Here is a 56288-nt window from a genome sequence, read left to right as displayed (position 1 = left end):
ACTCCGCCAGCGAGAGGTCCGAGTCGCCGACGGCGTCGGTCGTCATCACGCCGGGGCCGCCGGCGTTCGTGACGATGGCTATCTCCTCGCCCTCCGGAAGCGGCTGACCCGAGAGAATCTGTGCGAAGTCGAACAGTTCCTGTACGGACTCGACGCGGAGGGTGCCGGCCTGTTCGAGGCCGGCTTCGTAGGCCCGCTCGGACCCGGCCATCGCCCCGGTGTGGGAGGCGGCGGCCGACGCTCCCGCGTCGGTTCGCCCGGACTTCACGAGGACGATGGGAGTGTCCTGCGTGACCTCACGGGCCGTCCGGATGAACTTCTCGCCGTCCTCGATGTCCTCCAGATAGCCGAGGATGACGTCGGTATCCGGGTCCTCGCCCCATTCGGCGACGAAGTCGCCCTCGTCGAGGATGGCCTTGTTCCCCAGCGAGACGATGTCCTTGAACCCGACGTCGCGTTCGGCGGCCCAGTCGAGGACGGCGGTGACGAACGCCCCGGACTGGCTCATGAAGGAGATGTCCCCTTCGGTGGCCATCTCGTTGCCGAAGGTGGCGTTCAGCCCCTTCGGCGTCGACATGACGCCGAGACTGTTGGGGCCGACGAGGTTGAGGTCGTACTCCTCGGCCGCGGCCCGGAGGTCGCGTTCCCGGGCCGCACCCTCGCTCCCGGTCTCGCCGAACCCGGCGGTGATGACGACGACGTTGTCGATGCCGGCCGCACCGGCCTCGCGGATGGCGTCGACGGCGACGTTCGGTGGCACGACGACGACGGCGACGTCGATTCGCTCTGGCGCGTCGACGTCACCCACCTCGTCGTAACACCGGAGTCCCAACACCTCCTCTTTGTACGGGTTGACCGCTACGACCTCCCCGTCGAACGATTCGAGCAGGTTCGACGTGATGGCGCGACCGACCGAACCCTCGGAGTCGGTCGCACCTATCACGGCGACCCGTTCCGGCGCAAACAGCGTCGATAGTCGTCCCATTCCTCTAGTCGTGGGTAACGGACACTCGGCCAAATAACTGCCGAGGTAATCTCAGAGACCGGGAATATGAGTGTTTAATCGGGTGATTCTGCGGTTTTCGAACTGACACGAGTGGCACCGTGGGCGTGCCACAGCGGGGTATTTTTGCCCGTCGGCGGCGAAGCACCGTCGATGACCGATTCGGAGTCGCTTGCCGTGTTCGACGAGGCGGTGGTTCGGACCGTCGCCGACGAGAACGACGTGCCCGAGGCCGAACTGCGCGAGGCGCTCGCCGCCCACCAGCGGACGATGGCCGAGAATCCCGGCGTCGAAGACCTCGTGTACGAGTGGCGCAAGCGGTTCGACGACCCGGTACTCCACCGGACGCCGGATTCGTACGTCGTCGGCGTCCCACCGTCTGTCTGGGAGGAGTTTCGCGACTACATGGACCTCGAAGCGGACGTCTTCACCGCCCTGACCGCGGTCCATCAGGAACAGACGTTACAGACCGGCGCCATAGCGGCAGAATCGATACCGCCCGAACACGTAGCGCTCGTCGTCGCTCGAAGCGCCGGGTCGACGGACTGACGCCGACGTATCGCGGGTTCGACCGACGTGTCACGTCGCCACCAGACCGAGCCATCGGCACGCGTGACCGTCGTCGAACGTTTTCGGCTCTCTAACCAGCGTCCAGGGCGTTCCGAACACTGACGAGCATGTGGGCGCGGACGGTGTAGGACCGGTCGGTCCGACGCTCGGAGCCGTCACCGTGCACAGTCCACAGTGCCGGGAGCGTGAGACGGCCGTCGCCACCCCGACGAGCGGTGGTCACGCCACAGAGGCGGGGTCAGAAATCTCGGCGGACCACTGTTGATTGTGCCGTATAAAGAAATTCTTTTTCGGTTTTCCTAAAATTGGTTTTCTAAGAAGTAAGTATTAAGTGGGTCGCGGGACTATACGTAGTTGCTTATGGCTACGCAAGAACACGTCCGGAAGCAGTTCGGTGACGTCGAAGAGAACGAACTCCGACTCGAGAAAGAGAAGTCCGAACAGATTATCGACGCGCTTAACCAGGACCTCGCAGACGCGTACACGCTGTACCATCAGTTGAAGAAGCACCACTGGAACGTCGAAGGTGCGGAGTTCCGTGACCTGCACGTCTTCCTCGGCGAGGCCGCGGGCAACGTCGAGGCCGCCGCCGACGAGATCGCCGAACGGGCACAGGCACTCGGTGGCGCGCCTATCGCCGGTGGGGCAGAGCAAGCCGAACACGCGAGCGTCGAGTACGAGGGGCAGGACGTCTACGACATCCGCACGTCGCTGCACAACGACCTCCAGATGTACGGCGACGTCATCGAGTCGCTCCGCGACCACATCGAACTCGCCGAGAACCTCGGGGACCACGCGACGGCCCAGATTCTCCGCGAGATTCTGGTCGAGACGGAGGAAGACGCCCACCACATCGAACACTACCTCGAAGACGACACCCTCGTCGTCGAGGGCGCGATGGACTGAGACGGGCGGTTCTTTGCGTAGCGGTCGCTCCCGGCTTCGAAACGACACAGAACGCGTCGAGAACTGATTTTCGCTGGAGAACTACCGACGTAGGTCGACGGTGAGGTCGGTGGCTATCCACCCTTCTTGATTGCCGTCTTCGGTGAACACTGTCCTGTCCTTGACGCTCTCGTGGGTGGTGACGTTCGGGCGGTCCGCCTCGCCGTCCGTGACCTCGCCGTCGTCCGTCTGCGATGGCATTGATAGAGATTAGGCCCCCCTAAAGCAAAAAGGGTTTTGGTTGGCCTAGTCGTCGCGGCGAACTTTTGTACCTCTCCCTGCAAGGTGCGGACATGAGCGCCAGTTCCGGGGACGACATCACTGCCCTCCTCACGGACCTCGTTCGGACGCTACGAGACCTAGAGACGGAAGTGGAACCGACGACCGAGAGCGGCCGGCCCCGCCCACCCACGCCGAAAGAGTTGCTCCGGTTCACGAGTGACGTGACCATCCCGGCGGCCATCCTCGTCCTGAAGACGAACATCGAGGCGCTGAAACTCCTCCGACGTGCCCTCCGGATGGCCGAAGGCCGCCCGACGTCGACAGGGTCCGGTGCGAGCGAGGTGCGACGTCGCGCGACGACGCTGAGCAGAGCGACACTCGCCCGTCTGGACGACGCACTCACCGACCTGCAGGACGCCGTCGAGGGCCGGCCACAGGACGAAGACGCCCGTCGTCTCCTCGAAGAGGCGCGCGAGCTACGGTCGGACCTCGCCGAACAGCTGGCCGAGGCAGGGGCCGACGACTCTCTCGAAGGTGAGTTCGGCGGTTCCGAGGTCCCCGTCGACGTCGACGCCGAACTCGAATCCATCAAGGACGACCTAGAGGACGCCGAGGACGGGAGTTCCGAGGGCGACGACGACGAAAACGGAGGCGTGTGAGTCGAGACAGAAAAGTAAGAAAATAAACATAATGTTTTATTATTGCACAGTTGTACCTAACGGTACCGATGCAGAAAACAGAGTGTCCACCGACGCGTCGGGTTGAACTGTTCGTCAGGACCGAGCTACCTGCCCCCACCCAGCGGCGTCGAACTGCCGTCGAGACGAGGTTACAGGAACTCCAGTGCAACGGCGTCGTCGACGAGTTCGAGGCGGCGACGTGGGAGAAACGCATCCCCCTCCGCGGGGCCGGTGCGTGTCTCGAACGGGCCCGGTACAACGAGTTCGCGGACTGGGCCAGCGAGACGGGCGCCTGTCTCAGCCCGTTCTTCGACGTTCGCCTGTGTTACAGCACCGAGACGGGCGAGCGACGGAGAGAACTGGTCCTCCCCGCTATGTGTCTCGCCGTCTACGAGGACGGCGAACTGACGCGGGTCGCACCCCGCAGCGAGGGCGGCACGCCGACGTCTATCGGTGACTGTCTCGTGGCACTGGGGACCGACGAGACGCCGGCCAGTACCGGCCAGACCACCGCGTCGACGGCCGACTGACGATGCCGGGTACGTACACCGATACGGCTATCTCCGCAACCGACGTAGGACACTCATCTGGTGTACGATACCATGAACCACACTCGTCGGGTGACCGTGTACCTTCGGTCGCCCGTCCCTGACGAAACCGAACGGCGACAGGCGAGCGTCCTCGGACGAACCGACTCGTTACGACAGCAAGGCCTCCTCGACGACGTCGCCGTCGAGTACTGGCACCGCCTCTCGACCGGCGGCGACGCGAGAGAGGCCGACGACATCGCCGCGATGGAGGCCTGGGCGGCGGCGAACGACTGCTCGCTCGCCCCGACCTTCGACCGGCACGAGCGACACAGCGCGTTCACCGGGGACGACTCGGTCGTCACGCTGCCGGTCGTCTGTCTCGCGTACTGGGAGGACGACGAACTCGCCGGCGTCTACCCACACGTGGGACCGTGTGGCCACTGTACGGTGGCCGACGGCCTCGACAGAATCGAATCGGCGCTGAGAAGCGGCGAAGGCTTAGCTCACACCGGGTCCCAGCGGTAACCGCCCCACTCCTGACTCTCCGGGTTCTCGCGTTTGAGGCCCACGTCGGGGTCACGCAGTTCCTCGACGTACACCGGTTCGACCTCGTCGCCCGTCTCGACGTCGTCCGTCGTCACCTGTCCGAGCGCACGCACCGCGTCGCCGTCGACGTCGAACTCGACGATGGCGAGCGTGTTCGGTTGGCGGACGCCCGGCGGCGTCGCCGTCGACGTCGTCCACGTGACGACTTCGCCGCGTTCGTCGGAGAAGTCGAACGTCTCCTCCTGCGGTTCGCCACACTCCGGACAGCGCGGGTGCGTGGGGTACGAGACGTGACCGTTCGGGCACTTGCCTCCTTCGAGCGTCATTCTGCGGCCTCCATGATGGTGGTGATGACACAGTTACCGAACCCGCCGACGTTACACGCGAGCGCCGTCTCCGCGTCGATCTGTCGCGGCCCGGCCTCGCCGACGAGTTGTTCGTAAATCTCTACGCCCTGTGCGACGCCGCTGGCACCCAGCGGGTGGCCCTTCGACTTCAGGCCGCCGGAGGTGTTGATGGGCAGTTCGCCGTCCTTCGCCGTGGCGCCGTCCATCGCCATCTCCCACGCGGTCCCCTGGTCGGCGACGCCGATACCCTCCAGTTGGAGGAACTCGAGGATGGTGAACATGTCGTGGAGTTCGGCCACGTCGAGGTCCTCGGGGCTCAGACCGGACATCTCGTAGGCCTCCTTGCTGGACTCGACGACGCCGCCCATGACCGTCGGGTCCTCGCGCTCGTGGACGACGTGGGTGTCGGTCGCACCGCCGATACCGGAGACGACGGCGTACTCGTCGGCTATCTCCGCCGCTCGCTCCTCGGTCGTGAACATCATGGCGGCGCTCCCGTCCGTGATAGGGCAGAAGTCGTAGAGTCGGAGCGGGTCGGCGATGATGGGCGAGTCGAGTGCCTGTTCGACGGTAATCTCCTTCTGGAACTGCGCGTTCGGGTTGTCGACGCCGTTCCTGTGGTTCTTCACGGCCACGCGCGCGAGCGCCTCTCGCGGGGCGTCGAACCGTTCGAGATAGTGGCGCGCCGTCATCCCGGCGAACGACGGCAGCGTCACGCCGTGTTTGTACTCCGCGGGATGCGTGATAGAGGCGATGATGTCCGTCGCTTCGCCCGTGGTCTTGTGGGTCATCTTCTCCCCGCCGACGAGGAGCGTCATCTCGCTGGCCCCGGAGGCGACGGACTGCCACGCCTCGTAGATGCCCGCGCCGCCCGAGGAAGAGGTCTGGTCGACTCGTTCGCTGTACGCCGGCAGGACGCCGAGGTCGTGGGCCAGCGCGTTCATCACGCCCGTCTGGCCCTCGAACTCGCCGCTCGCCATGTTCGAGACGTACAGGTGCTCTACATCCGTCGGTGTGACACCGGCGTCGTCGAGACACTCCTCGCCCGCTTGCGCGAGGAGGTCCTGAATCCAGGCGTCACGCTGCCCGAACTTCGTCATCGACGCACCGATTACTGCGACTCCCATGTGTGGCCACACTCGGGGGGGTAGTGTATTCGTTACGGTCCCACCAACTGACTGAGACGATACTACGCGACGGGTGCGACGGCGAGGCCGGTACTCGTTGGCGTCCCGACCGTCGACACGTCGAGTCGCCACCCGTCGTCGAACCGTTCGGCGGCGACGATAGCCGGCGGCACGCCGGTCCGCCGGAGCAGTTCCACGGCGACGGGCAGGACCGGACAGCGCCCGCCGTCGAGCGACGGCCGATAGCCCGTGAGCGTGACCCGGTACTGGCCCGCTCGGTGGGCCGGCGTCGGGTCGACGCTGAACGACCGGACGAGGTCACAGGACCGGAGTGTGGTGAGCGTCCCCCGAAGCGGCCGGTCGTCGGTCGACTGCCGGGGGAGCCTGCCGGCGGCGGCAGCGAGGACGGTCGCCTGCTCGTCCGGCGTCAACAACTCGTCGATTGCCGTCGCGGTACTCTCGAGCATGGACAGGCAGAGCCGACTCCTGTCCTCGGTCGTCTCCGCGGCGTCGAGGTACGTGTCCATGACTCGGCGTTCGACGCGCCCGTACCGGGTCGAGAGCGTCTCGAACAGCGCGGCGGCGACCCGGTGACAGTACGCCGGCAGCGACTGCGACACGGTGACCGTGTCCGTCGACGCCGCGGTCGTCTGGGAGACGACGAGGCCGTGGACGGCGACGTGCGGGTCGTACCGCCGGAGCGCGGTGCGGTAGGCGGTCGCGACGCTCGCGGCCTCCGCCGCAGTCTCTCTGTCGGGGAACTGCGTGCCGGTCACCGGGACCGGCGAGTCCCCGGTCCGAGCGCTGCGGACGCGATAGGGGCCGACGGCGACGCTCAACTCCTCGATGCGCGCCCGAATGTCCGCGAGCGTGCGCCCCACCATGTCACAGTGACCGCTTCGGCACTATCTCGGGGTCGGGCGTGTACCGCACCGCCGCCTCGACGTCGAACACGTCACAGAGAAGTCCCTCGGTCACGACGTCGGTCGGCGGCCCCCAGTCGTACACGCTCCCGTCGTCGAGCGCGATGAGGTAGTCGGCGAACCGCGCCGCCTGCGCGATGTCGTGCAGGACGACGACGACGGTCACGTCTCGTTCCTCGTTGAGCCGCGTCACCGTCTCCATGACCCGCAGCTGGTGGTGCAAGTCGAGGAACGTCGTCGGTTCGTCGAGCAGGAGGACGTCGGTGTCCTGGGCCAGCACCATCGCGATGAACACCAACTGCTTCTGCCCGCCGGAGAGGTTTCCGACCGGCTCTCCCCGGAGGTCCTCGACGCCCGCGAGGTCGATGGCACGGTCGATAGCCTCGGCGTCGGACGCCCCCAGGGACTCGAAGAACCCCCGGTACGGGTAGCGACCGTGGGCGACGAGGTTCTCCACCGTGACCGTCTCGGGCGCGTCGTTCTCCTGTGAGAGGTGGCCCAGTTCGCGGGCCAGCGCCTTCTGGTCGTAGGATTGGATGTCCTCGCCCTCCAGCAACACCTCTCCCTCGTCGGGGCCCAGTTGCCGGGCGAGCGTCTTCAACAGCGTGCTCTTCCCGCTGCCGTTGGGCCCGACCAGTGCCGTTATCTCGCCCCGTGGCACGTCGATGCGGTCCACGGTGACGACCGGTTCGTCGGTACTCGCGTAGCCGATTTCGAGGTCGGACCCGACCACGGCGCTCTCGGCTGGCTGTTCGTCCGAGTCCGTCGTCGCGTCGTTCGTGTCGGGCGTCTGCATCAGAGCTCACCGAGTTGTCGTTGTTTACGCATCAGGTAGAGGAAGTACGGCCCACCGAGCAACCCGGTCACGATACCGACCGGAAGCTGGATGGGCGAGAGCGCGAGGCGCGCACCCACGTCGGCGGCGGTCACCAGCGCCGGCCCGGCGAAGACACATCCGACGACGAGTCGGCGGTAATCGGTGCCGACGATGTTACGCACGAGGTGGGGGACGACGAGGCCGACGAAGCCGACGAGGCCGGCCACGGCGACGGAGATGGCCGTCGCGGCGATGGCCAGCGCCGAGAGTCCGAACCGGACCCGTTCGACGCGCATCCCGAGCGAACTCGCGGCCTGTTCGCCGAGCAGGAGGACGTTCAGTTGCCGCGACCCCGCCAGTGCGAGCGCGAGCGCGAGGACCGTCCACGGGAGCGCGAGTCGCACCTCGCTCCAACTCGTCCCCGTCAGCGACCCCGTCAGCCACGACAGCGCGGTCTGGACGACGCCGGTGTTGCCCGCGAAGAAGAACAGGCCGGTCTGGAGCGACTGGCCGATGGTCGCGACGACGATGCCGGCGAGGATGAGCCGGACCGGACTCGTCCCGTTCTGCCACGCGATGGCGTAGACGAGCAGGAACGCCGCCGTGCCGCCGGCCGCGGCGACGAACGGGAGGTACGACGAGAGGACCGGCACGAGTATGAGGACGACGAGGACCGCCAGCCCCGCCCCGGCCGAGACGCCGAGCACGTACGGGCTGGCGAGTTCGTTCCGGGTGACCGCCTGAAAGATGGCACCGGCCACGGCGAGGTTGGCACCGACCATGACGCCCACGAGGACGCGCGGGAGCCGTATCTTCCAGATGATGAGCGTCGTGTTGGCGACGTCCGGGAACTCGCCACCGAGCAAGAGGCCGGCCAGCACCCGCGGGTCCGTGACGATAGCGGGGTCGGTCAGCCCGGCGAACACCTCCGCCGGCGTCATCGGGTACGACCCGTACCGTAGCTGGAGGAACGACGCGACGACGAACACGACGGCACTCCCGAGAGCGAGGAGTCCGAGTTGGCGGTCGAGCAGGGTGCGCCAGCCGTCTGCGACGCCGCTCAGGCTGTCGCGGCCGGCCCCGCCGTCGCCGTGGGACTCGTGGGTCATCTGGTAGTGAGTCTCGGTTTCAGAAGTTCCCGTTTACGATATCGGACACGCGACCGCGGTCGAACAGCGTCTCGTCGCTCGTCACCTCGCCGAACGTATCGGGGAACAGTTGCTGGGCGGCGCGTTCGGTGAGGAAGAGGTTCTGTATCGGTCCCTGATGGATGAACCCACCGCGGTAGACGCGACCGTTCTGGACGCAGGTGAGTTCGCTCGCCACGTCGTGGTCTTTCATGTGGGCCAGCACGGTGTCGCGGAACTCCTCCGCGGACTTGCGCTCGTGCCCTCTGACCATCAGCACGTCGGGGTCGATTTCCAGCATCGCCTCGTAGTCGATTTTGCCGCGGTCCGAGGTGCTCAGCCCGTCGATACCGGTCCCGGCGAGCGCGTCGCCGACGCCGAGGTCGTGCCACTGCTTCTTGCTGGTCCCCTTGTCGGTGATGCGGTAGGGCGAGAACTGCTCGGGTTCGTTCGCACCCGCGTACGTCAGCAGGACGTTCGGTCGCTCGCCGGCCGACGGGAGCTGTGTCTGGACCTCCGTGATGAACTCGTCGTGGAACGACGAGAACTGCTCGTAGCGCTCGGTCTCCTGGAACAGGTGGGCCAGTTTCTCGAAGGCCTCGTACATCGTGTAGTACCGGTAGTCGTGCCACTCGTCCTCGCGGCGGAAGTTGAGGTTCCCGAAGAACGGCGCGACGTTCTCGCGAATCTCCTCGACGTCGCTCTCGGACCAGCCGAACCAGTTGACGAGCATGTTCGGGTCCATCAGATGGACGTCGTTGTCGAGCGCGTAGAACGGCTCTTTCGGGATGGTGTCGCCCAGCAGCTCGTTCTCTTTCAGCGTCGACCGTGAGACGCTGACGCCGTCGAGTTCGTCGTAGACGTAGGTGTAGTATCGGGCGGCGTACCCGATGCCCGTGATGCCGTCGGCCTGTCCGAGCGCGACGGCCATGTCGGCGTAGGCGCCGTCGTAGGCGATCCACTTCTCCGGGACGGACTCGAACGTCACCTCGCCCATCGGTTCCATCGAGACCGAGTAGGAACTGCTCTCGGTCGTCGTCTCCGTCGACGACTCGGTCGTTCCGCTCTCCGTGGTCGATTCGTTCGACTCGCTGCCGCCAGAGGAACAGCCAGCGAGGAGTCCTGTGAGTGCGATACCGCCCGTCTTCACGAAGTCACGACGGTCCATATATTGGTTTAGGCCAGCCTAATTGTGATAAAGGTTCCTATCTTTAGGAGGGCCTAAATCATCGACCGGGTACGTTGTCGGGCGGTGGCAATCCGCACAAAGTATATCACGTCGCCCTGTCCAGACTCCTCTATGCAGGAGGCCTGGATCCAACTGCAGTGCCCCGAGTGTGAGGCGAACTGGGAAGCAAACGTCGCCGACCTCTCGGCCCCCGACTCGACGTTCTCGTGCAAAGACTGCGGCCAAGAACGGCGCCTCGCGGAGTTCATGAAGACCGCTCGCGACCTCGAAGTCCTAGAACAGTTCGCGTAATCAGTAGCGTGCCCGCGCCGCCGCGCTCCACTCGTCGCCCCGTTCGACGTCCGCCGGGCGACGCCGTCTTCCGAACCGCTCCAGCCGACCGGCCAGTTTCCACGCGTCGACGTACTCGGTTGGCTGCTCGCTTGCGGCGGCCGCGGCGGCCGCACGCTGTCGGTCCGTGATGTGCGCGCCGACGGCGGCGGTGACGGCCGCCGCCTCCGAGGCCGTCGCGTCGTCGGGTATCGAGACGGTCAGTTCACCCTCTTCGACGGTGACCGCCACCGTCTCGGGGTCCTCGTCGGCGGACGGTTCAGTAGCTTCGGACGATTCGAGGGACGACATCAGAGTGGGATGTTACCGTGGTCTTTTGGTGGCGTGTCCTCGCGTTTGCGCTGGAGGAGGTCCAAGTCGTCGATGAGGCGCTTACGCGTGTCCTTCGGTTCGATGACGTCGTCCAGGTAGCCGCGCTTGGCCGGGCCGTAGGGGTGGGCGAACTCCTCGCGGAAGTCGTCCATCAGTTCCTGTCGCTTGGCGTCGGGGTCGTCCGCGTTGGCTATCTCCTTGCGGTAGAGGATGTTGACGGCCCCGCGCGGCCCGAGGACGGCCATCTCCGACCCCGGCCACGCGTAGTTGACGTCGCTCCCGAGGAACTTCGAGGACATGACGATGTAGGCGCCACCGTAGGCCTTCCGGACGACCACCGAGAGCAGCGGCACCGTCGCCTCGGCGTAGGCGTAGATGAGTTTCGCACCGCGGCGGATGATGCCGTTGTGCTCCTGGTCGGTGCCGGGCATGAACCCGGGGACGTCCACGAAGGTGAGGATGGGGATGTTGAACGAGTCACAGAACCGGACGAAGCGCGCGCCCTTCTCGGCGGCGTCGATGTCGAGCGTCCCGGCGCTCACTCGCGGTTGGTTCGCGACGACGCCGACCGACTGGCCGTCCATCCGCGCGAAGCCGGTGATGACGTTGCGCGCCCAGTTGCCGTGGACCTCGAAGAACGACTCCTCGTCGACGATGCGCCCGACGACTTTCGACATGTCGTACGGCTTGCGCGGGGCCGACGGGACGATGTCGGTGACCTCCGGCACCTCGCGGTCCGGTTCGTCCCACGGTTTGACCCGCGGCGGGTCCTCCATGTTGTTCTGCGGGAGGTACGAGAGGAGGCGGCGGATGTTCTCCAGTACCTCCTCTTCGGAGGGGTACGAGAAGTGGGCGACCCCGGACTTCGTGGAGTGGGAACTGGCACCGCCGAGTTCCTCCTTCGACACCTGTTCGCCGGTGACCGTCTCGATGACGTCCGGCCCGGTGATGAACATGTGGCTGGTGTCCTGCACCATGAACGTGAAGTCCGTCAACGCCGGCGAGTACGTCGCGCCGCCGGCACACGGTCCCATGATGGCCGAAATCTGCGGGATGAGACCGCTCGCCTTCGTGTTGCGCTCGAAGATCTTCGCGAAGCCGACCAGCGAGTCGACGCCTTCCTGAATCCGTGCGCCACCGGAGTCGTTCAGGCCGATGACGGGGACGCCGTTCTCGATGGCTTTGTCCATCACCTTGCAGATCTTGTCGGCGACGACTTCACCGACAGAGCCCCCGAGGACGGTGAAGTCGTGCGCGAAGAGGAACACCTTCCGGCCGTCGACTTCGCCGTACCCCGTGACGACGGCGTCGCCGGCGTAGCGCTTCTCCTCCATCCCGAAGTTGGTCGAGCGGTGCTCGACGAACGGGTCGACTTCGTTGAACGACCCGTCGTCGACGAGGAAGTCGATGCGCTCGCGAGCGGTCATCTTGCCCTTCTCGTGTTGGGCCTCGATGCGCGCCTCGCCGCCGCCGAGTTCGGCCTGCCGCCGTTTCTCGCGCAGTTCCTCGACCGGGTCGGACGCCGTCTCGTCCTCGTCTGGTTCTTCCTGTTGACTCATATTACCACTCCATCCCGCCGTTGACGCCGAGTACCTGTCCGGTCATGTAACTGGACTCCTCGCTGGCGACGAACCGCACGATGCCCGCGATGTCTTCGACGGTGGCGAAGCGGTCCAGCGGAATCTCGCGGAGAATCTTCTCCTGTACACGCTCCGGGACTTCCTCCAGCATGTCCGTCTTGACGAACCCCGGGGCGACGCAGTTGGCCGTCGACCCCGTGTGTGCGAGTTCGAGTGCGAGCGTCCGCGTGAAGCCGAACAGGCCCGACTTCGTCGTCGCGTAGTTGGCCTGCCCGATGTTCCCCTGCTGACCGACGACGCTGGAGATGTTGATGAGACGGCCGTGTTCGGCCCCCTTGATGTCGTCGTAGAACGCGTCGGTGCAGTTGAACACACCGCCGAGGTTGACTTCGATGACCGTGTCCCAGTCCTCGCGGGTCATGTTCTCGAACTTCTTGTCGATGGTGATGCCCGCGTTGTTGACGAGGACGTCCGCTGGCCCGAACTCGTCGGCCACCTTCTCGCGCATGGCCCGCACCTCGTCGGGTTTCGCGACGTCGGCCTGTGCGGCGATGGCCTCGCCACCCTCCTCACGGATGCTCTCGACGACGGCCCGTGCTTCGGCCTCGGAAGAGCGGTAGTTGACCACGACGTTCGCTCCCTGTCGACCGAGGTCCTTCGCGATGCCGCGTCCGATGCCGCGTGACGACCCTGTGACCACGCAGGTCTGGTTGTCGAGGTTCATGGTTCTGCGACGTGACCCCCGTTGCTTGATGCACTCATCTCTCACTAGGAGGCCAAAGCACAGCCAAATAATAGTTCGCCTTAGACGCCTTTAATCGCCGTCGCGTGAATATAATCACCTTGGGTGGCGTTGCCATCGTGACGCCCCAGTTACAGACTCACGTGGGAAGTAAATCGGGCCTAAGCGGGTCTCAGTCGACACCGGCCGATAACGCCAGTTTCTTTAGGCCGCCCTAAAGAACGTCTGGTACGATGAGCGAAGACATCTGTGTCGTGGTGCCGACGATACGGAACCACGAGTGCATGCGACAGTACTTCGAGAACGCCCGCGCCCACGGGTTCGATTTAGACCGCCTGTTCGTCGTCCTCGTCACAGAGGACTTCTGTGACACGGACGCGATGGCCGAGATGCTCGACGAGGAGGGTGTCTCCGGGGCCGTCTTCGACGGGGAGGCACGCGAGGCGTGGTTCGAGAAGCAGGACGTCGCGGAGTACGACCACCTGATTCCCGCGGCCAGTCACGCACAGACCTCCTTCGGCCTGCTGTACCTCTGGGCCAACGACTTCGAGTACGGCGTGTTCATCGACGACGACACGCTGCCCCACGAGGACGTCGACTTCTTCGGCACGCACATGGAGAACCTCGCCTTCGAGGGCGAGATAGAGACCGTCAGTTCCGACGAGGACTGGGTGAACGTCCTCTACCAGAACGAGGACGACCACGGCCTCTACCCCCGCGGCTACCCCTACGCGGCGATGGACGAGTCCGTCGAGACGGCGACCACCCACGTCGACGACGTGGTGGCCTCGCAGGGCCTGTGGACGAACGTCCCCGACCTCGATGCCGTGCGAATCCTGATGGACGGCGACCTGCAGGGACAGGCCCAGACCCGGACCGAGGCGGCGGACTTCGACGGCGACTTCGTCGCCGCCGAGGGGAACTACCTCACCGTCTGCTCCATGAACCTCGCCTTCCGGCGGGAGGTCGTCCCGGCGTTCTACCAGCTGCCGATGGACGACAACGAGTGGGACGTCGGTCGGTTCGACGACATCTGGTCGGGCCTGTTCCTCAAGCGAGCCTGCGACGTGCTGGGCAAGCAGATTTACAACGGCGACCCGCTCTGTGAGCACAACAAGGCACCGCGCTCGACGTTCTCCGACCTGACCAACGAGGTCCACGGCCTCGAACTCAACGAGCACGTCTACGAGGAGATAGACGCCGTCGGCGACGACGCCGACTCCTACGCCGAGGTGTTCGAGGCGATGGGCGAACGCCTCGCAGACGGCGACTACGAGGACTGGGAGAACGGCGCGTTCCTCAACTACTGCGGGGAGTTCATGCTCGACTGGCTGGACTGCCTCGACGCACTGGCGACGGCCGAGACAGAGCCCGTACCGGCGGCTGCCGACGACTAAAGCACAAACCATTTAGGTATGCCTAAACCTACACCAAAACAATGAATGACGCCAACGACACTTCCGCTCGTACCGGGTCGAAGTCGTCCCGACGTCGGTTCCTCGCACTCGGCGGGGCCACGGCCGCGACGGCGCTCGCGGGCTGTAACTCGCTTTTCGGCGGTGGAGACGGCGGGGGCGACGGCGGCGCCGCTCAGCAGGGTGCCGACGTCGAGATTCCGTCGCTGTCCGCCTTCCGCGGGTCCGGGACCCTCGTCGAGGGGCGCCCCGCACCGGGCGGCACCTCCATCGAGGAACTACCGGACCTCTCGGGGTCGCTGAACCTCTACATCGGTGGCGGCGAAGGGGGCATCTACTTCCAGTTCGTGGAGATGCTCCAGGAGATATATCCCGAGTTTCAGGTGTTCGCCAGCAGTGCGTCCTCCTCGTCGCTGGCACAGACAGTCGTCGAAGAGGTCGAGGCCGGTTCGCCCCAGGCCGACGTGTTCTGGTCCATCGACGCCAGTTCACTCGGGTTCGTCGCCGACAACGACGCCTACGAACCGCTTCCGGACGACGTCGTCAGTCCCGTCCCGTCCGGCTTCCGGGGTTCGGACAACGCCTGGGTCGGCGTCGCCGGTCGTGCCCGCAGCGTCCCCTACAACACGGACGAACTCAGTGAGAGCGACATCCCGAACAAGGTCGCCCAGTTCCCGAACACGGACGCGCTTAGTGGGACGATGGGCTGGGCCCCGACCTACGGCGCGTTCAAGTCCTTCGTGACGGCGATGCGCCTGCTTCGGGGCCCCGAGGCGACCAGAGAGTGGCTCGTCTCGATGCGCGAGGCCGGGACCGAGCAGTACCCCAACGAGTTCGTCGTCTCGAATCAGGTCGCCGACGGCGCGCTCAACGCCGGCTTCGCGAACCACTACTACGCGCTGCGGGTCCAGGACCAGCGGCCGAACGCCCCCATCGACCTCGCGTTCACGGAGGGTGACGCGGGCGCGCTCGTCAACGTCGCCGGCGCGCTCCGCATCGACGGTACCGAGAAGGCCGAACTCGTCAACAACTTCGTCCGACATCTGCTCTCGGCGGAGGCCCAGGAGTTCTTCACGACCGTCAGCTTCGCGTACCCGATGATTCCGGGCGTCCAGCCGGTCGGCGGCCTCCCGTCCATCGACCAACTGAGCCCGCCGGACATCGACCTCTCGGAGCTCTCGGACCTCGAACCGACCCTCGAACTGATGCGCGAGGCGAACGTCCTCGGATGAAGGTCAGGGAGCGTGTCGCGGCGGTCAGAACGCGTGCCCTCGACGACGAGTCGACGGCGGTCGGTCGCGGACTGACGCTGCTCTCGGCGGCCGTCGCGGCCGCCCTCGTCGTCCCGCTGGGCTGGCTCGTCGTCGACGTGTTCGGGCTCGGCTCGCGTGCGCTCTCGCTCACCGTGGCCCCGCAGACGCTCCAGGTGCTCGTCCGGAGCGTCGCCCTCGTCGGTGCCGTCACCACCGGAAGCGTCGTCGTCGGCGTCCCGCTGGCGGTCCTGACGGTCCAGGGCGACCTCCCGTTCGGTCGCTTCTGGACGGTCGTCGCAGCCCTCCCTCTCGCGATTCCGAGCTACCTCGGTGCCTTCGCCGCCGTCTCGGCGTTCGGTCCCCGGGGAGCGCTGGCCGACGTGCTCTCGCCACTGGGCGTCGAGCAGATTCCGACCATCTACGGGTTCGTCGGTGCCACCGTCGTCCTCACGCTGTACACCTATCCGTACGTCTTCCTGACGACGCGGGCGTCGCTGCTGTCGCTGGACGGTTCGCTCGTCGAGGCCGCGCGCACGCTCAACGCGAGTCGGTGGGAAGCGTTCCGGCGCGTCACGCTGCCACAGATACTGCCGGGCATCACCGCCGGGGCGCTGCTGGTCGCGCTGTACACGCTCTCGGACTTCGGGACGCCGAACATCATGCGCGTCGAAGTGTTCACGCAGTTCATCTACGCCCGTTACAACGCGTTCATGCGAGACTACGCCGCCCTGCTGTCGTTAGAGCTGTTCGCGGTGACGGCCGTCGTTCTCGCGCTGGAGTCCCGGGTCGGCGCCGACGACTCCGGGGCCTACGGTAGCAGCGGGAACCGCGGCGCGTTCGATCTCGACCTCGGCCTGTGGCGCTATCCGGCGGCGCTGCTGCCCGCGCTCGTCGGGTTGGTGGCCATCCTGCTGCCAATCGCCATCTTCGGGATATGGTTCCTCCGCAGCGGGCCGGGCTACGCGAGCGGGTCGATGGCCTTCTCGTGGTCGTACGGGCTGAACTCCGTCTACGTGGCGCTGCTGGCCGCCGCCGGTGCCGTCCTCGTGGCAGTCCCGATCGGACTGCGGTCGGCCACGTCCGACTCCCGACTGGCGTCGCTGGCGGACCGTGCGCCCTACGTCGGCTACGCCGCACCGGGCATCGTACTGGCCATCGCGCTGGTGAGCTTCAGTCTCGACGTCCTCCCGGCGCTGTACAAGACGCTCCCGCTACTGGTGTTCGCCTACGTGGTCCGGTTCATGCCACAGGCCATCGGCTCGATTCGGACCTCCCGGCTTCAGGTCGACACGGGCCTCGTCGAGGCGGCCCGCGTCCTGGGTCGGTCCCGGGCGAGCACGTTCCGGTCGGTGACGCTGCCGCTGGTACTCCCGGGTATCGCGACGGGCGCGGCGCTGGTCTTCCTCACGACGATGAAGGAACTCCCGGCGACGCTGATTCTGCGGCCACTCCGCTTCGACACCCTCGTGACGTACATCTGGCGGGTCCAGGAGGCCGGGCTGTACGGCGCTGCCGCCGTGCCGGCGCTCGTCCTCGTCGTCGTCTCTGGTCTCTCGATGGCAGTCATCCTCGCACAGGAACAGCGGACGGACTGACGACCACCGATGGCCCGCTTCACTGAACTCGAATGGGGTCGGCTGGCGACGGCCGCACTCGGCGTGCTGGCCGCCGTCGCCGTCGCGTTCCTCACGACGGAGGTGTTCCCCTACCACTCGCTGAACCACGACGAGGGGGTGTACCTCCAGCAGGCCGCGATGCTCCTGGAGGGGCAACTGTTCCTCCGGCCGCCCGTGGAGGGTGCGTTCCGGCCGTGGTTCTTCGTCGAGAGCGAGAACGGGATGTATCCGAAGTACGCGCCCGTGGCGGCGACGATGTTCGCCGTCGGGAAACTGTTCGGCGGGTACCGCGTGGCGCTGGTCGCCATCGCCGCGGGGAACGTCCTCGGCGTCGTCGGCCTCGTCCGGGAGGTCTTCGACCGCCGGACCGGTCTCCTCGCGGGCGCGTTCGTCCTCGCGTCGCCGCTGTTCCTCGTCGACTCCTCGGTGTTCCTCCCGTACGCACCGACGACGTTGCTGAACCTCGCGTTCGGTTACGCCTACCTCGTCGCCGACCGGACCGGCGACCGGCGCTTCGCCGGCGTGGCGGGTGCGGCGATAGGTCTCGCCTTCTTCTCGCGACCCTACACCGCGGTGTTGTTCGCGGCGCCGTTCATCGTCCACGCCTGCTGGACGCTCTGGCGGGACCTCTGGGGTTCACTCCCCCGGCAGGCGACGACGGCGGTGCTGGGGTCGACCGGCGTCCTGCTCACGCTCGGGTACAACGCCGTCGTGACCGGTTCGCCGTTCCTGTTCCCGTACCAGGCGTTCGCGCCCGAGGACGGCCTCGGCTTCGGTCACCGGGAGATTCTCGCACACGAGGTCGTCTACACCCCGGAACTGGCCCTTCGGGCGAACCGACTGGTCCTCGAACTGTTCTTCACCGAGTGGGTCACCGGCGGGCTACTGGGCGCTGGCCTCGCTGCCCTCGGTGTCGCCCTCGCCGTGCGGGCCGGGCTCACCGCCCGTCAGGCGGTCGTCGCGGGCATCGCCCTCAGCGTCGCGGCGGGGAACGTCTACTTCTGGGGGAACTTCAACATCCTCGGCGACCTCGAACGAGCGGGCGACGGACTCGTCTCCGCGCTCGGCCCGTACTACCACTTCGACCTGCTCGTCCCGACCGCGGCCTTCGCCGCTCGCGGCGCGCTCGGCGGCCTCCGGGCCGTCGAAGCCCGGAACAGTCGACGGTCGGCACGCGTGGTTCTGGCCGCGCTCGTCCTCCTGAGCACCGGCGTGCTGGGCGGAGTTACCGCCCAGAACATCGACGCCCCGCTCTCCGAGAACATGGAGGTGACCCGGACCTACGAGGACGCGTACGAACCGTTCGAGGACGGCCCACCCGACGACGCGGTCGTCCTCCTGCCGGACCCATACGGGGACTGGCTGAACCACCCGTTCCAGTACCTCCGCAACGACCCGGGGTACGACGGCGACACAGTCTACGCAATCGACGACGAACCGTTCGCGGTCCACGACGCGTTCCCCGACCGTCGCTTCTACCGATACGTCTACCGCGGGGCCTGGGCACCCTACGCCGGGTCGCCGAGCGACGCCTACCTCCAGCGGGTCCGCGACGTCGACGGGGAGCGGGTCGAACTGCGGACGACCGTGGGCATCCCCGACGGCGCCGTCGGCGTCACGGTGCGGGTCGGCGTCGACGGCAGGAGCGCGTACTACGTGGTGCCCGACCCCAGCGAAAACGTCTCGCTCGCGCTCCTCGTCGACGACGACGGGGCGAGGCTCCGTGGCGAGGTGCGCCCCCTCCAGAACGAGACGCTGGACGTCGACGGCAGGGAGACGGTCCGGACGACCGTCTTCGTCGACTACGGGGGCGGGAGCGGCTTCGCCTACCGGTTCGACCTCCCTGTGGACGCCGAGGACGACCGGGTGCGGGCGCTCACTCCCCGTATCGAGCGGTGCCGGAGCGCCCGTGCCTGCGGCGGTGCGGCCGCGTACGTGCCCGGGACTGGTCCCGACGGCGTCTTCGTCGAGACGAACCTGACTGCCATCGAGCGCAATCCATAAGTTTAGGCTCACCTAAGAGATCCGATATGGAACTGAGTCGTCGGGACGCGCTCGCGGCCCTGTCGGCGGCCGGCGTGGCAGTGGGCGGGGGCGGTGCCGTTCTCCTCGCCACCGACGACGAGAGCGGTGACACCACCGAGGAGTCAGCGTCGTCGGACTCACTCGACGAGAGCGAGTTCGAGACGCTCGCTGCGGCGGCCGAGGTGCTCTACCCCGACGAGGTGTCCGGTGTCGGCGAGTTCGTCCGCCGCTTCGTCAGGGGGCGAGCGCGCGACCGGCCGGACCACGCGGCCGGCATCGCCGACGCGGCCGCGTATCTCGACGAGTACGCGCGGGCGTGGTTCGACGACAGGTTCGCGACGCTGGCCCCCGCGACGCGGGAACAGGCACTGCGACGGATGAACGCCGACACAGTGGAGCCGGACCCCGATGGGTCTGACACACAGCGGGTGCGGTACTTCGTCGTCAACGAACTGCTGTTCGCGCTGTACGCCTCCCCGACCGGCGGGAAACTCGTCGGCATCGAGAACCCGCAGGGCCACCCCGGCGGGACACAGAGCTACCAGCGGGGGCCGGACGCGTGACCGCCGCCCGCCGTCTCGCCGACAGCGGTCACCGGCGCCCCGATTCCGTTACGTACATCCGGCTGGTGGCCACAGTCGGAGACGAGCGACGACGGCAGGCTCGCCCGGCTGGGTCCACTGGCCGACCACAGGAGCGTCGATAAGATGGCACACCAACAACCAGAACAGTACGTCTCGGACTTCGATACGGTCGAAGCGGCCGTCGAGGACCCCGAACGGATCGTCCTGGAGATGGACGGCGTCACGAAGGACTACGGTCAGGAGGTTGCCGTCGAGGACCTCTCGCTGTCGGTCAAAGACGGCGAACTCCTCACGCTGCTCGGTCCCTCCGGGTGCGGGAAGACGACGACGCTCCGCCTGCTCGCGGGGCTCGAACGGCCCACCGACGGGTCGATTTCGATCGCCGGCGAGACGGTCACCGGCGAGGGCGGGGACGCATTCCGACAGCCCGACCAGCGGGACGTGGGAATCGTCTTTCAGGACTACGCCCTCTTCCCCCACCTCTCGGTGGCCGAGAACGTCGCCTTCGGACTGACCGACCACGACGAGGCCGGGACCGAACAGCGTGTGGACGAACTGCTCGACTTAGTCGACCTCACCGACCACCACGACAAGATGCCGAGCAACCTCTCGGGGGGGCAGCAACAGCGGGTGGCGCTGGCCCGCTCGCTGGCACCCGAGCCGGACGTCCTCCTGCTGGACGAGCCGTTCTCGAACCTCGACGTCCGCCTGCGCGTCGAGATGCGTGAGGAGGTCCGGAAGATACTGAAACGTGCCGGCGTCACCGCCATCTCCGTCACCCACGACCAGGAGGAGGCCCTCTCCATCAGCGACCGGGTGGCGATAATGAACGACGGGACCGTCGAACAGGTCGGCGACCCGGCCACGGTGTTCCAGAACCCGGAGAGCCGCTTCGTGGCGAGTTTCCTCGGGCAGGCGAGCTTCCTCTCGGGGCGCGTCACCGAGGACGGCGTCGAGACGGCCCTGGGGACGTTCCCGCTGGAGCGTCTGAACGGCTCCGTCGAGGCCTACGACGGTGCGACGGTGGGCGTGCTCGTCCGGCCCGACGACCTGCGCGCGACGCCGACCAACGAATCGACCGCCGACGGATACGTCGTCCACCGGCAGTACAACGGCCCGTCGTTCGTCTATCGGGTGGAGCTCCACAGCGGCGACGTGGTTCACTGTATGCACAACCACGTCGAGACGTTCGACGCGGGCGAACCGGTCGAAGTCGACCTCGTCGCCGACCATCAGCTGGCGTGGTATCCAGCTGAATGAACCTGCTGCGACGGCCGCGGGTCCAGGCCGCCGTCGTCGCGCTGCTTGGCGGACTCGTCGTCTTCGCGCTCTCGCATCTCGTCTTCCCGTACCACACGAGCAACCACGACGAGGCCGTCTATCTCCAGCAGGCCGCGATGTTGCTGGAGGGGCAGCTATTCCTCCGCCCGCCGGTCGAGGACGTCTTCCGTCCCTGGTTCTTCGTCGAGAGCGAGCGGGGCCTCTATCCGAAGTACACGCCGGTCCCGGCCGCGATGTTCGCCGCCGGGAAACTGCTCGGCGGCTACCGTATCACGCTGGGGGTCGTCGCCGCCGGCGTCCTCGTCGGGACCTACCACACCGTTCGCGAGACCTTCGACGCGCGGACCGGCGTCGTCGCGACCGTCCTCACGCTCGCCTCACCGCTGTTCCTCGTCGACGCCTCGGTGTTCCTCTCGTACGTTCCGGCGACGTTCTGGAACCTCGGGTTCGCCGCGAGCTACCTCCACGCGGACAGGACCGGGAACCGGCCCACCGCCGCCATAGCGGGTGCCTGTGTCGGCGTCGCCTTCTTCACGCGACCGTACACCGCAGTGCTGTTCGCGACGCCGTTCGTCTGCCACGCGCTCTGGTCGTGTCGAACGCTCCGACGGCCAGTCGTCGAACGGGTGGGCCTCACCGCCGCCTTCGGTCTCGGCGGCGTCATGCTGGCGGTGACCTACAACACGCTCACCACCGGGGACCCGTTCGTGTTCCCGTATCAGGCGTTCGCCCCGAACGACGGACTCGGGTTCGGCGAGCGGTCGATTCTGGGGTACTCCCGGGAGTTCACGCCGGCACTCTCGCTCGCGGCCAACGGCGAACTCCTCTGGACGTTCGCGACGCGGTGGCTGGTCGCCGGACCGCTCGGGACGCTGGCGGCCGCCGTCGGCGTCGTCGCCGTCAGTAGACGCGGGTTCGACGCTCGGCAACTGGCGCTCGGCGGCGTCTTCCTGACCGTCCCGCTCGGGAACCTCTACTTCTGGGGGACGGTCAACATGCTCGGCTCGCTGTCGGACCCGACGGACGGGCTAGTCCGCTTTCTCGGCCCGTTCTACCACGTCGACCTGCTCGTCCCCGCCGTCGCGTTCGGTGCCGTCGGCGTGCTGTGGGCCGCCGATAGGCTCCGGACGCTGGTCGAAGTCCGTGTCCCGTCACAGCACGTCCGTCCAGTACTCCTCGCGGTCGCGCTCGTCTGTGCGACGGTCGGCGGTGCCGCGGCCGTGACGACCGCCGCGGAACCGCTCCGGGACAACCACACCGTCACACAGCAGTACGAACGGGCCTACGCGCCCTTCGAGGACCGCGACCTGTCGAACGGCGTCGTCTTCCTCCCGACGCCACACGGCGACTGGCTGAACCACCCGTTCCAGTACCTCCGCAACGGCCCCGAGTTCGACGGCGAGACGGTGTACGCGATGCAAAACCGGCAGTTCGCGGTCGTCGACAGCTACCCCGACCGTCGGTACTACCGCTACGACTACCGAGGCGAGTGGGAACCCTACCGCGGACAGGCAGTCGAACCGAAAATCCAGCGGGTCCGCCTCGTCGAGGCCGGGACGGTAGTCACGACCGTCGACGCAGCGGCCCCCGCCCCGGCGCGCCTCGCGTCGGTCCGTCTCACGAACGGGGACTGGTCCGTTACGGCCGCGGTCGACGGCACGGACCCACTCTCCCTCCGTCTGGTGACCGATGCCCAGAGCACGCGAGTTCGAGGGGCCGAGTTGAACGAAACCGTCGCCGTTCCCACGCCCGACCGCGGAACCGTGACACTCGTCGCGTTCGTGGACTACGGCACCGGTGCAGGGTACGAGTACCGGGTGGAACTCCCCGTCGACCGGGAGACCGACGAGGTGCGAACGCTCACGCCACGGCTGGAAGTATGCTGGACGGAACAGCGGTGCGAGGGACGGGCGGCGCACGTCCCGGACAGCTACCAGTACGACATCGACCTGAACGTGACGGTGAGCGCGACGGCTGACCCGAGTCGGGACTGACGGGAAGGGTCGGGGCGGCCGTATCGTCGCCGCGAGTAGGCGACTCGTCCGCCGGGAGAGCTACCGGAACCGCTCTTCGAGAGCGACGCGGACGATGGAGCCCGCGATTTCGAGGCCGCCCGAGAACGGGTCGAGTTTCGTCTCGCCCTTCCGCTCGTCGTACTCGATGGGGCGCTCACGCACGTCGTACCCACGCATCAGCGGCCGCATCAGCAGTTCCGCCGACAGGCCCGTGTTCTCCGTCCACCGAATCTTCTGGACGACGTCACGCCGATAGGCACGCATCCCGGTCGTCGTGTCGTGGACGCGTTCGCCCATGAGGACGCTCGCGAGGAGTGCGAACAGTTCGTTGCCGAGTTTGTTCATCCCGGGCATCTCGTCGGCGCCGTAGTAGAGGCGGTCGCCGCTGACGACGTCCGCCCCGTCGTTTATCTCGGCGAGGAAGTCGGGGAGTCGCTCCATCGGGTAGGTGTCGTCACAGTCGGTCGTGACGACGACCGGCCGGTCCGGGGTCAGCACGGCTTCGCGGACGGCGACGCCGTACCCCTGTGGTTCCTGTTCGACGACGGTGGCACCGTGGTCGCGGGCTATCTCCGGCGTGCGGTCGCTCGACCCGTCGACGCAGACGACCTCCGCCCGGCCGTCGGTCACCTCGTCGATGTCCGAGAGCACCGTCCCGATAGCTTCGGCCTCGTTGTACGTGCCCATCACGACCGCCAAATCGTCGAACGTATACTCGGACGAGCGCTCCGCGGCGGGTTGCTGTGTACTCATTACAGACCACTCTCTGCTCACGCCTCTTGAATTTTTAGGTTCGCCAAAATCTCCTACTCCGACAGGTAGGTCGCCATCGGCGTCCCGTCCTGCCAGACGGCGTCGAACAGTTCCCGACCCCACTGGACGGCCGTCTCCGCCGTCGAGAACACTTTCGCGTCCGGCCAGTCGCCGTCGTGGTCCGGGAGCGTGAGGATGACCCACTCCTCGGAGACGCCGAGGGCGAACGGCACCGACGAGACGCGGACCGGCGTCTCCTCGTAGCTCCGCGAGTACGGCCCGTCGTCCATCTCCAGCAACACGTCGTCGACGACCTGCCGCCCGACGACGAGTCGCGAGTCGGCGTTGTCGGGCATCACCTCCTGATACTCCCGGTGATACATCGGGGACACTATCTCGCAACTCTCGACGGCCTCGACTTTCGAGACCACCCACGGGACGAGACCCATGAGGTCGTGTTCTGCACGCTCTTTCACATCGTAGGCTCCCAGTTCGGGGAGGCGGCATCGGAAAGACTGCGGCAGGACGCTGGTGTCGTGGCGTTCCCAGTACGTCTCGTTCGCCGCGATGAGTCTGTCCGTCGCTCGCTGTCGTTCCAGCGTATCGCCGACGAGACGTCCGGCCCCGGTCAGCCGCCACCCGTCCGGCGTCTCGGTCACTACCCCTCTGTCGTCGAGGTTCGACAGCGCCTCGTAGACTGCCGACTCACTCGCGTCCACTGCGGCCAGCAGTACGTCCGTCGGCCCCGGCCGCTCACAGAGTGCGTCGACGACGTCGGACCGAACCGTGGACGAACCGACGTACCGAACGAGCGAGTCCGAGGCCATTATTCGTACGACTCAGTAGTGAAATCGAAAACACATATCGGTTTCCATTACCGTCGGACCGTTCCGCGCAACGTGAGTCGACGAACGCCCTGTGGAGAGTTCCGCTCGGAGATACTCGCACCTTTTTGTTGTACTGGCGAGGAGTACACATGCTGTCTGCCCGAAACAGCGTCCCCGCTGACGATGCCGCCGCCACGCGGCATCTACGCGACCGACACGCGGCGACCAGCGGGTCGCCGCTCCGTCCCGTCGTGGGCACGCGCCCACGCACTCATTGTCCTTTCACCCGTCAGGCAGTCGGTGGCTCGTCCCGACCGATCTGTATCTCGTAGGCTTCGATGTCCTCGTAGGCCGCCACCTGTCCGCCCACGTCGACGGGGCCGTCCGCGGTTTCGACGACCAGCGTCGCTATCTCCCGGTTGGGGCCGAACGAGGCCTCCGCTACCTTCCCCTGAGCGACCCAGTGGTCACCGGTCATCACGTCACGACCCTCGATGGTGGCGTAGAACTCGCCGTCGAGTGTCGTCAGGTCGGAGATACACCGGCGAATCGTTCCGTACCGACGCGGGAACGGGAGTTCCATGCCGTCCGAGGCGATGACCTCCGCGGTGGTCCAGAGGACCGTGTTGAGGAACCCGGAGACGAGGAAGCCCAGTTCCGAGCGGTTGAAGATGACGCCGTAGCGGTCGGTGTCGCCACGGATGGACTCCCGGGTCGCGTACATGGAGTAGTTCCCGTCGGCGACGGCGACCACCGGCGTCGTGATGCCGCGGCGTCCCTTGACCGTCGTCGCCACGGAGTGGTAGTCGAACGTCTCCGGGTCGGGGGCCTCCGAGGACGGCGAGAGGAGAATCTCGATGGCGATGCCGGAATCGCGCCGGTCGGCGAGCTGTGACTCGAACCGGTCCAGTAGCGACGGCGTCAACGAGAGCGTCAGTTCGTACTCCGCCGTCTCGATGATGTCGTCGAGATACCGGAGGATGGTCGGCCGGGACTTCACGAGCGAGACGGCTTCGGGTTCACGGGCCGGCGCGGTGTAGCGCGTCGAGAGGTCGTCGACGAGGTCGTCGAGCGAGTCCTGGATGTCGCCGAACGCCTCCCTGGGGTCGATGGCGAGGACCTTCATCGGCCGGGACTCCTTCAGTTCGACGAGGCCGACGTCGCTCAGACTTCGGACGGTGTCGTACACTCGAGGCTGCGGGATATCGGTGTTCTCCGATATCTCAGAGGCTGTCAGTTCGCCGTGTTGGAGGACGGCCAGATACGCCGCAATCTCGTACTCGCCGAGATTGAAGCGTGCAATGACCTGCTCGAGTGACGCCTCCAGGTCGTCACTGGACATACGACGGCGTTCTCCGCTCGACTACAAAGAAGTTCGGCTATCGCCGCGCTACCGCATGGGCGGCGACTCGGCGGCTTCGAGTTCGCGGTTTCGGAGCGCCTCTCCGGAGTGCCTGTCGAACAGGTGGATGGCCTCCTCGGGGAACTCAGCGACGAGGGTCTGCTTCGAGTCGACGCTCTTCATCCCGTCCAACACGGCGGTGAAGAGGTTGTCCTCGTCCACTTCGCTCCCCTCGAAGACGAGGTGGACGACGTTCTCGTCGCCCATCGGTTCGACGACGTCGACCACGGTACGGTAGTCGTGGTTCGACTCGACAGCGGACTTCAGCGACACGTCCTCCGGCCGGATACCGAGGACGAGGTCCGTCTCCCCACCGAGAGACGCAACTGTCGCCTCGGAGAGTTCGTACTCGAACTCGTCGGCCACGAGCGTCGACCCTCGCAGTTCCACGTCGAAGAAGTTCATCGACGGCTCACCGATGAAGCCACCGACGAACAGGTTGTTCGGCTGGTGGTAACACTCCAGCGGCGTCGCACACTGCTGGAGGACGCCGTCGTTGAGAATCGCCACCCGGTCGGACATCGTCATCGCCTCGACCTGATTGTGGGTGACGTACACCGTCGTCACGCCGAGGTCCTCCTGCAGTTGCTGGAGTTCGGTACGCATCTCCGCCCGCAGTTTGGCGTCTAAGTTCGCCAGCGGTTCGTCCATCAGGAACACCGCCGGGTCCCGGACGATTGCCCGGCCCAGTGCGACGCGCTGTTGCTGCCCACCAGAAAGGTCACTGGGCGGTCGCTCCAGAAGCTCGGGAATGCCGAGTAGCTCCGCGGCCTCTTCGACCCGCACGTCGATTTCGTCGTCGGGCATGTCCGTCGACTCCTCCAGCCCGAAGGCCATGTTCTCACGCACGGTCATGTGCGGGTAGAGGGCGTAGGACTGGAACACCATCGCCACGTCCCGTTTGGTCGGCGGGACGTCGTTCATCACCGACTCACCAAGTCGGATTTCGCCCTCCGATATCTGTTCGAGGCCCGCTATCATCCGGAGCGTCGTGGACTTCCCACACCCGGACGGGCCCACCAGTACCAGAAACTCGCCGTCGGCGATATCTATCGAGACATCGTCGACAGCGACGATTTCCTCGCCGTCGTCGTCGAATATCTTCGTTACGTTGTCGAGTGTCAGACCTGCCATCGCTTACTTCCCCATTGAGTTACTGCTGTTTGTAATCTTTCGATGCTGGCTGGGCACTCCCAGACCTGTACCGTCTGAAGCCCCCGCAGGATAACGTATATACCTATCGCTATCCGGGCTGCGCCGAAAGAATCGCGGTTCGAGACGGCCTTACAGGTTGCTGTAGGCGTCCACAATCTGGCTGATGACCTCGTCGTTCGAGGAGCCAGTGATGAGTGCGCTTATCGCGGAGCCGACGCCGGACTTGACCGACGGCTTGACAGCCAGCCCGTGCTGGAGGGACGGGGGCTGTGCGTCGGAGTTGCCGAAGTCCTCGATCTGGTCCTGCGAGAACGCGTTGAACGGCTCCGTGTTCGCGTCCGTGCGCGGTGGGATGGACCCCTTCTTGGGGTTGAACAGCTCTTGGCCCTCGGTGGTCCCACAGTAGCGGCACCACTTCGTCGTCGCGTCCGGCGACGGGTTGGCCGTCGGGTACGGGAACGAGTCCATGTTCAGCATGTAGTTCCCCTCGGTGCCGGGGAAGGTGATTTGGTCCCAGTCTTCGCCGTACTCGAAGCCGTCCGTGCCGACGTAGGTGCCAGCGGCCCAGTCACCTTGGTGGATGAAGCCGGTCTCGCCGTTGATGACGCCCGAGTTGGCCTCGGTCCAGGAGATGGACCCGGCGTCGCTCGGGTAGTACTCGCTGTACTCGCGGACGATGTCGAGGGCGTTCGCGATAGCGTCGCGGTTGGCCTCGATGTTGCCTTCGACCCACGTCGCGTTGTAGGTGTCGGCGTCGGTGAGGCCGAGGAAGATGGTCGCGAACATCTGGACCGTCGACCACGCGGAACCGGTCTGGTGGGCCATCCCGGTGTAGCCCGCGTCGGAGACGGCCGCGAGGGCGTCCGTCACGTCCGACGGCGTCTCGAGCGAAGACGGGTCGACACCGGCGTCCTCGATGACGCTGACGTTGTAGAACAGGTTGTTGATACGGTGGATGTTCAGCGGGACGGTGACGTAGTTACCGGCCGGCTGTGCCGCCTCTTTGACGCCACCGAGGTAGGCGTCTTTCATGCCGTTCTGGCTCCAGACGGACTCCTCGATGTCCTCGAGGAGGTTCGCGTCGGTGAACGGGATGAGCGCCTTGCCGGGCCACTGCTGCCACGTACTCGGGTGGCTCCCGTTCTGGACACGTGTCCGGATGTTGGTCTGCAGGTTGCTCCCTGCCCCACCGGCGACGAGGTTGTCGTCCGTCGCGACGTTCGGGTAGGCCTCCTTGAAGCCCTCGAACAGCGCGTTGATGGCCGCGTTCCCGTCACCCTCGCCCCACCAGTGGGCGACTTCGAGGGTGTTGGTCTGCGTGGTCGTGTCGCTGCCACCGTCGCTGCTGCTGCCGTCGCCGCTGCTGCCGTCACTGCTGCCGCCGTCGCCACCGCTGCCGCCGTCGCCACCACAGCCAGCGAGCGATGCGGCACCTGCCGCACCAGCAATCCGGAGAGCGTTACGCCTTGTCAGCCGCTTGTCAGAGTTGTCGTCAGTCATGGTTGCACCAATACCTCATCATTCCTTATTGAGGATTCGCACTTAATACTTCTGTATGACAACAGCGCCCATTTCACCAACCGGAAAACGCGAATTGTACCTTCGCAGTCTGTCGGTTAGTACTTAATTCGGATACGGATGAATAATTCGACCGAGCGAAAAATGTAAAATTATTTTCCGCTCTTTACGCGTCTCAAGTCTTGGAATTTGGATTGGCCTACCATGATATCGCAAGTGAAAACTCGGCCGCGCCGGAGTTCGGGAGTGGCCGGGACTAGAGCGTGTCGAACTCGACGACCGCCTTTATCTGTTCGTCGTCGTCGACGAAGGCCGGTGCGACGTTCTCCGGGTCGGCGACCGTCGTGATGAGGTCGTCCAGCAACCACTCGGGCATGTCCTCCAGCGTGTCGATGGCGTACTCGAAGTGCTTGACGTGGGAGTTGACGGTCCCGACGAGGCACTTGTTGTGGAGGACGAGTTCGTTGTGCAGCGACCCGCCGTCGACTTCGAAGTCCCACGGTTCCGGGATACCCAGCAGGGCACCGACGCCGTTGGGTGCGAGGGCGTGGACCGTCTCGACGACGTGCGGCGCGAAACCCGTGGCCTCGTACATGTAGTCGATAGACTCGTGGGCTTCGGGAATCTGGTCGACGGACGTCTGCCGGGAGTCGACGTACGTCGCGCCGAGTTCCTCGATGATGTCGACGGTCGGGTCCGGTCGGTCGCGGCGCCCGACGCAGTACGTTCGGTCGAACGTCTGACCCAGCATCCACAGCGTCAGCAGGCCGAGCGAGCCGTTACCCAGCACGCAGGCCGCCTCGGGCCGCCACTCGAACGGCTCGCGCGTCGCGAACGCGTGCTCGTTCGCCTTCTCGGTGATGGAGACGGGTTCGACGAACAGGCCGTACTCGGCGAGGTCGGCAGCGATGGGGACGAGGAAATCGGCCGGCGAAGTGAAGTACTCGGCCATGTAGCCGTGTGCGCCCACGATACCGCGCTCGAAGTACTCGCCGTCGGGTGCCATGTCCGGTTCGCCGCGGCGGAAGTACTCGTTCGTCTCGCCGTCGGGTTTCCGACGGACCGTCGGGACGACGACCTGCCCCTCCTCCAGTCCGGTCCCGTTCGGGTCCTCGACGACACCAACCGCCTCGTGACCCAGAATCATGTAGTCCTCGCCCTCGGGGTACCCACCATGTGCCCCGGCGATAACTTCGTGGTCTGTGCCGTCGACGCCCACGCGAAGAGTCTTGACGAGAGCCTCCCCGTGGGCCGGTTCGGGCCGCTCTATATCGAGTAACTCGGGTTCGTCACCGTCCCGTGTCACACCAATCGCTTTCATAACCTACCGGACTGTGAGAGTACTCGGGATTAAGTCTTTCTTCACCATTATTCGGCGACTAGTCGAGCGATATCGCACGGCCCTGCTCGCTGGACCGGTAGATGGCGTCCATCACTCGCTGGACGGTCAGCGCCTGTTCGACGGTGTTCGTCTCCGGTGGCTCGCCGGCCGCGACAGCCTCGACGAACCGCTGCTGTTCGATGGCGTGCGCTTCCTCGTCACGAGTCTCTATCTCGCTGGTCCGGTGGTGCATCACACCGGTCGACGCCGTCTCGTACAGTTCCAGCGAGCTGTCGGCGAGGTCCAACCCCGCGCCGGCCTCGTCGCCCCGGACGTAGTACTGCTGGCTGTCCGGTCGGTTGGTCGCCCACGCCACTTCGAGGGTGACCGTCGACCCGTCGGCACAGCGGATGAACGCGCTCGCCGAGTCGTCGACGCTGAACTCGTCTGCCCCCTGGTCTTCGCCCCACATCGTCACGTACGCGTAGTCGTCGTCGGTCCCGAACTGGGCCCGCGTCTCGCCCGAGACTTCGACCACGTCTGGGTAGCCGAGCAGATACAGCGAGAGGTCGATGGCGTGTGCGCCGATGTCGATGAGCGAGCCACCGCCAGCGATGGGTTGCTGTGTGAACCACGACCCCCGTCCCGGGACGCCGCGGCGGCGGATGTAGTCGGCTTCGACGTGTGTCACCTCGCCCAGCGTCCCGTCCTCGGCGTACCCGACGAGGGCCTGTACGGGGTTCGCGAACCGATTGTGGAACCCGACCATACAGAACCCCGGTGCGTCGGCGGCAGCCGCGGCGATACGTTCGGCGCTCGCGAGCGAGTGTGCGAGCGGTTTCTCGACGAACACGTCGAGTCCCGATTCGAGCGCACCGACGACGTACTCCTCGTGGAACTTGTTCGGCGTGGTCACGAGGACGGCGTCGACGTTCGCGTACAGCTCGGCGGGGTCCTCGTACACCGTCGCGTCGTACGCCTCGGCGAACGACTGTCGGGCGTCAGGGTCGACGTCCATACCCGCAGTGACGATGTCGCCGAGACCCGCTTGCTGGAGTCGGTCGCAGTGGAGGTGGGCGATGTTGCCGAGTCCGACGAAACCGAGACGGACTGTCGAGATGTCGGTCATATATCTGCTGTCACTGATGGATGACAGCGGACGAGACGAGAAAAGGGTCCCGGGTCAGTACAACTGCTTCTCGCGTTCTTCGCGCTCTTCTTCGCGTTCCTGCTTGGCCTTCTGTGCACGCCTGCCGCGCCGGTACTCGACGATGCCCGGGATTATCTTGTTCTTCAGGTCCAGTACGAACGACCCGATGCCGTACGCCCAGAAGAAGAACAGGACCAGCATGAGGCTGAACCAGACGAGTCCGGGTAGCTGGTCTAACATCGTGGGACTCAGTCGTCGGATTCGGCCTCGCTGCCCGCCGCCCCGGCACCGGTGTCGACAGGCTCGAGTTTGTGGACGAGCGCCTCACCCGTCGCGCTGTCGAAGATGTGGACGTTGCGGCGGTCGATTGCCACCTCGATGTCCTCTTCCTCCCGAATATCCGAATCCGGTTCGATGCTCATCAGGAGTTGGTTGTTCGTCGTCTGTTCCTGGTCCATCGACGTCTCGCTCTCGTCCAACAGCATGTAGGCGAATATCTCGTCGCCCATCGGTTCGAGGATGTCGACCCGCGCGGAGATGAGCGAGGACGGGTCTCTGATTTCGCTCCGGAGTTCGCCGGGGTAGATGTCTTCCGGGCGAATGCCGATGGTCACCTCGTCGCCGACGCCGAGTCCCTCGACCGTCGCGGGGTCGAACGCCAGCGAGAAGTTCGGCGTCTCGATGGTGTTCTCCGAGACGGTCCCGGAGACGAAGTTCATCGACGGCGACCCGATGAAGCCCGCGACGAACAGGTTGTCTGGCTCGTTGTAACAGGTCAGCGGCGGGTCTATCTGCTGGAGACTCCCGCTGTTGAGGACGGCGATGCGGTCAGAGAGCGTCATCGCCTCCTCCTGGTCGTGGGTGACGTAGATGATGGTGGTGTCCAGTTCCTTGTGCAGGCGCTGGAGTTCGGTCCGCATGTGGACCTTGAGCTTCGCGTCCAGGTTCGCCAGCGGCTCGTCCATGAGGAACACGTCCGGTTCACGGACGATTGCACGGGCGATGGCGACACGCTGACGCTGACCGCCGGACATCTCGTCGGGCATCCGGTCCAACATCCCCTCTAGCTGGACGATTTCCGAAGCCCGTTCGACCCGCCGGTCGATTTCGTCCTGCGGGTAGTCCCGCAGGCGCAGGCCGAAGGAGATGTTGTCGTAGACGTCCATGTGGGGGAACAGCGCGATGTTCTGGAACACCATCGCGATACCCCGGTCTTTCGGTGGGAGGTTCGTCACCTCGCGGTCGCCGATGTACACTTCGCCCTCGCTGGGGATGGTGAGGCCGGCGATGGTCTCCATCGTCGTCGACTTCCCACACCCGGAGGGACCGACGAAGCAGATGAACTCACCGTGGTCGATGTCGAGGTTCATGTCGTCGACCGCGGTGACGATTTCACCCTGGTCGTCGTAGCGTTTCGTGACGTGTTCGAGTTTGACTCCTGCCATTGTTGTATTACTCCTTGAGTGCGCCTGAGGTCAGTCCGCTGACGATGCGTTCCTGTGCGACGATGACGAGGATGACGACGGGGAGCACCCCGACGATGCTCGCCGCCGCCATGAGGTTGAACTGCGTGGTGTACTGGGTCTGGTAGCTCAGAATCCCACCGACGATGGGCGACCACTTCGCCGCCTCAGGCGACGTCGCCATGATGGAACTGAAGAAGTACTCGTTGTACACCGCGATAAAGGTTAGCACGGATGCCGTCGCCACACCGGGTGCCGACAGCGGCATGATGACCCGGAACAGCGCACCCAGTCGCGTGGTCCCTTCGACACGGGCGGCGTCCTCCAGACCGTCCGGAATCTGCCCGTAGAACGTCGTCAGGATGAAGATGGACAGCGGCATGAACAGCGCGCTGAACGGCAGCACCATCGACCCCGGCGTGTTCAGCAGGCGCGGCGGCGTGAACAGCGGGATGCTCGTGAACGGGATGGTGATGGCCTCGTTCCCGGCGAACGCCTGGAACAGCGGGATGACGAACGCGGCGGGCGGGAAGTAGCTGATCGCGAGGATGCCCAGCATCAGCAGTGCGCGGCCGGGGAAGCGGAGTCGACCGAACACGTAGCCAGCCAGACTCGCGACGAACAGGACGATGACCGTCGTCGTGACGGCCAGCGCGAAACTGTTCAGCATGTAGAGGTGGAACGGCACCTGTTCGAACACCGTGACGAACGCCGCGGGGTTGAACCCTTTCGGGACCGGCAGCGGGAAGGTCCCGCTGACGCCGAACAGGTTGACGGTCGGGAGGAAACTCCCGGCCAGCAGGTTCCCTTCGGGCGTCACCGCGAGAACGGCGAGCCAGTAGAACGGGAACAGCGTCGTGACGAGGAAGAACACCATCGCTGCGTAGAACAGCGCCCGGTACACTCTCTCCGGGTTCTGGATGGCTCCCTGCGTCCACCGTGCGAGCGGTCCGTCGCTGTCTTCCGGTTCTTGGGTCGTCGTAGCCATGTTATATCGCGTCCTCCCCCTGCCACACGATGATGCCCATCACGACGAGACCGATGATGGCGGCCGTCACGAACGCGATGGCCGCCGAGGTGCCCTCACGGGTGTTGAACGTCGCGACGACCATGCAGGACAGTGACGGGACCACGGCACAACTCGACACCGTGTCGATGATACCGTACACCCGCATCGCCTGCACGGAGCGGAACAGCACCGCGACGCCGATGGTCGGCAGGATGAGCGGGAACGTGATGAGTTTGAACTGTTGCCACTTCGTCGCGCCCGCGACCTTCGCGACGTCGTAGAGGCCGCGGTCGATGCTCTGGAGGCCCGCCAGTATCAGCAGGGCCATGAACGCCGACGTCTTCCAGATGTCCGCGACGATGATGATGAACGTCGCACTCGCTGTGTCGTTCAGCGTGTTGGTGGGTGCCAGCAGGCCGAGGTCGGCCAGCGGCGGCGTCGCGAACCCGACGTTCGAGTTGAACATCAGGAAGAATATCATCCCCTGAATGACGATTGGCACCGCCCACGGGATGATGATTGCCGCACGGACCCACCGTCGCCCGTAGAAGTCCTGGTCGAGGATGAGCGCCTGTCCGAGGCCGATGAGGGTCTCGAACAGGACACTCACGACGGCGAAGATTATCGTGATGACCAGCGCGCTGTTGAGCAGGCTCGTGAACTCGAAACTACTCGGCAGGAACGTCGTCCCACCCGGGAGGTAGCGGTTCTTCTCTCCCGTGAACAGCCCGACGTAGTTGTCGATGCCGACGAAACTGGTGCTGGTCAGGTCCGTCGAGACGGCGTACAGCGACAGTTCGAACGTCCGCAACAGCGGATAGAGGGCGACGACGCCGAGCAGTACGAATACGGGTATCAGCAACAGGTACGCGTACTGCGTGTCGCTCAGGTTCTCCATCCACCGCATCAGATCGACGAGCGCACCCGAACGTTGTGACTCCCTCCCTGTTTCTGTACTCATCTATGCATCTCCCTCCTGGCTGGGGTCCGCTCCATAATCAATAATAACTTAGGTCTGTTGTAAAACTAGGCTGTGAGTCTTACGAGGACTCGGTGGCCTGGAGGTCCGACTCGAGCGTCTGCATCGCGCTCTCGGAGGACGTCTCCTGCCCGACCGCCCGGTTGGCCTGCTGGGCGATCTTGCTCGACTGGTCGCTCCAGACGGCGGTCACCGGGCGCGGCATCGTGTTGTTACCGGCGACCTGCAGCGTGTCCATGTAGCGGCCGACGACGGGCACGTTCCGCGCCTCGTCGGAGTTGAACAGTTCGGGCCGCGGCGGCAGCCAGCCCTGGATGGACAGCAGCCTGAGCTGGAAGTCCGGCTGCATCGCGGCGCGGATGACCTCGGTGACGGCGTCCTTCTGGCCGCTGTTCGGGTTGACCGTCATGTGCCAGCCACCGAGTGCGGCCGTCGTACCGCCGGTGCCGGGCTGTGCGGCCTCGCTCTCGGGCACGGCGTACGGGATGGGCATCGCGCCGAGGTTCTCGCCGAGGGCGGGGTCTTCGGTCTCCTCCGGGTTCCGACCGGTGAGCGCGAGCGAGTAGGGCCAGTTGCGGTGGAAGACCGCGTTGCCCTCTGCAAACGGCGCACGGGCGGATTCCTCGGTCCAGCCGAGGATGTTGGTCGGCGTGAAGCCGCCGCCGTAGCTGCTGAACTGCCCGCCGAAGTCTTCGTCGTGGACGAACTTCCGCATCATGTTCAGCGAGTTGATGACCTCCGGGCGGTTGACCGTGATAGGTCGCTCGCCGACCGGCCCGAAGAGGTTGTCGCGGCCGCCGAAGTAGGCGCCGCCCCACGAGGACATGACCTCGTTGAACGTACAGCAGGAGGTCCCCTCGTAGATGTCCCACTGGGTGGTGAAGCCGAAGTCCGTGTCGGAGTTGTCGTGGACGTCGGCGGCGATGTTCGACCACTTCTCCCACGTCATCGGTTCCGTGGCCCAGTTCTCGGACTCGGGACTGTAGCCGGCTTCCTCGACGAGGTCCTTGCGGTACTGCATCGTCGGGAAGTCCGGGAACACCGGGACACCGTAGAGGTCCCCGCTGCCGGGGTCTCGTGCGGTGTCGGTGAACGCAGTGAAGTAGTTATCGGAGACGTCCGAGAGGAGTTCCTCCGGGAGCGACTCCGAGAGGTTCTGGAGCTGACCGCGCTGGATGAAGATGTTCGTCCAGCCGTTGTCCATCAGGAACATGTCCGGGTCCGTCTCGCCGGCGTTCAGGAGCCGGTTGTAGTTGGCCCGGGCCTGCCCGGTGTCCTGGTTACGCGGGACGAACTCGACTTCGATGTCCTCGGGAAGCCCGTTCTCACGGAGGGCTTCCTTGATAGCTGGACCGTTGTTCTGGACTGCGACCGGGTCGAAGCCCCAGCGGACCGTCGTCGTATCGCCGCCACCGCCGCCGCCGTCGCCGGTCGAGCCACCGTCGCCGCCACCGCCGCCGCCGACGAAGTCTGCACACCCCGCTATCCCTGCTGCGACACCTGTCGCACCTGCTGCCCGAACGAACCGTCGCCGGGAAACGCCTGATGAGCTGTCGCCGTCTCTCGTGCCATTGTCCGACATGTCTAATCTGTGGTTGCAGGGGCAGCACTTAAAGGTTATCCATAATTAACCACAGGTGTTGTTAATAGCCTGTGAACCCGCCGTCAAACACAAAAATTCCTGACAGATACCGTGCTCGGCGAAGAGGTTCAACTTAACTTTTTGGTAATGACAAACGGTTATTTGTGACTGCAGCCGTCTTAAACGCGCAAACTGAGGTACTGTTTATTCGGCCGTGGATCGACCGGCAGTGAGTCCCTACTCGTACTCGACGCTCTCTATCGTAATCTCGGTGACTTCGATCTGCTCGAGGACCGCTCCCCAGCCACCGATGTCGTACGTCTCGCCGTCGACGTCGAGCGTGGCGCTGATTCGGCCGGCGAGTTGGGCCAGCGGAACGGGTTCGGTCCGGCCGAGGGAACTGCCGGTGTAGTCGACGTCGGTGATGTAGCCGGTCAACTCCACCTCGGCCTTCGTGTCGGTCTCGCGGCCTCTGACCGTCGCTTCTATCGACGCCCCCTCCTGCAGGAGCGGTTCGATGTCTCTGACCGCGTGCCGGAGGTCGACGTACGTCGTCGGCGTCTCGGGGCTCCGCTCGGTGTGGAGGGTGTCCCATATCTCCCAGAGGCAGGTGAGGAAGAACCAGTGGAAGAGGTAGGTGTGGGTCCGGTCGTTCACGAGGACGCCGTACTCGTTGACGGAGTGCCGGTGCGGTGCGAAACAGGTCCACGTGCGGTCGACGAGCACGAGGAAGGGTGCGGGGATGTCACGGTGGCGCACCTCCGTACACGTCCCCTCGAGGTCGGCCACGTTCGGCGCATCCTCGCCGGGTTCCGTACAGATGCTCAGTTTGATGTTGACGCCGCGTTCGTAGGCGGCCTCGAGTTCGGGCCGCAGTTCGTAGAACTGCGTCGGGTCGACGCCCAGTTGTATCTGGTTCTCCGCCGACTCGATGAGTTCGCGGGCGCGGTTGAGGACCGTATCGAACCGCTTGACGATGCTCACCTCGTGGTCGGAAATCTCCGGTTGGTTCCACCGGTCCTCTATCGTCTCCGCGGCGTCGAGGTACTTGTTCGACCGGGAGCGTAGGTCTTCGAGGACGCCGTCGGGGTTGCGAGCGCGGGCCGTGAGGCTGTCCTGTTGGAACGTCTCGATGTAGTCTTTCGATTCGAGGTCGCGGAGAACGTCGTAGATTCGAGGGTCCGGCACGTCGCACGACTCGGCGACGTCGGTGGCCGACGCCGTGCCGAGTTCGAGCAAGGCCACGTACGCCTCGGCCTGATAGGGGGAGAGGCCGGCGTCCTCTAGTATCGTCGTCAGTTCGTCGTCGTCCATGGGTGTGGGGAGCGTCTGGGTTCGGGTTGTGTGTCCATCGGTCGAAGCCTGTCAGTCCTTGCCTTTCACAGGCCATTGGGGGTACTTCGGCGCTTCGATACGGTCGAGTTCGTCGGCGGCGAGGTCGAGGTCGACCGCGGCGACGTTCTCTTCGAGGTGGTCCATAGTCCGCGGGCCGATTATCGGCGCGTCGACGACCTCCTTGTGGAGGAGCCACGCCAGACTGACCTGTGCGGCCGTCGCGTCTCTGTCCGCCGCGATAGCCCGTATCTCGTCCAGCACCGCCCAGTTCTCCTCGGTGAAGCGGTTCGCAGTGTACTCGTCCTCGCTCGCGCGCCCGGACGCTGGCGCGCTCTCACGGTCGTACTTGCCGGCGAGGAATCCGCCCGCCAGCGGCGACCACGGGATGACGCCGATACCCTCCTCGGCACACACGGGCAACAGGTTCGCCTCCTCGTGCCTGTCGACGGCGTTGTACTCCGGTTGCATACAGGCGAACCGCTCGTAGTCCTCGATGTCGGCGGTGTAGAGCGCTCTCTGGAACTGCCAGTTGGCCATCGTGCTCGCGCCGATGTACCGGACGTACCCCTCGTCGACGAGGTACGAGAGCGCGTCGAGCGTCTCCTCGATGGGCGTGTCGTCGTCCCAGCGGTGTATCTGATAGAGGTCGATGTGGTCGACGCCGAGTCGGTCCATGCTCGCGTGACACTGGTCGATGACGTGCTTCTTCGAGAGGCCACCGCCGTTCGGGCCGTCGAACATGTCGAAGTACACCTTCGTCGCGAGGACGAGTTCCGACCGTCGGTGCGAGTCGACGACGCTCCCGACTATCTCCTCGCTCTCGCCAGCGGAGTAGGCGTTGGCCGTATCGAGGAAGTTGATACCGAGGTCCAGGGCCCGTTCGACGATGTCTCGACTCCGTTCGACGTCGTTCAGCATCCACGGTTCACTACTGCCGAAGTTCATCGTCCCGAGACAGAGTTCGGAAACCTCCAGTCCCGTCGAACCCAGCGTCGTGTACGACATCTCCCCGTCGTTCATGAGGGTATCTAACAACACCTGTTGTTAAAAAGTTTGTTGGGTAGTAACAAGACTCTCCGCCTGAAGGGAAGGCTAATACTGTGGGAGCGATACGACCTCCTGATGGCCGAACTGGACTCGCTCCGCGAACCCGACCACACCGGGTCGAACAGATGCTGGCCGTGTACGCTCGTGAACGCCTGCCTCGTCGTGCTCTTCGTCCTCTGGTTGCGCGTCCGGAACAGGCGGCTGGCGAGTCTCGCCGTCGCGACAGTGGGTGTCGCGGCGATATACCTCCGTGGCTACGTCGTGCCGTACACGCCGCAGTTCGCGCCACGACTCGTCGCGGCGTCGCCCCTCCCGAACGAACTGTTCCACGACGCCGACGTTCGGGACCCCGAGTCAGAGCGCGAGTCGCTCGCCGAGACGGACCTCGACGGCGAGACGGTGCTGTCGGAACTCGCGGCGGCCGGCGTCGTCGAGGCCGACGGCGAGATGCTCCTGCTGACAGAGGACGTCGACGACGCGTGGCACGAGGAGATGGCCCACCTGTCGACCCTCTCGCTGTCGGCCCTCGCCGACGAGACGCGGCGGACGCTGGACACCGTCTCGGAGACAGACACGTTCACCGACGGGGCCGAGTGGGTCGTCATAGACGGTGAACTGGTGGGTCGCCCGGTCGTCGTCGCCGAACTGGCGGCCTATCGCGTCCTCGACGAGTACGTCGACGACGAGTCGGTCAGACTGGCCGGTGCAGCGTCGTTCCGGATGTTCCTCGACGAGTGTCCGGTGTGTGAGACCCCCTTAGCGGAGTCGTCCGAAGTCTCGTGCTGTGGTGGCTACACCAAACCGAACCAGTCGCCGGACGACATCCTCGTCTGTCCGGCGTGTGAGCAGCGACTCTTCACGTTCCCGAGCGAGTGAGCGGTCGGTTCAAAATCGGCGGGAAGGTGTCCCGCCATACGTCGACTGGTGACAACCATGCTCGCCGGTCTGACAACCGGGCGAAGGTGGGTGGTGGGGGGTTGGCCGGGCGTACGACGGTGGTGGGAAGTGAGGGCGTGTGGGGGTGCGATGGCGTTCGCAGTCGCCCTCAGTGGTGCCGTCTGCGCCGTTCGGCCACGAACGACGGATACGACCCAGCCAGCAATGGGTAACAACGCCCGTTGTAAAAAGTTTTCGGCGGGCAAACGGGCCGGTAGCATTGCCTATTAAGTCGTGCCACCCGGAGTGACCAGTATGAAGAACATCGACGACCTCGTCGACAGCGCCGCCGACCTCGCCGAGCGCGGCCTGTCGAAGGGCGAAATCGCCGACGAACTGAACGTCTCCCGGGAGACTGCCAGTTGGTTGGTCGAGCGGAGCGGTACCGGAGCGACGCCGAAGAGCACGACCACCAGCGGCCCCCACGACATCCACGTCGACTGGTCGGCCGTCGGCCGCGACAGCAACCGACTGCACCACGTCGGGTGTGCGATGGCCGACCTGCTCTCGAAGCAGGGCGAGGACGTCGACCTGACAATCGGCATCGAGAAGGCGGGCGCACCGCTGGCGACGACGGTGGCACGACAACTCGACACCGACCTCGGCACCTACGCGCCGACCAAACACCAGTGGGACGACGACGATAGCGGCACCAGCGACGGGACGTTCTCCCGGAACTTCGCTCAGATTCGCGACCGCGACTGCTACGTCGTCGACGACACGATAACGAGCGGCAACACCATGACAGAGACGGTGGACGCGATTCGCGAACAGGGCGGCAACCCCGTCGCCTGCGTCGTCCTCGCGGACAAGCGCGGTCTGGAGGACATCCGCGGCGTCCCGGTGTACTCGCTCCTGCAGGTCATCCGCGTCGGGAGCGACGACGAAGAAGTCGAAGAGTAACTATCCGAGGTCGCAGATTCGCGCCTCGTAGGGCTGGAGCGTCGTCCCGTCTCGCTGTTCGTAGTTGCCGAACAGGACCGGACTCTCGACGCCCTCGACGCCCGACACGTCTCGCGGTTCGTCCTGCCAGTTCAACACCACCAACACCGCCTCGTCCCCCAGCGTCCGCCGGTGGGCCCAGACGTTCGGGTACGTCTCGTCGGGCAGGACGTACTCCGTGTCGCCGTAGACCAGCACCTCAGATTCGGACCGGAGGTCGAGCAGTCGCCGGTAGTAGTGGAAGATTGAGTCCGGGTCCGCCATCGCTCGCTCGGCGTTGATTCGCTCGTAGTCGTCGTTGACCTGAATCCACGGGTCGCCGTCGGTGAAGCCGGCGTGCTCGGAGTCGTCCCACTGCATCGGCGTCCGGGCGTTGTCCCGAGACCGGTTCCGGACGAACGGGGCGATGGTCTCGTACGGCACGTCGTGCTCTTCCATCAGGATGTCGACCTGTCCCCGGGCCTCGACGTCTCGTATATCCTCTCTGTCCCAGTCGGCGTTGGTCATCCCTATCTCGTCGCCTTGATAGAGGAACGGGGTCGCTCGCTGGGTCAGGAGGAAGGTGGCGACGAGTGTCGCCGACTCGCGGTGGTAGTCGTGCGCGTCGCCGAACCGGGAGACGGCCCGGGTCTGGTCGTGACTCCCCATGTAGAGGCAGTTCCACTCGTCGCCGACGCCCTCGTCCCAGTAGCGGATGGCCTCCTGCAGGTCGGCGAGGTCCATCGTGTTCAGCATCTCGTCGAGTGCGTCGTCGCCGGCGCTGGCGAGCGTCTCCATCCCGACGTAGTCGGGACTCCACTTCCCGCCGGGTCCGTACGTGACGTCCATGTGGTCGAAGTGGACCACCATGTCGACGCCGTCGTCGTAGTACTTCTTCGCCTCCTCGGGGTCGGCGCCGGGCGTCTCGCCGATGAGCATGACGTCGTAGTTCTCGTACGTCTCGGCGGCCATCTCCTGCATGAACTCGTGGATTCGCGGCCCGTTGAAGTACAGGTCCATGTCGAACCAGTCCTCGCCGGTGTCGGCGTCCGGCAGGCCGTGTGGCTTCGAGATACAGGAGATGGCATCCATCCGGAAGCCGTCGATGCCCTTCTCCAGCCAGAAGTTCATCATGTCGTAGATGGCCTCGCGGACGTCGGGGTTCTCCCAGTTGAGGTCGGGTTGCTTCTCGTCGAAGAGGTGGAGGTACCACGCTTCGCGACCCTCGTCGTACGTCCACGCCGGACCGCCGAACAGCGATATCCAGTTGTTCGGGGGTTCGTCCGGGTCGCCCTCGCGCCAGATGTACCAGTCGTCCTTCTCGCCGTCTGGGTCGCGGGACTGCTGGAACCACTCGTGTTCGTCGGAGGTGTGGTTGACGACGAGGTCCATCACCAGTTTCATGCCCCGGTCGTGGACGTCGTCGAGGAGGCCCTCCCAGTCGCCCATCGTCCCCATCTCGTCCATGACGGAGCGGTAGTCACGGATGTCGTACCCCATGTCGACGTTCGGGGAGTCGTAGACGGGACAGAGCCAGACGACGTCGACGCCGAGTTCGTCGAAGTAGTCGACGCGGTTCCGGATACCCTGCAGGTCACCGATACCGTCGCCGTCGCTGTCGTTGAAGCTCCGCGGGTACACCTGATAGACGGACGCCTCCTTCCACCACGCGCGGTCGGGTTCGTTACTCATTGTCAGTGTGGATGTGAGCGTGTGTCATATTCGGTGTCTGTACTGAACCTGGAGTGGCTAACCGAAAAAACTGCACTCAGTCGAGTTGATAGATTCGCGCCTCGTACGGCGCGAGCGTGACCGACTCGGGAGCGTCGTCGCTCCGGTCGTAGTTCGACAGGAGCAGCGTGGCCTCGTCGTACTGCACGGGCAGGTCGACGGTCGGCCGGTCGCCGAAGAAGTTCAGGACGACGAGGACCTGTTCGGTCTCCCCGTCCTCGGTCATCGTGCGCGTGTACGCGTACACGGACTCGTGGTCCGGGAGGAGGTCGTCGTACTCCCCGTAGACGAGGGTGTCCTTTCGCTCGCGCAGGTCGACGAGGTCGCGGTAGTAGTTCAGCACCGAGTCCTCGTCTGCCTCTGCCGCCTCGACGTTCACCTCGTCGTGGTTCGGGTTGACCTGAATCCACGGGTCGGCGTCGGTGAAGCCGGCGTGCTCGGAGTCGTCCCACTGCATCGGCGTCCGAGCGTTGTCACGCGAGCGGTAGGCGACGACGTCTCGCACGTCGTCGTAGCCCTCGTGGTCCTCGGATTCGAGGAGTTCCTCGGCGTGGTTGATGGCGTCGACGTCGCGCAGGTCGTCCATCGACTCCCACGGCGCGTTGGTCATACCCAGTTCCTGCCCCTGATAGATGTAGGGCGTCCCGCGCAGGGTGAGCATGAACGTCCCGAGGAGTTTCGCCGACTCGCGGCGGTAGTTCACGGGGTCACCGTACCGCGAGACGACGCGTGGCTGGTCGTGGTTCTCCCAGTACAGGGCGTTCCACCCCTCGCCTTCGAGGCCGGTCTGCCAGCGGCCGACGATCTCCTTGAGTTCGGTCAGGTCCCAGTCGCCGACGGCCCAGCGCTCGTCGCCGTCGTAGTCGAGTTTGGTGTGCTGGAAGTGGAAGGCCATGTCCAGCGGTCCGTCGGCGCTGACGTACGTGCTGGCCTCGTCGACCGTCAACTGGGGCATCTCGCCGACGGTCATGATGTCGTAGTTCGAGAGGACCTGCTCGTCCATCGCCTCCAGATACGCGGTCATCTCGGGACCGTCGATGAAGTGCTCCGAGCCGACCCACTCGCTGTCGGGGTCGCCGTCCGGGAGCCCGTCGGCCTTCGAGAGGAGGTTGATGACGTCCATCCGGAAGCCGTCGATGCCCTTCTCCAGCCACCACTCGATGGTGTCGAAGACGTCCTGTCGCACGTCTTCGTTCGCCCAGTCGAGGTCTGGCTGTGAGGTGTCGTAGAGGTGGAGGTAGTACGCCTCGCGCTCCTCGTCGTACTCCCACGCGGAGCCACCGAAGAAAGACTCCCAGTTGTTCGGCGGGTCCTCGCCGTCGCCCTCGCGCCAGATGTAGTAGTCCTCGTACTCGGGGTTGCCCTGCCGGGATTCGACGAACCACTCGTGGTCCCGGGAGGTGTGGTTGACGACGAGGTCCATGATGAGACGCATGTCCCGGTCGTGGACCTCCTCGAGGAGTCGTTCCCAGTCGGCCATCGTCCCGAACTCCTCGTAGATGGCCCGATAGTCGCTGATGTCGTAGCCGTTGTCCTCCTGCGGGGAGTCGTAGACGGGGTTGAGCCAGATGACGTCGACGCCGAGCGAGGCGATGTAGTCGAGTCGGTCGGCCAGCCCTCGCAGGTCGCCGACGCCGTCGCCGTCGCTGTCGTTGAAACTGCGCGGATACACCTGATACACGACGGATTCTTTCCACCACGCTCGTTCGTCGTCCGATACTGTGTCTTCGGGTTTCGTCCGTTGGATAGGCATGGGTCAGTTCAGGGAGTGGACGCGGGCCTCGTACGGCCGCAGCGTCAGGTTCGCGTCGGTCACGGTCGGGGCGTCGTCGTAGTTCGCGACGAGGAGGTCGTTGGTCCGGGCCGCGTCGTCGACGGTCACGCTCGTCTCGGTGTCGGAGAAGTTCAGCGTGACGAGGACGGCCTCGCCGTCCAGTTCCATCCGGTAGGCCCAGACGGATTCGTGGTCGGGGAGGAGGTGGGTGTAGTCGCCGTAGACGAACACCTCGTGGTCCTCGCGCAGGTCGACGAGGTCACGGTAGTAGTGGAGGATGGAGTCCTCGTCGGCCTCGGCTTGCTTTACGTTCACCTCGTCGTGGTTCGGGTTGACCGAGAGCCACGGGTCGCCGTCGGTGAACCCGGCGTTCTCGGAGTCGTCCCACTGCATCGGCGTCCGGGCGTTGTCCCGCGAGCGGTCCCGGACGATTTGCTGGACCTCTTCGAAACTGTCTATCTCGCCGGCCTCGATGGCCTCCTCGACCTTGCCGATGGACTGGAGGTCGTCGAGTTCGTCGAGACTGCTCCACGGGTAGTTGGTCATCCCTATCTCCTGGCCCTGATACACGTAGGGCGTCCCGGAGAGCGTAAAGAGGAGCGTCCCGAGGAGTTTGCCGGACTCGCGGCGGTACTCGCCGTCGTCGGCGAACCGCGAGACGATGCGCGGTTGGTCGTGGTTCGTGAGGTACAGCGAGTTCCAGCCGTCGAGTTCGGTCTGCCAGTGGGACACGATGGCTTTCAGGTCGGTGAGGTTCCACTCCGACGGTGTGAGCCACCGGTCGCCCATGTCGACGAGCATGTGTTCGAAGTGGAACACCATGTCCATCGGGCCGTCCGGGGAGACGTAGTCGCTGGCCGTCTCGACGTCGATGTCGATACACTCGCCGACGGTCATCGTGTCGTAGTCGTCGTAGGTCGCCTCGGCCATCTCTTCGAGGTACTCCTGGGCGCGCGGCCCGTCGGCGAAGTGTTCGATGCCGACCCAGTCCTGCGAGGGGTCGCCGTCCGGGAGCCCCTCGGGTTTGGAGACCAGATTGATGACGTCGAGGCGGAAGCCGTCGATGCCCTTCTCCAGCCAGAAGTTCATCAGGTCGTGGACGTCCTCGCGCACGTCGGGGTTGTCCCAGTTCAGGTCGGCCTGCGAGTCGTCGAAGAGGTGGAGGTACTGCATCCCGACCTCCTCGTCGTACTCCCACGCGGACCCGCCGAACCCGCTCTTCCAGTTGTTCGCGGGGACGTCGCCGTCCCGCCAGTAGTAGTACTCGCGGTAGCCGTCCTCGTCCCGGCGAGACTTTTTGAACCACTCGTGTTCGGTCGAGGAGTGGTTCACCGCGAGGTCCATGATGAGGCGCATGTCCCGGTCGTGGACCTCCTCGAGGAGTCGTTCCCAGTCGGCCATGGAGCCGTACTCCTCGTGGATGGCTCGGTAGTCGCTGATGTCGTAGCCGTTGTCCTCCTGTGGGGACTCGTAGACGGGGTTGAGCCAGATGACGTCGGCGCCGAGCGACGCGACGTGGTCCAGTCGGTCGATGATGCCTTGCAGGTCACCGACGCCGTCGCCGTCGCTATCGTTGAAACTCCGGGGATAGATCTGGTAGACGACCGCCTCCTTCCACCACGTGCGTTGCTCGTCCATACAGTTCCACGGTAGTCTAATCCGACACTTAAATCTATGCTTTGTACAACAACGGGTGTTGTAAACAATTCTTCGTCCGTGGATTCTAGCTCGAATCGCTCTCTACCGCGCACAGAGGGCACCTTGCCGATTACCGTTCGAGGACGGCGTGCCGTTCGAGTTCGAGGTCGTACGCCGTTGCCTCGACGGTGACCGTCGGCCAGTCACCGGTAGTCGAGAGCGTCTCGACGCCGTCGCTACTGACGAGGTGCGTGTCTTCGCTCTTCGCTCCCTGTACCGTCGGGTTCCACGCGTAGGCTTGCGGCAGGACCACCGGGGCCTCGCTGTCCGGCGTCGCTATCCACTCGCGGCCGGCGAACCCGGTGGCGCCGCCCTGGTGGTGGTTGCGCCACTCGCCGTCCCACCCGACGGCGTCGTAGGCCGTCTGGACGGCCTCGAACACGTCGCCTGCCGTGCCACCGACCGACCCGACGGCCCGTGTCGCGGCCAGTGCCGTCGTCTCGACGCGCATCGCCGCCTGCGTCCGGTCTTCGAGCCACGCCGGCGGGTCGAACGCCACGGCCCGGGTACAACTCGTGTGCAGGCCGTCGCGCTCGGCCGTCACGGAGAGGAGCGCGTACGACCCGAGTTCCTCGTCTTTCGGCGTGTAGTGGCGGTACCGCTGAGCGCGCTCACCGCCGCCGACGAGGGCGACCGGCGAATCGACGTTCCGGGCCGAGAGTTCGCCGCGCAACTCGGCGGCGACGGCCCGTTCCGTGTCGGTCGCTTCAACGTCGCGAGCGACGGACTCGACGACAGCGGCGGTGTCCTCGCTCAGGTCGCGGTACAGGTCGACCTGCGCGTCGGTCAGGGGTTGTCGGAGCGCCGACGCGTCGACCCGCTCGAACCCCGGCACGTCGAAGTCGGCGGCCGCGGGCGCCGGACTCACCGACTGCACGGCGTCGGCGAGGCCACCCTCGTACCACTGGAACGTCTCGACGTCGACGGCCGCGTCGAGTTCCTCGTCGCGCAGTCGCGGCGCCTCGATGTTGTCCGTGACGACGGTCACGCCGTCGCCGTCGTACCCCGCGGCCGCGACGCCGACGTCGCCCGCCCTGTCGACGACGTTGTCGCCGCCGGTGAGCCACGCGAAACTGTTCGGTCGCGCGAACCACACGGCGTCGAGTCCTTCGTCGGCCAGATACGCGTCGAGACGTGAGTGCTCGGACATACCGCTCAAACCGAGGGCGGAGAGTAAAAATGGGGGGGCCACTCGGGAGCGGACCGTCGGCCCGGCCCCGTAGCCCGGCGTGACGGAATCAGGTCACGTCGACCCACTCGCCGCTGGCATCGCTCCGTTCGACGGCGTCCAGTACCCGCTGGACGGCCAGTCCGTCGGCGAAACTGGGTTCGTAGGCGGCGTCGTCGGCGACGGCCGAGAGGAACTCGTAGTTCTCGTGGACGAACGTGTGTTCCCACCCGATGACGTGGCCCGGCGGCCACCAGTGCTCGACGTACGGGTCCTCGGCCTCTGTCATCAGTATCGTCTCGAAGCCCCGCCCGTCCTCGCGTAGCAGTTCCAGTTCGTTCAGTCTCTCCAGCGAGAACCGCAGGCTTCCCTTCGTCCCCTCTATCTCTATCGTGTGGTCGTTCTTGTGGCCGTTGGCGAACCGCGAGGCCTCCAAGGTTCCCATCACGCCGTTCTCGAAGGCGACCTGTGCCGAGTACGCGTCGTCGACCGTAACCGGCCGTGTCGCGCTTCCGTCTTCGATCGGTCGCTCGTCGACGAACGTCCGCAGGTGGCCGCTCAGTTCCGCGATGTCCCCGACGAGGAACCGCGCGAGGTCGACCGTGTGCGCACCCAGATCCCCGAGCGCGCCGCTCCCGGCCATCTCCGCGTCGTTGCGCCACGACCACGGCGCCGCCGGGTCGGTCAGCCAGTCCTGTAAGTACCGCCCGCGGAAGTGGCGAATCTCTCCCAACTCCCCGGCGTCGATGAGGTTCTTCGCGTACTGGATGGCCGGGATGAACCGGTAGTTGAACGCGATGCCCGCCGGCACTGCCGCGTCGGCGGCGGCTTCGGCCATCTGTTCGGCCGTCTCCAGCGTCGGCGCCAGTGGTTTTTCGCAGAAGACCGGGGTGCCGGCTTCCAGCGCCGCGATGGACGGCTCGGCGTGGATGTGGTTCGGCCCGAGGTTGTAGAACACGTCCACGTCGTCTACCACGTCGCGCCAGTCGGTCGCCGTCCGCGCGAACCCGAGTCTGTCGGCGGCGTCTGCCAGCGCGTCTTCGTCGCGCCCGACCAACACGTCCCGGTTGAGCTCGGGTGCGTCCTCGAAGAACATCGGGAGGCGAGCGAACGCGTTCGCGTGTGCCTTCCCCATGAAGCGATACCCCAGTACGCCGATGTCGAGTGGTTCCGTGGTCATGCGCTCGTCTCTCCCGTGCCGCGAGCGAACAGCGTGAGCGAGCGGCCTTTTTCGCCCACGTTTTTGCGCCGAGTGGTCGCCGCAGGCGACCCGAGGCGGAAAAAGGTGGCCGTGGAGCGATACCCCAGTACGCCGATGTCGAGTGGTTCTGTGGTCATCGTGTGGTGTGGTTATTCGGCCCAGTAGGCGTCGCCGGGTTGGGTTTCGAAGACGGTGCGGTCGAGGACGTCGACGGCCTTCTCCAGTCCCTCGCGGGCGCTGGTGAGCGAGTCCTCGTGTTCGATAGAGAGGGCGCCGTCGTAGCCGACCATCCGCAGCGTGGAGACGACGTCCTTCCAGTGCTGTTCGCCGTGGCCGTAACCGATGGAGCGGAACAGCCACGAGCGGTCCGCTTCCTCCGTATATCCGGTCGTGTCGAGGACGCCCTTCTCCCGAGCGTTCTCCTCGTAGACTTTGGTGTCTTTGGCGTGGAAGTGGTGGATGGCGTCGTGGTCGCCCAGCAGGCGGATGGCCGCGGTCACGTCGATGCCCTGCCAGTAGAGGTGCGAGGGGTCGAAGTTCGCGCCGATGCGGCCGTTCGTGGCCTCGCGGAGTTTCAACAGCCCGTGTGGCTCGTAGACGAGCATGTTCGGGTGCATCTCGATGGCGACGTCGACGTCGTGGGCGGCGGCGTGGTCGGCGAGATCGGCCCAGTACTCGACGGCGACGTCCCACTGGTAGTCGTGGGCGTCGGCGTGTTCGCTGGGCCACGGCGCGGTCACCCAATTCGGGACTTCGTCGTTGGGCCCGCCGGCCGGGAGCCCGGAGAAACAGGTGACCGCGTCGACGCCGAGTTGGTCGGCCAACGTGATGGCCTCGCGGAGTTCCGTGTCCGCCTCGCTCGCTCGCTCCTCGTCGGGGTGGAGCGGGTTGTTGTGGGTCGCCAGCGCGCTCACCTCCATCCCGTACTCGTCCAACAAGTCGTGGAGCGCGGCCTGTGCCGCATCGTCGTCCAGATACTCCTCGCGCGGGAGGTGGTCGTCGCCCGGATAGCCGCCACAGCCCAACTCCACGGCGTCGACGCCGATGCCGTCCAGATACGACAGCGCGTCCTCGAGCGATTGGCCGCCGAGCGGGACAGTCAGCACACCGATTTGCATACGGCGATTTACAACAGGTGTTGCGATAAAAATTCGGGGACGTCAGTCCGCGGTCTCGTAGCGGTCGAACAGCGTGCTGAGTTGCTGCGCGCGCATGGTGAGCATGCGGACGTTGACGTACATCTCGCCGAGCGCGAGGGTCTGTTCCTCGGCGATAGCGGCGACGTGTTCGGCCTCTTCGACGTTCTGCTGGGACGTCTTCGCTACGTCGTCGGCGATGGAGGCGACTTCCTCGGAGGTGGCCGCCTGGTCGTCGGTGGCGTTGCTAATCTCCTTGACGCCGGAACTGGTCTCCTGGACGTGTTCCATGATGGATTCGAGCGCCTCCAGCCCCTCGTCGACGGCTTCCTGTCCCTCCTCGACGGAGGTCTGCATCTCGGTTATCTCTTCGACGGCGTCCTCGGTCTGGTTCTGGATGTCCGCGATTCGGTTCTCTATCTGGTTCGTCGCGTCTTTCGTCTCCTCGGCGAGTGACTTGACCTCGTCGGCCACGACGCCGAAGCCGTTGTTCTCTGCCCCCGACGATGCGTGTGCCGCCTCGATAGAGGCGTTCAGCGCGAGGATGTTCGTCTGCTCGGCGATGTCGTCGATGAGGTCGACGATCTCCCCGACCTCCTCCATCTGGTCGTCGAGCGTCTGGACCGTCTCGACGACGTCGTCGGTCTGGTCCACCGTCGTCGCCATCGTCTCGTGGGCCTCGCGGCCCGCCTCGATGCCGTCGACGGTCCGTTTCTCCGTCTTCTTTGCCATCTCGGTGACCTCGTTCGAGGACGCGGCTATCTCCTCGATAGTCGCGGACATATCGGACATCTCCTCGCTGATGGTCGATATCTGCTGGTGCTGTTCGTGGAACACGTCCGCGATCTCCTGCACCGTCCCGGCGACGCTCTCGGCGGCCTCTTTGACCGCGTCCGTCGCGGCCGAGACTTGCTCGGAGGATTCGGCGACGTCGTCGGAGAACTCGCTCGCCGTGTCGATGGTCTGTTCGAAGGCGTCGGCCATCTCGTTGAACTCCGTCGCGAGTTGGTTGAGCGAGGCCGAGGGCGTCTCGGCGTCCATCCGTTGCCGCAGGTCTCCCTCGCTGGCGACGTCGAGCGTCCGACAGCAGGCGTCCAGATACCCGTTCAGGTCGTCGACGGTCACGCCGCTCGTCTCGGTGACGCCACCGTCGGCCAGAGTCGCCTGCTGTGTGTCTACCGAGTTCGGCCCCCGGTCGCGGAGTTCGGCCCGCGCCGCGGCGAGGTCGGCGACGAGTTCGTCCCGCGTCAGCCGTGTCCGCCCCAGTTCGTCTTCGAGACGGTCGCGGTCGCGTTCCAGTGCGTCCCGCTCGGTCGCGAGACGGTCGTGTCGGGCGCGTACGCGCCGAACAGAGTAGACCGCCGCCGTAGCAGCGACGACGAACCCCACGACCGAGAGAACCGGTACCAGTCCCCCGGGCGCGAACCCGAACACGAGCCCCTGAAATATCGCGTGGCCGAACTGTCCCACCACGGCCAGTCCCACGCCTCGTTGTTGCCAGTCAACCATACGGGCCCATTTGAGAGGGGGGATATAAATCGTCATGCCCGGAAAATCACGACTGAGAACGGGCGGGGAAATTTCATAACGACTCGATAGCGACTGCACGACATGTCACGGTCTACCTCTGTGGGTGGGGGCGAGAGTGGGGAGTTGCTACACCGGTTGGTCGGTGGCGACGGCGGCGCGGCGTTAGACGCGTTGCTCGACGGCTTCGGCCAGCGACACCCGGAGGTTTCGATGCGGGACGTCGCCGACGAGAACCTGAGCCTCGAGGTCAAGAGCCGCATCCTCAAGGAGAGTCCGCCGGACGTCTGGATAGAGTGGCCGGGGAAGAACCTCCAACCGTACGACGACGCCGCCGTACTCGGCGACGTCACGTCCGTCTGGGAGGACACCGACATGGAGCGGTACTATCTCGACGGGCCACGGAACGCCGCGAAGTTCGACGGGGTCTATCGCGCTGTACCGCTCAACATCCACCGCATCAACAACCTCTTCTACGACGTCGAGCAGGCGGAGGCGCTGGGCGTCGACCCCGCCGCTATCGACAGTCCGCGGGCGTTCGCCGAGGAACTCCAGCGTATCGACGCCGAGACCGACCAGACGGGGATGCTGTTCCCGATGAAGAACCCGTGGACGGTCCTCCAGATGTGGGAGACGGTGCTACTGGGCGAACACGGCCACGACACGTACAGGCGCGTCACGGACGACGCCGCGGCGGCCCACCGCCGGGCCATCGTCGACGCGCTCGACATCGTCGGGCAGTACGCCGAGGTGGCCACGGAGGACAGACTCTACACGTCGCTGACCGACGCCAACGAGCGGTTCGTCGACGGCGAGTCCGTCTTCTTCCATCAGGGCGACTGGGCGGCAGGCGCCTACACCGAGTCCCCGGAGTTCGACTACGGGACCGACTGGGACCACGTGCCGTTCCCCGGTACCGACGGGCTCTACGCGATGAACATGGACGCGGTCATCGCCGCGAGCGTGACCGACGACTCGGAGGCCGTCTCGACGTTCCTCTCGTACGTCGGCTCTGCGGACGGTCAGCGGCGGTTCAACCAGAAGAAGGGGTCCATCCCGCCCCGGACCGACGTCGACACGTCCGCGTTCACGCCGTTCCTGCAGGAACAACAGAGCGCGTTCCAGCAGTCGGCGAGCCAACCGCTGTCGATAACCCACGGGCTGGGTGTCCGACCGGACCAACTCATCGAACTGAAGACAGCCATGTCGACGTTCGTCTCCTCGTGGGACTCCGAGGCCGTGGCCGACGACGTCGTCGCCGCGCTGGACCGGTCGGCGTAGGCCGAGTCGATTCCTCTACACTTTTGTAACGGGGCTAGCAAGCCACCTCCATGGGATTGGCGAACGACGTAGACTACGCTGACCTGCACGACCCCAACGCTGAGTACACGATGCGAGAGCTCTCGTCCGAGACGATGGGCGTCACGGCGAAGCGCGGTGGTGGCCGCGACGTCGAGATTACCGACGTCCAGACGACGATGGTCGACGGGAACTTCCCGTGGACGCTCGTCCGCATCTACACCGACGCCGGTATCGTGGGGACCGGTGAGGCCTACTGGGGGGCCGGTGTGCCGGAACTCATCGAGCGAATGAAGCCGTTCGTGGTGGGCGAGAACCCGCTGGACATCGACCGCCTCTACGAGCACCTCATCCAGAAGATGTCCGGCGAGGGCTCCGTCGAAGGCGTCACCGTCACCGCTATCGCAGGCATCGAGGTCGCACTCCACGACCTCGCGGGTAAGATTCTGGAGGTCCCGGCCTACCAGCTCCTCGGCGGCAAGTACCGCGACGAGATGCGCGTCTACTGTGACTGCCACACGGAGGAGGAGGCCGACGCCGAAGCCTGCGCCGACGAGGCAGAGCGCGTCGTCGAGGAACTGGGCTACGACGCCCTGAAGTTCGACCTCGACGTGCCGAGCGGACTGGAGAAGGACCGCGCGAACCGGCACCTCCGTCCGGGCGAGATTCGACACAAGGCCGAAATCGTCGAGAAGGTCACCGAGCGCGTGAAGGACCGCGCCGACGTGGCGTTCGACTGCCACTGGACGTTCTCCGGTGGCTCCGGCAAGCGCCTCGCCGACGCCATCGAGGAGTACGACGTCTGGTGGCTCGAGGACCCCGTCCCGCCGGAGAACCTCGAAGTGCAGGAGGAGGTCACGAAGTCCACGACGACGCCCATCACGGTGGGCGAGAACCGCTACCGCGTGACCGAGGAGCGCCGCCTCATCGAGAATCAGGCGGTCGACATGATAGCGCCCGACATGCCGAAGGTCGGTGGCATGCGCGAGACACGGAAGGTCGCAGACGTCGCCAACCAGTACTACATCCCGGTGGCGATGCACAACGTCTCCTCGCCCATCGCGACGATGGCGAGCGCCCACGTCGGGGCCGCCGTGCCGAACTCGCTGGCCGTCGAGTACCACTCCTACGAACTCGGCTGGTGGGAGGACCTCGTCGAGGAGGACGTCATCGAGGACGGCTACATCGAGATTCCGGAAGAACCGGGTCTCGGCCTCACCCTCGACATGGACGCCGTCGAGGAACACATGGTCGAGGGCGACACGCTGTTCGACGAGGAGTGAGGCGACGCGCCGGACTCGCCGAGGAACGTTCAGCGCCGTTCGGCGAGGGAGAGGACGACAGCACCCGTCCACCGTTCCGGTGAAGCGCCGTCCCGGACCGACTTTTCGAGGCCCGTGGAGCGGAGGACAGGACCACCGCTAGGGCTACTGTCGTTACGACGGATTATCACGTTTCATAATGTGACGGAAGTTACTTGTCGGTACAAATGGATTATCGGGCATGGTAGACGAGGTCACCGTCCTCTGCGTGGACGACCGGGGGGCCGCAGAGTCGACGGGCGACCGACTCGAACGGATGGACGACCGGTTCTCCGTCCGGACGGCCACCAGCACGTCCGACGCACTGAGTGTGCTGGACGGGAGCAGTGTCGACTGTGTCGTCTCGGCGTTCGAACTGACCGACCGTGACGGACTGGCCCTCCTCGACGCCGTCCGCGCGGAGTATCCGGACCTGCCGTTCGTCCTGTTCGCCGCCGAGGGGTCCGACCGGGTGGCGAGCGAGGCGGTGGCACGGGGCGCGACGGCCTACCTGCCCGGACGAGACGACACCGAACAGTACGGTGTACTCGCAGCACGGATTCGGAGCGCCGTCGAGCAGTATCGCGTCGTTCGACAGGCGGCAGCGCAAGAGCGCGTCGACAGCGTGGTGCGCGAGGTCAATCAGGCGCTGGTTCGGGCCGACTCACGGGCGGCGATAGAGCGCCGCGTCTGTGAGTTGCTCAGCGACGCGGAGCCGTACACGTTCGCCTGGGTCGGCCGGTACGATTCGGCCTCGGCGTCCATCGAACCGACCAACTGGGCGGGCGGCGAGAGCTCGTATCTGGACGACGTGACTATCAGCGCCGACGAGACGGCGACCGGACAGGGACCGGCCGGCCGAGCGTTCAGGACGGGCGAGATCGTGGTCTCGCAGAACGTCAGTGAGGACCCGTCGTTCGAACCGTGGCGCGAACAGGCACTGGCGCACGGGTTCCGCGCCGCGGCGGCCGTCCCACTCTCGTACGACGGGGACTGGTACGGTCTCCTCGTGGTGTACGCCGACCGGCCGAGGGTCTTCGACGAGTCCGAACGGTCCCTGCTGGCGGAACTCGGCGACGACGTCGCACACGCGATGCAGGCGCGTGACGCGGAGGCGGCACTCAGACGGACGAGTACGCGTCTCGAAAGCCTGTTCGAGAACTCCCCGGACATGATAAACGTCCACGACGGCGACGGGCGGATAATCGACGCGAACCCGGCACTCTGCGAAGCCCTGGACTACGAGAAGTCGGAACTGGTCGGGATGGCCGTCTGGGAGGTCGACCCGAACATCGAACCGGAGGCGGCGCGGCGGTTCTGGGAGAGCCTCGGGAACGGTGACCGCCACGAACTGGAGACGGTGTTCCGGCGGCGCGACGGCTCGACGGTCCCCGTGGAAGTCCACATCCGGCGTATCTGTATCGACGGCGAGGAGCAGTTCGTCGTGAGTAGCCGGGACATCTCCGGCCGCGAGGCGCGCCAGCAACAACTCGAAGCCCGTTCGGCGGCCATCGCTTCGGCGACCGACGGCATGGCGATACTGGACGAGAACGACGAGTACGTCTTCGTCAATCAGGCCCACGCAGAGGTGTACGGCTACGACGACCCGGACGCGTTCGTCGGCGAGAGCTGGCGAATGTGCTACGCGGAGAGCGAAATCGACCGGTTCAAACGCGAGGTGTTCCCCGAACTCGAAGCGCGGGGCGAGTGGCTGGGTGGGGCTACCGGGGTACGGGCAGACGGCGAGACGTTCCCGCAGGAGGTGTCGCTGACGCGACTCGACGACGGCGGACTCATCTGCGTCGTCCGGGACGTAACCGAGCGGAAAGAACACCGCCGGAAACTCGAGTTGGTCCAGCAGCGAACGCGCACGCTGATGACGACACAGACCGTCGAGGACAGCGCACAGGTCGCCGTCGACACGGCTCAGGAGGTCATCGAGGCCGAGATAAGCGGCTATCACGCGCTCAGTGAGGACGGACAGCGACTGCGACTGCTCACTGAGAACGGGGGGATGGAGTCCGCGTTCGAGACGTTGCCGGAGTACGAGCGTGACAGCGAGGACCCCGTGGCGTCGGTAATCTGGGAGGTGTTCGAGCGGTCGGAGCCGCTCTGTATCGAGGACACGGCCGACCACGACCGGTTGGCGGGACACACGCCGGCCGGGAGCGCCATCGTGTATCCGGTCGCCGACCACGGCGTGTTCATCGTCTCTGCCAAGGCGGCCGACGCCTTCGACGAGACGGACAGAACGCTACTCGACATCCTGACCTCGACGTTCACCGTCGCGCTCCAGCGGGTCGAGCGCGAGTCCCTGCTTCGCGAGCGCGAGGTGGAACTCACGCGGCAGAACGAGCGGCTAGAGGAGTTCGCGAGCGTGGTCAGCCACGACCTGCGGAACCCGCTCAGCGTCCTCGAAGGCTCGCTCGAGCTGGCCCGAGACACTGGTGAGACGGGCCACCTCGAGCGTGCCGAACGGGCGCTCGACCGGATGGACCAACTCATCGAGGAACTCCTCACGCTGGCCCGCGAAGGCGAGAGCATCGACGGGATGGAACCGGTCGACGTCGACAGCGTCGTCGCCGACTGCTGGCAGAACGTCGCCACCGGGACGGCCTCGCTCCAGACCGAAGCGACCGGCCGTATCTACGCCGACGAGAGTCGGTTCAAGCAACTGCTCGAGAACCTCGTACGGAACAGCGTCGAGCACGCCTCCACGAGCAGTCGATCGCAGTCGGTCGACGGCGGGGGTCACGGCCACTCGGACGACGACGAGGCCGGCACTGACGGTGAGCCAGTGACCATCCGTATCGGCCCCTTACCGGACGGATCGGGGTTCTACGTCGAGGACGACGGGTCGGGCGTGCCACCGTCCG

51 protein-coding genes (2 of these 51 cut by a window edge) are annotated in these 56288 nt (G+C 65.6%); 18 read left to right on the top strand and 33 right to left on the bottom strand.

Going from position 1 to position 56288, the window contains the following annotated elements; genetic code table 11:
- Positions 1 to 985, bottom strand: the beginning of a protein-coding gene (acs, locus tag EGH21_RS09650; protein ID WP_220618269.1) for an acetate--CoA ligase alpha subunit. It extends 1121 nt beyond the left edge of the window; only the first 985 of its 2106 coding nucleotides appear in the window; its start codon is at positions 983 to 985; the stop codon falls past the left edge of the window.
- Positions 986 to 1156: 171 nt separating this feature from the next.
- Between acs and EGH21_RS09645 the strand changes: the two genes are divergently transcribed.
- Positions 1157 to 1552 carry a DUF8048 family protein gene (locus EGH21_RS09645; protein WP_220618268.1) on the top strand — a complete coding sequence of 132 codons (396 nt, stop codon included), beginning with the start codon at positions 1157 to 1159 and terminating at the stop codon, positions 1550 to 1552.
- 381 nt (positions 1553 to 1933) lie between these two features.
- Entirely contained in the window at positions 1934 to 2479 is a 546-nt protein-coding gene (gene dpsA, locus EGH21_RS09640) for a DNA starvation/stationary phase protection protein DpsA (protein WP_220618267.1), read from the top strand.
- An 81-nt stretch (positions 2480 to 2560) separates the two neighbouring features.
- Here dpsA and EGH21_RS09635 read toward each other — a convergent pair whose 3' ends face one another.
- Positions 2561 to 2719: a hypothetical protein gene (locus EGH21_RS09635; RefSeq protein ID WP_220618266.1), complete on the bottom strand. Its 159-nt coding sequence runs from the start codon at positions 2717 to 2719 to the stop codon at positions 2561 to 2563.
- 92 nt (positions 2720 to 2811) lie between these two features.
- On the opposite strand from EGH21_RS09635, the gene EGH21_RS09630 reads away from it, so the two are divergent.
- The 3 genes from EGH21_RS09630 to EGH21_RS09620 all read left to right on the top strand — a co-directional run bounded on the left by EGH21_RS09630 (position 2812) and on the right by EGH21_RS09620 (position 4475).
- Complete coding sequence (locus EGH21_RS09630) at positions 2812 to 3399, top strand: DUF7547 family protein (protein WP_220618265.1); 588 nt, start codon at positions 2812 to 2814, stop codon at positions 3397 to 3399.
- Between the two features lie 68 nt (positions 3400 to 3467).
- Positions 3468 to 3950 (top strand): HTH domain-containing protein, encoded by a 483-nt coding sequence (locus EGH21_RS09625; RefSeq protein WP_236035490.1) that lies wholly within the window; start codon positions 3468 to 3470, stop codon positions 3948 to 3950.
- A 72-nt stretch (positions 3951 to 4022) separates the two neighbouring features.
- Positions 4023 to 4475, top strand: coding sequence for an HTH domain-containing protein (locus EGH21_RS09620; protein ID WP_220618264.1), 453 nt, complete (start codon positions 4023 to 4025; stop codon positions 4473 to 4475).
- Here the strand turns inward: EGH21_RS09620 and EGH21_RS09615 are convergent.
- The 6 genes from EGH21_RS09615 to EGH21_RS09590 form a co-directional block, all read right to left on the bottom strand.
- The gene (locus tag EGH21_RS09615; RefSeq protein ID WP_220618263.1) at positions 4454 to 4822 is read right to left on the bottom strand and encodes a Zn-ribbon domain-containing OB-fold protein; all 369 of its coding nucleotides are present in this window, start codon (positions 4820 to 4822) and stop codon (positions 4454 to 4456) included. The two genes, EGH21_RS09620 and EGH21_RS09615, sit on opposite strands and share 22 nt — an antisense overlap.
- Positions 4819 to 5970 (bottom strand): thiolase family protein, encoded by a 1152-nt coding sequence (locus EGH21_RS09610; RefSeq protein WP_220618262.1) that lies wholly within the window; start codon positions 5968 to 5970, stop codon positions 4819 to 4821. Before EGH21_RS09610 ends, EGH21_RS09615 begins: the two co-directional genes overlap by 4 nt.
- A gap of 62 nt (positions 5971 to 6032) precedes the next feature.
- Entirely contained in the window at positions 6033 to 6854 is an 822-nt protein-coding gene (locus EGH21_RS09605; RefSeq protein ID WP_220618261.1) for a DUF7551 domain-containing protein, read from the bottom strand.
- Between the two features lies 1 nt (position 6855).
- Positions 6856 to 7689: an ABC transporter ATP-binding protein gene (locus EGH21_RS09600; protein WP_220618260.1), complete on the bottom strand. Its 834-nt coding sequence runs from the start codon at positions 7687 to 7689 to the stop codon at positions 6856 to 6858.
- Positions 7689 to 8819, bottom strand: a complete 1131-nt coding sequence (locus EGH21_RS09595) for a FecCD family ABC transporter permease (protein WP_220618259.1) — start codon at positions 8817 to 8819, stop codon at positions 7689 to 7691. The genes EGH21_RS09600 and EGH21_RS09595 overlap by 1 nt, the downstream gene beginning before the upstream one ends.
- Positions 8820 to 8838: 19 nt before the next feature.
- Positions 8839 to 10005 (bottom strand): ABC transporter substrate-binding protein, encoded by a 1167-nt coding sequence (locus EGH21_RS09590; protein ID WP_220618258.1) that lies wholly within the window; start codon positions 10003 to 10005, stop codon positions 8839 to 8841.
- Positions 10006 to 10137: 132 nt separating this feature from the next.
- Between EGH21_RS09590 and EGH21_RS09585 the strand changes: the two genes are divergently transcribed.
- Complete coding sequence (locus tag EGH21_RS09585; RefSeq protein ID WP_220618257.1) at positions 10138 to 10317, top strand: DUF7836 family putative zinc-binding protein; 180 nt, start codon at positions 10138 to 10140, stop codon at positions 10315 to 10317.
- Here EGH21_RS09585 and EGH21_RS09580 read toward each other — a convergent pair whose 3' ends face one another.
- The 3 genes from EGH21_RS09580 to EGH21_RS09570 are packed head-to-tail and all read right to left on the bottom strand — an operon-like array spanning position 10318 to position 12972.
- Complete coding sequence (locus EGH21_RS09580) at positions 10318 to 10647, bottom strand: DUF8022 family protein (RefSeq protein WP_220618256.1); 330 nt, start codon at positions 10645 to 10647, stop codon at positions 10318 to 10320.
- Entirely contained in the window at positions 10647 to 12227 is a 1581-nt protein-coding gene (locus EGH21_RS09575; RefSeq protein ID WP_220618255.1) for an acyl-CoA carboxylase subunit beta, read from the bottom strand. Before EGH21_RS09575 ends, EGH21_RS09580 begins: the two co-directional genes overlap by 1 nt.
- A gap of 1 nt (position 12228) precedes the next feature.
- A complete protein-coding gene (locus EGH21_RS09570; protein ID WP_220618254.1) occupies positions 12229 to 12972 on the bottom strand; it encodes a beta-ketoacyl-ACP reductase in 744 nt (247 codons plus the stop codon).
- 251 nt (positions 12973 to 13223) lie between these two features.
- Here EGH21_RS09570 and EGH21_RS09565 point away from each other — a divergent pair, with 251 nt between their 5' ends.
- The 7 genes from EGH21_RS09565 (at position 13224) to EGH21_RS09535 (ending at position 23158) form a co-directional block, all read left to right on the top strand.
- Entirely contained in the window at positions 13224 to 14387 is a 1164-nt protein-coding gene (locus tag EGH21_RS09565) for an alpha-1 4-glucan-protein synthase (RefSeq protein WP_220618253.1), read from the top strand.
- Positions 14388 to 14428: 41 nt separating this feature from the next.
- Entirely contained in the window at positions 14429 to 15637 is a 1209-nt protein-coding gene (locus EGH21_RS09560) for an extracellular solute-binding protein (protein WP_220618252.1), read from the top strand.
- Positions 15634 to 17253 (top strand): ABC transporter permease, encoded by a 1620-nt coding sequence (locus tag EGH21_RS09555; protein ID WP_220618251.1) that lies wholly within the window; start codon positions 15634 to 15636, stop codon positions 17251 to 17253. Before EGH21_RS09560 ends, EGH21_RS09555 begins: the two co-directional genes overlap by 4 nt.
- 9 nt (positions 17254 to 17262) lie before the next feature.
- A complete protein-coding gene (locus EGH21_RS09550) occupies positions 17263 to 19278 on the top strand; it encodes an ArnT family glycosyltransferase (RefSeq protein ID WP_220618250.1) in 2016 nt (671 codons plus the stop codon).
- Positions 19279 to 19304: 26 nt separating this feature from the next.
- Positions 19305 to 19862: a gluconate 2-dehydrogenase subunit 3 family protein gene (locus tag EGH21_RS09545; RefSeq protein WP_220618249.1), complete on the top strand. Its 558-nt coding sequence runs from the start codon at positions 19305 to 19307 to the stop codon at positions 19860 to 19862.
- A 144-nt stretch (positions 19863 to 20006) separates the two neighbouring features.
- A complete protein-coding gene (locus tag EGH21_RS09540) occupies positions 20007 to 21143 on the top strand; it encodes an ABC transporter ATP-binding protein (protein WP_220618248.1) in 1137 nt (378 codons plus the stop codon).
- Positions 21140 to 23158, top strand: a complete 2019-nt coding sequence (locus EGH21_RS09535) for a DUF7846 domain-containing protein (protein WP_220618247.1) — start codon at positions 21140 to 21142, stop codon at positions 23156 to 23158. The genes EGH21_RS09540 and EGH21_RS09535 overlap by 4 nt, the downstream gene beginning before the upstream one ends.
- A gap of 60 nt (positions 23159 to 23218) precedes the next feature.
- On the opposite strand, the gene EGH21_RS09530 is transcribed toward EGH21_RS09535, so the two are convergent.
- From EGH21_RS09530 to EGH21_RS09465, 14 genes are all read right to left on the bottom strand, one after another.
- On the bottom strand, positions 23219 to 23932 hold the full coding sequence (locus tag EGH21_RS09530) for a dolichyl-phosphate hexose transferase (RefSeq protein ID WP_220618246.1): 714 nt from the start codon (positions 23930 to 23932) through the stop codon (positions 23219 to 23221).
- 53 nt (positions 23933 to 23985) lie between these two features.
- Positions 23986 to 24759, bottom strand: coding sequence for a helix-turn-helix transcriptional regulator (locus tag EGH21_RS09525; protein WP_220618245.1), 774 nt, complete (start codon positions 24757 to 24759; stop codon positions 23986 to 23988).
- 289 nt (positions 24760 to 25048) lie between these two features.
- Positions 25049 to 26101 (bottom strand): HTH-type sugar sensing transcriptional regulator TrmB, encoded by a 1053-nt coding sequence (gene trmB, locus EGH21_RS09520; protein WP_220618244.1) that lies wholly within the window; start codon positions 26099 to 26101, stop codon positions 25049 to 25051.
- Between the two features lie 48 nt (positions 26102 to 26149).
- On the bottom strand, positions 26150 to 27295 hold the full coding sequence (locus EGH21_RS09515; RefSeq protein ID WP_220618243.1) for an ABC transporter ATP-binding protein: 1146 nt from the start codon (positions 27293 to 27295) through the stop codon (positions 26150 to 26152).
- Positions 27296 to 27445: 150 nt separating this feature from the next.
- Positions 27446 to 28816, bottom strand: coding sequence for an ABC transporter substrate-binding protein (locus EGH21_RS09510; protein WP_220618242.1), 1371 nt, complete (start codon positions 28814 to 28816; stop codon positions 27446 to 27448).
- Positions 28817 to 29090: 274 nt separating this feature from the next.
- On the bottom strand, positions 29091 to 30155 hold the full coding sequence (locus EGH21_RS09505; protein WP_220618241.1) for a glucose 1-dehydrogenase: 1065 nt from the start codon (positions 30153 to 30155) through the stop codon (positions 29091 to 29093).
- 58 nt (positions 30156 to 30213) lie between these two features.
- Positions 30214 to 31284, bottom strand: coding sequence for a Gfo/Idh/MocA family protein (locus EGH21_RS09500; protein ID WP_220618240.1), 1071 nt, complete (start codon positions 31282 to 31284; stop codon positions 30214 to 30216).
- A gap of 54 nt (positions 31285 to 31338) precedes the next feature.
- Positions 31339 to 31545, bottom strand: a complete 207-nt coding sequence (locus EGH21_RS09495; protein ID WP_220618239.1) for a DUF8005 family protein — start codon at positions 31543 to 31545, stop codon at positions 31339 to 31341.
- Positions 31546 to 31553: 8 nt separating this feature from the next.
- Positions 31554 to 32750: an ABC transporter ATP-binding protein gene (locus tag EGH21_RS09490; RefSeq protein ID WP_220618238.1), complete on the bottom strand. Its 1197-nt coding sequence runs from the start codon at positions 32748 to 32750 to the stop codon at positions 31554 to 31556.
- A gap of 7 nt (positions 32751 to 32757) precedes the next feature.
- Positions 32758 to 33756, bottom strand: coding sequence for a carbohydrate ABC transporter permease (locus tag EGH21_RS09485; RefSeq protein WP_220618237.1), 999 nt, complete (start codon positions 33754 to 33756; stop codon positions 32758 to 32760).
- A gap of 1 nt (position 33757) precedes the next feature.
- Complete coding sequence (locus tag EGH21_RS09480) at positions 33758 to 34738, bottom strand: carbohydrate ABC transporter permease (RefSeq protein ID WP_220618236.1); 981 nt, start codon at positions 34736 to 34738, stop codon at positions 33758 to 33760.
- A gap of 79 nt (positions 34739 to 34817) precedes the next feature.
- Complete coding sequence (locus tag EGH21_RS09475) at positions 34818 to 36338, bottom strand: extracellular solute-binding protein (RefSeq protein ID WP_220618235.1); 1521 nt, start codon at positions 36336 to 36338, stop codon at positions 34818 to 34820.
- A 237-nt stretch (positions 36339 to 36575) separates the two neighbouring features.
- Complete coding sequence (locus EGH21_RS09470; protein WP_220618234.1) at positions 36576 to 37652, bottom strand: TrmB family transcriptional regulator; 1077 nt, start codon at positions 37650 to 37652, stop codon at positions 36576 to 36578.
- Positions 37653 to 37703: 51 nt separating this feature from the next.
- Positions 37704 to 38678: an aldo/keto reductase gene (locus EGH21_RS09465; RefSeq protein WP_425433301.1), complete on the bottom strand. Its 975-nt coding sequence runs from the start codon at positions 38676 to 38678 to the stop codon at positions 37704 to 37706.
- Positions 38679 to 38795: 117 nt separating this feature from the next.
- Here EGH21_RS09465 and EGH21_RS09460 point away from each other — a divergent pair, with 117 nt between their 5' ends.
- Together EGH21_RS09460 and gfcR are read left to right on the top strand one after the other, a co-directional pair.
- Positions 38796 to 39596: a DUF8054 domain-containing protein gene (locus EGH21_RS09460; protein ID WP_220618232.1), complete on the top strand. Its 801-nt coding sequence runs from the start codon at positions 38796 to 38798 to the stop codon at positions 39594 to 39596.
- Between the two features lie 315 nt (positions 39597 to 39911).
- Positions 39912 to 40559, top strand: a complete 648-nt coding sequence (gfcR, locus tag EGH21_RS09455) for a transcriptional regulator GfcR (protein ID WP_220618231.1) — start codon at positions 39912 to 39914, stop codon at positions 40557 to 40559.
- Here the strand turns inward: gfcR and EGH21_RS09450 are convergent, their stop codons facing one another.
- The 8 genes from EGH21_RS09450 to EGH21_RS09415 form a co-directional block, all read right to left on the bottom strand.
- Positions 40560 to 42269 (bottom strand): glycoside hydrolase family 13 protein, encoded by a 1710-nt coding sequence (locus EGH21_RS09450; protein ID WP_220618230.1) that lies wholly within the window; start codon positions 42267 to 42269, stop codon positions 40560 to 40562.
- A gap of 76 nt (positions 42270 to 42345) precedes the next feature.
- Positions 42346 to 44061 carry a glycoside hydrolase family 13 protein gene (locus EGH21_RS09445; RefSeq protein WP_220618229.1) on the bottom strand — a complete coding sequence of 572 codons (1716 nt, stop codon included), beginning with the start codon at positions 44059 to 44061 and terminating at the stop codon, positions 42346 to 42348.
- 3 nt (positions 44062 to 44064) lie between these two features.
- Positions 44065 to 45720, bottom strand: a complete 1656-nt coding sequence (locus EGH21_RS09440; protein ID WP_220618228.1) for a glycoside hydrolase family 13 protein — start codon at positions 45718 to 45720, stop codon at positions 44065 to 44067.
- 130 nt (positions 45721 to 45850) lie between these two features.
- Positions 45851 to 46930, bottom strand: coding sequence for a M24 family metallopeptidase (locus EGH21_RS09435; protein ID WP_220618227.1), 1080 nt, complete (start codon positions 46928 to 46930; stop codon positions 45851 to 45853).
- Between the two features lie 88 nt (positions 46931 to 47018).
- A complete protein-coding gene (locus EGH21_RS09430; RefSeq protein WP_220618226.1) occupies positions 47019 to 48128 on the bottom strand; it encodes a Gfo/Idh/MocA family protein in 1110 nt (369 codons plus the stop codon).
- On the bottom strand, positions 48125 to 48286 hold the full coding sequence (locus EGH21_RS09425; protein ID WP_220618225.1) for a hypothetical protein: 162 nt from the start codon (positions 48284 to 48286) through the stop codon (positions 48125 to 48127). Before EGH21_RS09425 ends, EGH21_RS09430 begins: the two co-directional genes overlap by 4 nt.
- A 12-nt stretch (positions 48287 to 48298) precedes the next feature.
- Positions 48299 to 49267, bottom strand: coding sequence for a sugar phosphate isomerase/epimerase family protein (locus tag EGH21_RS09420; protein WP_220618224.1), 969 nt, complete (start codon positions 49265 to 49267; stop codon positions 48299 to 48301).
- A gap of 42 nt (positions 49268 to 49309) precedes the next feature.
- Positions 49310 to 50794: a methyl-accepting chemotaxis protein gene (locus EGH21_RS09415; RefSeq protein WP_220618223.1), complete on the bottom strand. Its 1485-nt coding sequence runs from the start codon at positions 50792 to 50794 to the stop codon at positions 49310 to 49312.
- Positions 50795 to 50896: 102 nt separating this feature from the next.
- On the opposite strand from EGH21_RS09415, the gene EGH21_RS09410 reads away from it, so the two are divergent.
- From EGH21_RS09410 to EGH21_RS09400, 3 genes are all read left to right on the top strand, one after another.
- On the top strand, positions 50897 to 52093 hold the full coding sequence (locus EGH21_RS09410) for an ABC transporter substrate-binding protein (RefSeq protein WP_220618222.1): 1197 nt from the start codon (positions 50897 to 50899) through the stop codon (positions 52091 to 52093).
- Positions 52094 to 52143: 50 nt separating this feature from the next.
- Entirely contained in the window at positions 52144 to 53394 is a 1251-nt protein-coding gene (locus EGH21_RS09405) for a mandelate racemase/muconate lactonizing enzyme family protein (RefSeq protein ID WP_220618221.1), read from the top strand.
- A gap of 220 nt (positions 53395 to 53614) precedes the next feature.
- Positions 53615 to 56288: the 5' portion of a PAS domain S-box protein gene (locus EGH21_RS09400; RefSeq protein ID WP_220618220.1), read on the top strand. The gene runs 170 nt beyond the window's last position; only the first 2674 of its 2844 coding nucleotides appear in the window; its start codon is at positions 53615 to 53617; its stop codon lies off the right edge, out of view.

This window comes from Haloarcula rubra (assembly GCF_019599465.1).
In the GTDB taxonomy this organism is placed as follows: Archaea; Halobacteriota; Halobacteria; order Halobacteriales; family Haloarculaceae; genus Haloarcula; species Haloarcula rubra.
Note: the sequence above shows the minus strand (reverse complement) of the source record. Positions and strands in the feature narration are given on the sequence as shown.

What these genes read in the sequence shown, in the direction of transcription:
- EGH21_RS09645 (WP_220618268.1), top strand. Translation starts at nt 1,157, where the DNA reads ATGACCGATTCGGAGTCGCTTGCCGTGTTCGACGAGGCGGTGGTTCGG.
- dpsA (WP_220618267.1), top strand. Translation starts at nt 1,934, where the DNA reads ATGGCTACGCAAGAACACGTCCGGAAGCAGTTCGGTGACGTCGAAGAG.
- EGH21_RS09635 (WP_220618266.1), bottom strand. Translation starts at nt 2,719, where the DNA reads ATGCCATCGCAGACGGACGACGGCGAGGTCACGGACGGCGAGGCGGAC.
- EGH21_RS09630 (WP_220618265.1), top strand. Translation starts at nt 2,812, where the DNA reads ATGAGCGCCAGTTCCGGGGACGACATCACTGCCCTCCTCACGGACCTC.
- EGH21_RS09625 (WP_236035490.1), top strand. Translation starts at nt 3,468, where the DNA reads ATGCAGAAAACAGAGTGTCCACCGACGCGTCGGGTTGAACTGTTCGTC.
- EGH21_RS09620 (WP_220618264.1), top strand. Translation starts at nt 4,023, where the DNA reads ATGAACCACACTCGTCGGGTGACCGTGTACCTTCGGTCGCCCGTCCCT.
- EGH21_RS09615 (WP_220618263.1), bottom strand. Translation starts at nt 4,822, where the DNA reads ATGACGCTCGAAGGAGGCAAGTGCCCGAACGGTCACGTCTCGTACCCC.
- EGH21_RS09610 (WP_220618262.1), bottom strand. Translation starts at nt 5,970, where the DNA reads ATGGGAGTCGCAGTAATCGGTGCGTCGATGACGAAGTTCGGGCAGCGT.
- EGH21_RS09605 (WP_220618261.1), bottom strand. Translation starts at nt 6,854, where the DNA reads ATGGTGGGGCGCACGCTCGCGGACATTCGGGCGCGCATCGAGGAGTTG.
- EGH21_RS09600 (WP_220618260.1), bottom strand. Translation starts at nt 7,689, where the DNA reads ATGCAGACGCCCGACACGAACGACGCGACGACGGACTCGGACGAACAG.
- EGH21_RS09595 (WP_220618259.1), bottom strand. Translation starts at nt 8,819, where the DNA reads ATGACCCACGAGTCCCACGGCGACGGCGGGGCCGGCCGCGACAGCCTG.
- EGH21_RS09590 (WP_220618258.1), bottom strand. Translation starts at nt 10,005, where the DNA reads ATGGACCGTCGTGACTTCGTGAAGACGGGCGGTATCGCACTCACAGGA.
- EGH21_RS09585 (WP_220618257.1), top strand. Translation starts at nt 10,138, where the DNA reads ATGCAGGAGGCCTGGATCCAACTGCAGTGCCCCGAGTGTGAGGCGAAC.
- EGH21_RS09580 (WP_220618256.1), bottom strand. Translation starts at nt 10,647, where the DNA reads ATGTCGTCCCTCGAATCGTCCGAAGCTACTGAACCGTCCGCCGACGAG.
- EGH21_RS09575 (WP_220618255.1), bottom strand. Translation starts at nt 12,227, where the DNA reads ATGAGTCAACAGGAAGAACCAGACGAGGACGAGACGGCGTCCGACCCG.
- EGH21_RS09570 (WP_220618254.1), bottom strand. Translation starts at nt 12,972, where the DNA reads ATGAACCTCGACAACCAGACCTGCGTGGTCACAGGGTCGTCACGCGGC.
- EGH21_RS09565 (WP_220618253.1), top strand. Translation starts at nt 13,224, where the DNA reads ATGAGCGAAGACATCTGTGTCGTGGTGCCGACGATACGGAACCACGAG.
- EGH21_RS09560 (WP_220618252.1), top strand. Translation starts at nt 14,429, where the DNA reads ATGAATGACGCCAACGACACTTCCGCTCGTACCGGGTCGAAGTCGTCC.
- EGH21_RS09555 (WP_220618251.1), top strand. Translation starts at nt 15,634, where the DNA reads ATGAAGGTCAGGGAGCGTGTCGCGGCGGTCAGAACGCGTGCCCTCGAC.
- EGH21_RS09550 (WP_220618250.1), top strand. Translation starts at nt 17,263, where the DNA reads ATGGCCCGCTTCACTGAACTCGAATGGGGTCGGCTGGCGACGGCCGCA.
- EGH21_RS09545 (WP_220618249.1), top strand. Translation starts at nt 19,305, where the DNA reads ATGGAACTGAGTCGTCGGGACGCGCTCGCGGCCCTGTCGGCGGCCGGC.
- EGH21_RS09540 (WP_220618248.1), top strand. Translation starts at nt 20,007, where the DNA reads ATGGCACACCAACAACCAGAACAGTACGTCTCGGACTTCGATACGGTC.
- EGH21_RS09535 (WP_220618247.1), top strand. Translation starts at nt 21,140, where the DNA reads ATGAACCTGCTGCGACGGCCGCGGGTCCAGGCCGCCGTCGTCGCGCTG.
- EGH21_RS09530 (WP_220618246.1), bottom strand. Translation starts at nt 23,932, where the DNA reads ATGAGTACACAGCAACCCGCCGCGGAGCGCTCGTCCGAGTATACGTTC.
- EGH21_RS09525 (WP_220618245.1), bottom strand. Translation starts at nt 24,759, where the DNA reads ATGGCCTCGGACTCGCTCGTTCGGTACGTCGGTTCGTCCACGGTTCGG.
- trmB (WP_220618244.1), bottom strand. Translation starts at nt 26,101, where the DNA reads ATGTCCAGTGACGACCTGGAGGCGTCACTCGAGCAGGTCATTGCACGC.
- EGH21_RS09515 (WP_220618243.1), bottom strand. Translation starts at nt 27,295, where the DNA reads ATGGCAGGTCTGACACTCGACAACGTAACGAAGATATTCGACGACGAC.
- EGH21_RS09510 (WP_220618242.1), bottom strand. Translation starts at nt 28,816, where the DNA reads ATGACTGACGACAACTCTGACAAGCGGCTGACAAGGCGTAACGCTCTC.
- EGH21_RS09505 (WP_220618241.1), bottom strand. Translation starts at nt 30,155, where the DNA reads ATGAAAGCGATTGGTGTGACACGGGACGGTGACGAACCCGAGTTACTC.
- EGH21_RS09500 (WP_220618240.1), bottom strand. Translation starts at nt 31,284, where the DNA reads ATGACCGACATCTCGACAGTCCGTCTCGGTTTCGTCGGACTCGGCAAC.
- EGH21_RS09495 (WP_220618239.1), bottom strand. Translation starts at nt 31,545, where the DNA reads ATGTTAGACCAGCTACCCGGACTCGTCTGGTTCAGCCTCATGCTGGTC.
- EGH21_RS09490 (WP_220618238.1), bottom strand. Translation starts at nt 32,750, where the DNA reads ATGGCAGGAGTCAAACTCGAACACGTCACGAAACGCTACGACGACCAG.
- EGH21_RS09485 (WP_220618237.1), bottom strand. Translation starts at nt 33,756, where the DNA reads ATGGCTACGACGACCCAAGAACCGGAAGACAGCGACGGACCGCTCGCA.
- EGH21_RS09480 (WP_220618236.1), bottom strand. Translation starts at nt 34,738, where the DNA reads ATGAGTACAGAAACAGGGAGGGAGTCACAACGTTCGGGTGCGCTCGTC.
- EGH21_RS09475 (WP_220618235.1), bottom strand. Translation starts at nt 36,338, where the DNA reads ATGTCGGACAATGGCACGAGAGACGGCGACAGCTCATCAGGCGTTTCC.
- EGH21_RS09470 (WP_220618234.1), bottom strand. Translation starts at nt 37,652, where the DNA reads ATGGACGACGACGAACTGACGACGATACTAGAGGACGCCGGCCTCTCC.
- EGH21_RS09465 (WP_425433301.1), bottom strand. Translation starts at nt 38,678, where the DNA reads ATGTCGTACACGACGCTGGGTTCGACGGGACTGGAGGTTTCCGAACTC.
- EGH21_RS09460 (WP_220618232.1), top strand. Translation starts at nt 38,796, where the DNA reads ATGGCCGAACTGGACTCGCTCCGCGAACCCGACCACACCGGGTCGAAC.
- gfcR (WP_220618231.1), top strand. Translation starts at nt 39,912, where the DNA reads ATGAAGAACATCGACGACCTCGTCGACAGCGCCGCCGACCTCGCCGAG.
- EGH21_RS09450 (WP_220618230.1), bottom strand. Translation starts at nt 42,269, where the DNA reads ATGAGTAACGAACCCGACCGCGCGTGGTGGAAGGAGGCGTCCGTCTAT.
- EGH21_RS09445 (WP_220618229.1), bottom strand. Translation starts at nt 44,061, where the DNA reads ATGCCTATCCAACGGACGAAACCCGAAGACACAGTATCGGACGACGAA.
- EGH21_RS09440 (WP_220618228.1), bottom strand. Translation starts at nt 45,720, where the DNA reads ATGGACGAGCAACGCACGTGGTGGAAGGAGGCGGTCGTCTACCAGATC.
- EGH21_RS09435 (WP_220618227.1), bottom strand. Translation starts at nt 46,930, where the DNA reads ATGTCCGAGCACTCACGTCTCGACGCGTATCTGGCCGACGAAGGACTC.
- EGH21_RS09430 (WP_220618226.1), bottom strand. Translation starts at nt 48,128, where the DNA reads ATGACCACGGAACCACTCGACATCGGCGTACTGGGGTATCGCTTCATG.
- EGH21_RS09425 (WP_220618225.1), bottom strand. Translation starts at nt 48,286, where the DNA reads ATGACCACAGAACCACTCGACATCGGCGTACTGGGGTATCGCTCCACG.
- EGH21_RS09420 (WP_220618224.1), bottom strand. Translation starts at nt 49,267, where the DNA reads ATGCAAATCGGTGTGCTGACTGTCCCGCTCGGCGGCCAATCGCTCGAG.
- EGH21_RS09415 (WP_220618223.1), bottom strand. Translation starts at nt 50,794, where the DNA reads ATGGTTGACTGGCAACAACGAGGCGTGGGACTGGCCGTGGTGGGACAG.
- EGH21_RS09410 (WP_220618222.1), top strand. Translation starts at nt 50,897, where the DNA reads ATGTCACGGTCTACCTCTGTGGGTGGGGGCGAGAGTGGGGAGTTGCTA.
- EGH21_RS09405 (WP_220618221.1), top strand. Translation starts at nt 52,144, where the DNA reads ATGGGATTGGCGAACGACGTAGACTACGCTGACCTGCACGACCCCAAC.